This is a genomic window from Marinobacter lipolyticus (assembly GCF_018424605.1).
Taxonomy (GTDB): Bacteria; Pseudomonadota; Gammaproteobacteria; order Pseudomonadales; family Oleiphilaceae; genus Marinobacter; species Marinobacter lipolyticus_B.
Window position 1 is genome coordinate 113,184 of sequence record NZ_QTKT01000004.1, and the last position, 56,677, is coordinate 169,860.

Below are 56,677 nucleotides of genomic sequence, written 5' to 3' on the forward strand. Positions count from 1 at the left end.
GGTCATGACAGGACTTCAGCGCTCTGTAACTGGGTTATTTTCGGGGCCGGTCTTGTGCCGGCCCTCAGTCTTATTCAGTCGTGTACCGGATTGTTCACTAAATCAGAAGAAAGTGCCATCAATGGGGGAAGAAGCACTGGCGTACATCTTCTTGGGCATCCGGCCCGCCAGATAGGCTTCGCGGCCTGCCTCCACGCCCAGTCGCATGGCATGGGCCATCTTGATCGGATCCTGAGCCAGGGCGATGGCGGTGTTCATCAGCACACCGTCACAACCGAGTTCCATGGCGAGGGTAGCGTCGGAAGCGGTGCCCACGCCCGCGTCCACCAGCACCGGGACCTTTGCATTCTCCACGATCAGGCGGATGTTGTAGCGGTTCTGGATACCCAGACCGGAGCCGATCGGCGCGCCCAGGGGCATGATAGCGATACAGCCCATGTCTTCCAGGCGTTTGGCCAGCAGCGGATCGTCGGAGCAGTACACCATCACCTTGAAACCGTCCTTGATCAGCTCTTCGGCGGCCACCAGGGTTTCGGTCATGTTCGGGTACAGGGTTTTCTCTTCACCCAGCACTTCCAGTTTCACCAGGTCGTGGCCGTCGAGCAGTTCGCGGGCCAGCTTGCAGGTACGCACGGCATCCTTGGCGGAATAACAGCCAGCGGTGTTCGGCAGGATGGTGTAGGTGTCCGGCGAGATCACGTCGAGCAGGTTGGGCTCGTCGGGGTTCTGCCCGAGGTTGGTCCGCCGCACGGCCACGGTGACGATTTCCGCGCCACTGGCTTCGATGGCGTGGCCGGTTTCCATCAGGTCTCGATATTTACCGGTGCCCACCAGCAGACGTGACTGATAGACACGGCCGGCGAGTTCAAGGGGTTTGTCTTCCGGAAGCTGGATTGTCGGTTGTTCGCTCATAACCTTCCTGAGGCTGATTGGATATTGGGGTTTTCACCCGCCGCCGATGGCATGGACCACTTCCACCCGGTCACCGTCTTGCAGGCGAAATTCCGGATGCTGGCTGCGGGGTACGATGTCTTCGTTCACTTCCACCGCCAGGCGTTTGCCCGTCAGGGCCATGTGTTCAATCAGATCGGCAATGGTCGCCTCAGTTGCAAGCTCGACACCATCACCATTTACCTGGATCTGCATAGTTACCTCTGCATACTTTCCTAGCCGGCCCGCGGCCGACGCAATCCGGCGGCCACCACCAGGGCCCAGCCAACCATGAAACAGACACCGCCGACCGGTGTGATCGGCCCCGGCCAGCTGAGTTCGGTCAGTACCAGCAGGTAGAGGCTGCCACTGAACAGGATGATGCCGGCGAGGAAAAACCCGGCCGCCAGACTCAGCAACCGCCGGTGGATGCCGAACGCTGCCAGCAATGCGACCAGTACCAGCGCCAAGGCATGGTATACCTGATAGGTGACGGCGGTCTGAAAAACTTCAAGGGCACGGACGCTCACCTGCGCGCGCAGTCCATGGGCGCCAAAGGCACCCGCCATCACCGCCAGCAACGCAAACAACGCGCCGCTGACCAGCGGAAACCGCAACACCTTTACGTCGCTAGCAATCACAGTGGATCTTTTCCCCGCTGTCGAGATTCATCATGGTCAGTGCCCCGCCCCACACGCACCCGGTGTCCAGCGCGATAAAGCGATCACTGCCGGTATTACCTTCCAGGGCGGCCCAGTGGCCGAAGATGATGCGCACGTCGTCGCCGCGCGGGTACTCAAACCAGGGCGCAAACCCCTCCGGGGCATGGTCCGCGGATTCCTTGGTGGCCAGTTCCAGGGTGCCGTCGGCCGCGATGAAGCGCATGCGAGTGAAATAATTGGTGATTACACGCCAGCGGTCCATACCGGCCAGCTCCGACGCCCAGCACTCCGGCTGGTTGCCGTACATATGGGTGAAATATTCCTGCGCCTGGTCACTGGCAATCACCGACTCCACCTCACGGGCACACGCCAGCGCCTGCCCCACGTCCCAGATGTGCGGCACACCGGCGTGGGCCATCAGCACATTGCGATCGGCATCGTGCACACACAGGTTCTGCTGGCGCAGCCAGGCCACCAGTCGGTCGTGATCAGGCGCACCGAGGATCTCTTCCAGGGTGTCTTTTTTGCGGGTCTGATGGCCGCCGAGCGCAACGGCCAGCAGATGCAGATCGTGGTTCCCCAGCACCACCACGGCGGAACTGCCGAGGCCTTCAATGTAGCGCAGGGTGTCCAGCGAAGACGGCCCACGGTTGATCAGATCACCGGCGACCCAAAGCCGGTCACGGGACGGCGAAAAGTCCACTTTGGCCAGCACGTCCCGCAGGCGGTCATAACAGCCCTGAATGTCGCCAATGGCGTAGTCAGTCATCGTGCTCCCCGCCGGTCGGTTCACTGCCTGCTCTGTTTTCCACCAGCATATCAGCGATGGCGACGAAATCGGCCAGCGCCAGGTTTTCCGGGCGCAGTCCGTCGTTGATGTTCAGCTGCTGCAGCTGCGCCACGGTGACCAGCCCCGCCAGCGCCTTGCGCAGGGTTTTGCGGCGGGCATTGAAGGCGGTGCGTACCACCCGCTGCAGGGTCTCCAGATCCCGCGCCGGATGCGGCAAGGTGGAATGGGGCACCAGGCGCACGATGGCGGAATCCACTTTCGGTGCCGGCCGGAAGGCCCCCGGTCCCACCTCGAACAGCGGCTGCACCTTGCAGAAATACTGGGTCATGATACCCAGGCGACCGTAATTGTTATCGCCCGGCACCGCCGCCATGCGCTGCACCACTTCCTTCTGCAGCATGAAGTGCATGTCCTGCACTACCCCGGCCTGACTGAGCAGGTGGAAAATCAGCGGCGTGGAAATGTTGTAGGGCAGATTGCCGATGATCCGCAGGGGGCGGTCAGTAACCAGCTGGCGAAAGTCGAAGGTGAGCGCGTCCGCCTCGTGAATGCGGAACTCCGGATAGTTGAAAAACTTGGTGCGCAGCACCGGAATCAGATCCCGATCCAGTTCCACCACCTGCAACCGGGGATTGACCGCGAGGATTTCCTCGGTGATGGCGCCAAGGCCGGGGCCAATTTCCACCATGGCGTCGTCGGCCTTGGGGTTGATCGCGCGCACGATGCGCTCAATCACCCCCGGATCGTGGAGGAAATTCTGGCCGAAGCGTTTTCGGGCCTGGTGGCCGGGTTTGTTACTCACTCTGAATCTCTCTGTGTCAGACCGGGAAAAGGTTGCGGAATCACCGCGCGGTCGCCAGCCGGCGGTAGCGCGCCATCTGCTCACCCACCTTGATGGCGGTATGCAGGCTGCCGCTGTCCGCTTTGCCGGTACCGGCCAGATCCAGGGCAGTGCCATGGTCCACGGACGTGCGCACGATGGGCAGCCCAAGGGTGATGTTCACCGCCCGACCAAACCCCTGGAACTTCAGTACCGGCAGACCCTGATCGTGGTACATCGCCAGCACGGCATCGGCGTGATCCAGCCAATGGGGGGTGAACAGGGTGTCGGCCGGCAGCGGACCGGTCAGCTGTATGCCTTCACTGCGGAGCTGATCCAGTGTCGGCTCGATCACCTCGAGCTCCTCACGGCCGAGATGGCCGCCCTCACCGGCGTGGGGGTTCAACCCCGCCACCAGAATGCGCGGCTGCGCCAGTCCGAAATAGGTCTGCAGATCCTGGTTGAGAATGCGGGTCACCTGGATCAGGCGCTGGGGCGTGATCGCGTCGGCGACGTCCCGCAGGGGCAGATGGGTCGTCACCAGCGCTACCCGCAGCTCTTCGGTGGCCAGCATCATCACCACCCGCTCCACCCCACACAGTGCCTGCAGGTATTCGGTGTGACCACTGAAGGCAATGCCGGCGTCGTTGATCACCCCTTTGTGGACAGGCGCGGTGACCATACCGTCAAACACGCCGTCCAGACAGCCCTGGGCCGCCACCCGCAGGGTCTCCACTACATACGGGCTGTTGCCAGGGTCGAGCTGGCCGGCGGCGGTACTGGTGAGCCCATCAACATGGCACACCGACAGCTCACCCGCCGCGGTCACGGCATTCTCGCCCGGCCGCCAGGGCCTGAGCGTTACGGCCATGCCCAGCTGCGCCGCCCGCGCTTCCAGTAACGCCTGACTGGCCACCACCACAATGCCCGGCTGCCGCGTTTCCTGCGCCAGCTGCAAACAGAGTTCGGGGCCGATGCCCGCCGGTTCTCCGGCGGTCAGGGCAAGCGTTACCGGGTCGCTCATGATGGCTCGTTGTCCTCGCCGTTGTCCGCGTACTCGCCTTTGAATTCCACAAACGCCTCGTCACGGATTTCACGCAGCCAGTTCTGGAGCTCGGTATCAAACTTGCGGCGGTAGATGGCCTGACGGGCCTCGGACTCGCGGACTTCGCCGCTGATGTCTTTTTGCCGGCGCTCCTGCACCTCCAGAATATGCCAACCGAACTGGGAACGGAACGGGCCTTTGAGCTCACCCACAGCCGCTTCCTGCATCGCCTGTTCGAACTCCGGCACCATCTGGCCCGGACTGACCCAGCCGAGGTTGCCGCCGTCGGAACCGGACACCGGATCGTCGGAATACTCCCGCGCGAGGGCGGCGAAATCACCGCCGTCACGAATCTCCTGCGCCAGGTCACGGATGGTATTTTCCGCCTCGGTATCGGTGACGGTCTCGGTCGGCCGGACCAGGATATGGCGGACACGGGACTGCTCGATCACCTGCTGATCCTCGCCGCCGCGACGGTCCTGCACCATGACCAGGTGGAACCCGCTGTTGTTACCGAGCACCTCCGACGGCACACCGGTCTCCAGCCCCGGCACTACCGACTCCAGCAGCGACGGCAGCTGGCTGCGGCTGCGCCAGCCCATATCGCCCCCTTCCAGCGCGTTGGCGGCGTCGGATTCCGCCACCGCCACTTCGCGGAAGTCACGGCCATTGGCAATCTCACCGCGCAGGCGTTCCGCCTTCTCCCGCGCAGCAGCAACCACCGCCTCGTCGCCGGGGTCACCCACTTCAATGTAGATGTACGACAGCCGGTACTGCTCGTTGCTCGGCTCACGTGAGGCCAGCGATTGCAGGTAGTTCTGCACCTCGCGGTCCGTCACCCGCACCCGGTTACCCACCTGGCGCTGCTGCACCCGGCTGGCCAGCATCTCGTTGCGGATCTGTTCCCGGGCCTCCCGGTAACTGACACCTTCCGCAGACAACTGTTGCTCGAACTCGTCCAGGGTCATGTTGTTGCGCTGGGCGATGCCGACCATGGTCTCGTTCAGTTCGTTATCGCTGATGCGCATACCACCGCGCTCGGCCATCTGCAGCTGAATGGATTCGGTGATCAGCTGGTCAAGCACACGCTCTTCCAGCACCTCCCGCGGGGGCAGGCCGGTGCCCTGGGCCTGAAGCCGGCCAATAATGGTGTTGATGCGGTTCTCCAGCTCGGTCTGCAGAATCACCTCGTCGTCCACGATGGCCACCACCTGATCCAGTGGCTGGCGCTCCGCCTGAGCCACGGTGCTCATGATCACAGCCATCAAAACCAACACAGTTTGTGCACAATGGCGAAGGTTCGCCTTCATAATCACCTCTGATAAATGAACATTCGTACCGCAACAGGGCGGTGGCGCGAACTCAGTTATAGCCGGTTTCCACGCCGCCAAAACGACGACGCTCCCGCTCATCGAAGCCGTAAATGGCCTCGGATATACGATCCGAGGAGCCGCCGCTGCCACCCAGCCCCTTGAGCTGGATCTGGAACAGCACGCGGCTTTCCAGTTGCTGGTCGTCGGTAAAGGCGTTCTGATGAACCACCTGCACACTCCAGCAGCAGTTATTGTATTCGATGCCCGCCAGCGAGCCGACGGTGCGATCAAGCTGCGAATCCCAGACCCAACGGCCGATCAGACTAACACGGTCTGTGACAGGAAAAACTGCCCCGATATCCGACTGTTCCAGTTCATTCCGGCTGTAGGTGTGGCCGAGACTGGCCAGGTAACGGTAATCCCGGGAGTGGAAAATCAGCTGGCTTCGTCCTTCTTCGGTTTGCTGGGTGTCCGGGTCCCACAACCCGGAACTGCGGATATCGAGCGTTTCCAGTGGCCTCAGGAGGATCTCGCCCGCCAATGGCGAATCACTGCGGTCGTCGGCGCCCAGCCCCATGAGGCTGACCTCACGGTCGTCGTAGTAGTGGACCTGCCCGATACTGAAGCGGGCGCGCTCGGCCCCGGTCATCAGGTCGTTGAAACGGCTGGTCAGCGCCACCGTCAGCTGATTGGCGTCGCCGACGCGGTCACCGCCGGTAAACCGGTTACGCCGGAACAGCTGGTCAAAGCTGAAGGAGCGGATGGCCGAATCGAAATCGGGGATGTCGTCCTGATCGGCATCCGCATCCGCCCAGGCATAATACAGCCTTGGCTCCAGGGTCTGATTGTAGGGGATATCAAACAGACTGGACTGACGGTCAAAATACAGCCCCGAATCCCATTCAAACACCGGTACGGTGCGATCAAAGCCCGCACTGCCCAGCTCATAATCTTCCAGCTCGTAGCGGGTGTAATCGAGGCTGACCGAGGGCCGGGTAAACCCCCACAACTCCCGCAAGGGTAGCGCCACCTCCGGAATCGCCCGCAGGCGCTGGCCGTTGGCGCGGTCGAGTCCGGTCAGTTCGGCGTTGTCGCGGTAGAAATAGGTGTACTGGCTTTCCAGATTGGTTTCCACCGGCCCCAGATCGGTGGTCATGCCGTAGATGACTTCCGGCAGCTGGGCATAGGGTTTGTTGCGCTCGGCAATGCGATCGCTGATGGTCTGGTAACCGTTCAGGTACGCCTCGAAATATTGGGAGGAATCCTGGTAACGCGCACCACCGCGGCGCTGCAGGTGGGTCGCCCGATTGATCTCCAGGGTCTGGTTCAGATCGCTCAGGTATTCCTCGTCACTGACCACCGAATAATCACCGTAGGCCGACCATCCGCCACCAAACCCCGCGCGGGTGGTGAAGTCCAGCGCCCAGCGCTCGCCATCTTCACCGGGAAACTCGTTCTGGTATTCCAGGTCATTCCCGATGTAGCCCAGCTGCAGCACCGACTCACCCCACGGGCTCAGGTAGCGGCCTTCCACCTCGTTGAACAGCCCGCGACCGTGAATGTATTGTGGCGTCAGGGTGGCGTCGTAATGGGGCGCCAGATTCAGATAATAGGGCACCGACAGGAATGCGCCACTGCCGGCATTGGAGGTGCCGAAGGAAGGATACAGAAAGCCGGTCTTGCGGCGGTCGTCAATCGGGAAACTGGCGTAGGGCCAGTAGAACACCGGCACATCCTTGATCCTCAGGCGTACGTGCCTGGCGGTGCCAAACCCCTCGCCCTGATCCAGGTGAATGTCCGACGCCACAATGGACCAGTCGTTCTGATTCGGCGCACAGGTGGTCAGCGAGCCCTCACTGATCAGCACCTGATCCTCGGCGATCCGCGACAGACTGCCGGCGGACCCACGCATCTCGGCGTCGTGCAGCAGAAAGGTAGCGGTGTTGATATCGAAACGACCACTGTTGACGTCGTAATCCGCCCGCTCGCCGGTCAACAGGAAGGCGTCACCGCGGCTCACCAGCGGCCCGGCCACCGACACCGTTCCGTCGACCTGGTTGTAACGGGCTTCCGAGCCGGTGACGGTAAACCGGCCCTGACGCATCCGCACATCGCCCTGCAGGTACAGCTCGGAGTCCAGTTCGTAGCGTGCCGACAGGCCACTGGCCTCCAGTGGTTGCCCGGCGTCCGGCGCCGACCCGAACATCGCGCCGCTGCCATCGCCAGCAGCCTCCATCGACATGTGGGATGGCAGATAGCCGCCCTCACAGAAAGCCGGCAGGGTGCTGCGCACCGATTCGGGCAACTCCGACCTTGGTCGCCAGTCAATCTCGGCGGCCGTCGGGGCGGTCTCAGCCACCACCGACGCGGCCGGAAACATCGCTGCGGAAACCGCGACACCTGCTACCCATGTTGACCTCGGTCGGCACCACTCCCGGTTCGCCGGTGATTGCAGGTTCCTTGCTGGGACTGGCACGGTGGTCGGGTTCCTGTGCAGATGACTGGGTGTTGAGGTTTTTATTAGCGGCCTAGTTTACACGGCGCTCTGCGGCTTGTTAACGGAAACCCGGTTTTGCAGCGAAACCGATTTACCCCTTCCGGGCGGATCTGCTAACTTTCTGTTTGTTAAGCCCACACAACATTCTCTTTTTCAGGACAGCCACCCGTTCCATGGACACCCGCCTGCAGATGCTGACCCAGTGGGTCCGACAGTTTCCCGGCCTGGAACAGGCCGAACCCGTGGCGGTATCCGGCGACGCCAGTTTCCGCCGTTATTTCAGAGTCACCGCCACTACCGACGCGGGCCAGACGCCGTTCATCGTCATGGATGCGCCACCGGAGCATGAGGACTGCCGACCTTTCGTTGCCATCGCACGGCATTGGCACAGCCGGGGCGTGGCGGTGCCGGAGGTTGTCCGCGACGATCTGGAACAGGGCTTTCTGCTGCTGGAGGACTTCGGCGACCGCCTCATGCTGACCGAACTCAACGCCGGTAGCGTTGAGAGTCTGTACCGGGGCGCACTGGCCGAACTGCTGCTGATCCAGCAGGTCGACGACACCCCTGACCATCCCCTGCCACCTTACGACACCGCCCTGCTGGACCGGGAGATGGCATTGTTTCCGGACTGGCTGCTGACCAGAAAACTGGGCCTGACCCTGTCCAATGGCGAACAGGCCATGCTCGATACTGCGTTCGCCTATCTGCGAGAGAGCGCGCTGGCGCAACCGGACGTTACCGTGCACCGCGACTACCATTCCCGCAACCTGCTGATCCGCCCGGACCACGGCACGCCCGGCGTGATCGACTTCCAGGATGCGGTGCGCGGCCCGGTTACCTACGATCTGGTGTCACTGCTGAAGGATTGCTACATCCGCTGGCCCGAAGCGGACATTGCCCGCTGGGTCGAGCACTACCGATTGCTCAGCCGGGACGCCGGCCTGCACAAGGCCGACCCCGACACCTTCCGCCAGTGGTTCGAGCTGATGGGCATGCAACGGCACCTGAAAGCGGCCGGCATCTTCGCGCGACTCTCCCTGCGAGACGGCAAGGACGGCTACCTGGGCGACATTCCCCGCACGGTACAGTACCTGATCGATGCCAGTGCCCGCCTCGGCGCCCTCCGGCACTTTCACGAATGGCTGGCCAACACCGTGATGCCGGCCATTGAGCAGCACATCGGCCCGGCACCGGCAGGCACCTCATCGTGAAAGCCATGATTCTTGCGGCTGGCAAGGGTGAGCGGATGCGTCCGTTGACGCTCACCACGCCCAAACCGCTGCTGCAGGCGGGGCGCAAGCCGCTGATTGTGCATCACCTGGAACGACTGCGGCGCGCCGGCCTGACCGACGTGGTCATCAACCATGCCTGGCTGGGTGAGCAGATCGAGCAGGCCCTGGGCGACGGCACTGACTTCGGGCTACGCATCGTCTATTCCCCGGAAGGCGAACCGCTGGAGACCGCCGGCGGCATCATCAAGGCACTGCCCCTGCTGACCGCCGAGGGTGACGAGTGGTTTCTGGTGATCAACGGCGATATCTGGTGCGATTTCGATTTTTCGCGGCTGACACCGCCGACCGACGCAGACGCCCTGCTGGTGCTTGCCGACAATCCGCAGCACAACGCCGGCGGCGACTTCCATCTTCGCGCCGATGGCACGGTGGCCGCGGAGGGTCCCGACAAGCTTACCTTCAGCGGTATCAGCCTGATACACCGCCGGCTGTTCGACCACCACCAGCAGGGCCACCGCAAACTGGCGCCGATTCTGCGCGCGGCCATGGCCGAACACCGGGTCAAAGGCCTGGCACATCACGGCCACTGGATCGACATCGGAACGCCGGAACGGCTGCAACAGCTGGATGACTGGCTGCACGATTCTCCGGAGGATGAGCGATGGTAGCCGGTGATCGCGACAGCGCGCTGCCTGCGAGGCTCGAGGCGGAGTTTTCCGACCTGCTGCGTGAACTTGCCTCCTGCGGCCACCAGGCCAACCAGCTGATCCGACGCACCAGCCTGCCATTGTGGCACCGGCGCCACCTGTTTTTCTTTCTCGGGTACATCGCCAAATCCGAGGGACGCGTAACCGAGGCCGACATCGGCTTTGCCGAAGCCATGATGAAAGCGCTCAGGCTGTCCCTGCGACAACGCCGTAAGGCCATATACTGGTTCCAGACCGGCAAGAATACCGAGGCCATCCCCCGCTTCCGGGCCCTGGGCCTGAAGCTGAGCCATTATCTGTGGCCGTCACCGGCCTTGCGGATGGCGATCTGCCTGTGCCACGCCGCCCAATTACAGGGGCGGCCGGCCAAACCCCGGCGCTACCGCTGCGAGGACGCCATCGACCAGATTGGTTTGCCGGTCAGGGTCAGCGATGACATCCTCGAAAGCTACGCCTCGAAAGTCTGGATCACCCAGCCGGAAAGCCGACCACCGCCCAGCAGTTACGAGCAGGCGTGCCAGTTGCTGGGCGTGACCCGCCGGGAGCCGCTGGAAGGCATCAAGCGCGCCTATCGCAAAAAAGTATCGGAATGCCACCCGGACAAACTGGCGCAGCAAGCACTCAGCGCCGCCGAGCGCGCCCGCGCCAAAGACCGGCTGCTGCGCTACCAGCAGGCCTGGGAACTGATCAAACGCCACCACTGAACCCGCCTCCGGGCCAGCGGCCTGTTTACCGCGACTTCAGCCAGGCGAGGATGCGATTGGCCAGCGCGCCGGCATCGCGCACCTCGGCACGGCTTGCCATAACCACCGGCTGTGACCGGTAACCCGCCACACCCGCTTCCTTCAGCTCCGCGGTCCGTGCGCGGGCAGACTCGCGCTGGGACGGTTCGCGGGAACTGTAAAGGTGCAGCAGCGCCAGCGGCTCCACAGCGGCGAGAAGCTCGTCCAATGCGGTTTCATCCTGTGGATAGAACCGCGGCGTCAGCCAAACCAACTCATTGCCGGTGCCAGCGGCGACATAACGGGTTGTGTGTATCGCGCCGGCCCCCACGGCCACCAGGACCACCCGCTGGTATCCGCGCTCCCGCAGGTTCAAGGCTGCCGCGGACAACAACGCCTGCACCCGCTGCCGGTAACGGGACTCCAGATCATCCTGTTCGCCCTTGTCCATCACATCAATCATCACCGAGTCGGCGGCCTTGGCACCCGGGGCTTCTTCCGGCGCGGGCAGATCGGCATCCACCCGCTTCCAGGCCTGCTGAAGCTCGAAGGGTGGCGCTTCCAGCCCCAGTGTCATCACGCTCCAGCCCGCCGACGTGAAGGCGCCGCCCAGCGCTGCCAGCAACCCGGACGCCGCGGACTGACCTTCATCGGCCAGCATCAGCATGGCGCCCTTCTCCGGCGAGTCGGCCCCGGGCTCATACAGCGCCAGGCCGGTGTCGTCACCCTCCAGATCCAGCCAGATCGCGGCCTCCGGCCGGCGCTCAGCAATGTCTTCAGACCCGAGACCGGAAGACACCAGTGCCCGCCGGACCTCATCCGCCGGCGACCCGGCCCCGCTCTCTTCCTGCGCCAGCGCAGACCCGGCCATGCCCGGAGCCAGCACCAACCACCCCAGAACACCCATCAACTTTCTGCGCTCTCTGCGCTCTCTGCGCTCTCCGCACTTTCTGCACTTTCTGCACTTTCTACACTTCCTGCTCACCGGCGCTCACTCTTTCGCTGCGAAAAAACATCACCAAACTGTTAGACTAACACCCGCTTTGGGTTTGCGGCAGGAACCGCTGACCACGCCATTATCCATTGTTGCGAGAGAGCCGTCATGAACCCGTACCTGATTGCCCCATCGATCCTGTCTGCCGATTTTGCCCGCCTGGGCGAGGAAGTCGATAACGTGCTGGCCGCCGGTGCCGACGTCGTGCACTTCGATGTCATGGACAATCACTACGTGCCCAACCTCACCATCGGCCCGATGGTGTGTGAGGCATTGCGCAAGCACGGAGTGACCGCCCCCATCGACGTGCACCTGATGGTGTCGCCGGTGGACGACCTGATCCGCATGTTCATCGACGCCGGTGCCAGTTACATCACCTTCCATCCCGAAGCCTCCAACCACATTGACCGCTCTCTGCAGCTGATCCGTGAGGGTGGCTGTCAGGCCGGGCTGGTGTTCAACCCGGCCACCCCCCTGAGTTACATGGATCACGTGATGGACAAGCTGGACATGGTGCTGCTGATGTCGGTGAACCCGGGCTTTGGCGGCCAGAAGTTCATCCCCGGTACGCTGGACAAACTGCGGGAAGCCCGCAAGCGCATCGACGCCAGCAACTACAACATCCGCCTGGAAATCGATGGCGGCGTCAAAACCGACAACATCCGCGAAATCGCCGAGGCCGGCGCCGACACCTTCGTGGCCGGCTCCGCCATTTTCAACACCGATGACTACAAGGCCACCATCGACGCCATGCGCGACGAACTGGAACAGGCCCGCAAGGTCATCAGCCAATGAGTCTGAAAGGCCTGTTCAGCCCGCGCTGGCCCGGTGTTGCCCTGTTCGATCTGGACGGCACCCTGGTGGACAGCGCCCCGGATCTGGCCGCTGCGATCGACCAGATGCTGGCGCACCTGGGCCGTTCGCCGGCCGGTATTGACCGGGTACGGCAATGGGTGGGCAACGGCGCCAGCGTTCTGGTGCGCCGTGCCCTGGCCGGTGAGGTGGACTGGGAACCGGCCCGTCCCCGGGATGAAGCTCTGTTCAACGACGCCCTGGCGATTTTCTATCACGCGTACGGCACCCTCAATGGCAAACATTCCGTGGTCTATGCCGGTGTTGAAGCCTGCCTGACCCACCTGAAGAATCAGGGCTGCCGCCTGGGTGTGGTGACCAACAAGCCGGAACAGTTTGTCGCGCCGCTGCTGCAGCAGATGCGACTGGATCACTGGTTCGATCTGAGCCTGGGGGGCGACACGCTGGCGGTGAAGAAACCGGACCCAGCACCGTTGCTGCACGCCATGGAATCCCTGGGTGGAACCCGGGGCACCACGGTGATGGTGGGCGACTCGGCGGCGGACATCAACGCCGCCCTGGCCGCCGGCATTCCCTGTGTAGCGGTGCGTTACGGGTACAATTACGGGCCCTCGGTCGACACCCTCGGGGCGGACGCGGTTGTTGATTCGCTGGCCGAGCTTTTGTAATCTCACAAGGAACTTACATTGAGCACTTCTTTACGGGAGATTCCTGCCGTGCAGGGACTGAATCTGATCGCAGCGCGGGGCATCCTGACCACCCGCGCAACACGATGGTGGCGATGGCGCACCGGCTGAGCAAGCCCGGCGGCTGACTGGCCCGTGCCCGTCGGAACCGCAGCCCCTGATGAGAGCACCATGCTCTCGTCCACAATGCAGATCAGATTTCAGGAAACCGTACCATGACACCCGAGCAATTCTCCGAGCTCGCCGACGCCGGCTTTAACCGCATCCCTGTGTACCGCGAGGTTCTGGCCGACCTCGATACGCCTCTGAGTACCTATCTGAAACTCGCCAGCGGCCCCTACTCCTATCTGTTCGAATCCGTCCAGGGCGGCGAGAAATGGGGCCGTTATTCGATCATTGGTTTGCCCAGCCACGAGGTGCTGAAGGTCTTTGACCACAAAGTCGAAATCAGCCGCGGCGGCGAAATTGTCGAAACCGAAGAAGTGGACGATCCACTGACCTTTGTCGAGGCTTACCAGAAGCGCTTCCACGCTCCGGATCTGGAGGAACTGCCCCGCTTCAACGGCGGCCTGGTGGGCTACTTCGGTTACGACACCGTGCGCTACATCGAGAAGCGCCTGCGCAAGAGCTGCCCGCCCGATCGCATCGGCACACCGGACATCCTGCTGATGGTGTCCAACGAGATCGTCGTCTTCGACAACCTGCGCGGCAAACTGCACCTAATCGTGCATGCCGATCCCGCGGTGGACGGAGCCTACGAACAGGCCCTGGCCCGCATTGATGAACTGGAGAATCGCCTGCACCGGCAAACCGCCGATGCGCCACGCACTCCGGAACACCTGCGCGGCAAGGCGGTGGACGAGAGCGACTTCATCTCCGGCTTTACCCAGGACAAATTCGAAGCCGCGGTGGACAAGATCAAGGGCTACGTGCTCGATGGCGATGTCATGCAGACCGTGATTTCCCAGCGCATGTCCATTCCCTTCGAGGCGCCACCGCTGAACCTGTACCGGTCGCTGCGGGTGCTGAACCCATCCCCCTACATGTATTTCCTGGATCTGGGTGATTTCCATATCGTCGGCTCCTCCCCGGAAATCCTGGCCCGGGTGGAAGACGAGGAAGTCACCGTGCGCCCCATCGCCGGCACCCGCAAACGCGGTGCCACCGACGCCGAGGACAAGGCCCTGGAAAGCGAGCTGCTGGCCGACCCGAAAGAGATTGCCGAGCACCTGATGCTGATCGACCTTGGCCGCAACGATGCCGGCCGGGTGTCGGAAACCGGCACGGTTCGGCTCACCGATAAAATGATTGTCGAGCGTTACTCCCACGTGATGCACATTGTTTCGAACGTCACCGGCCGGCTGAAAGACAACACCAGCTGCCTGGACGTGCTTCGGGCCACCCTGCCCGCCGGCACCCTCAGTGGCGCGCCCAAGATCCGGGCCATGGAAATCATCGATGAACTGGAGCCGGTCAAGCGTGGGGTCTACGGTGGCGCCGTGGGTTACCTGTCGTTCAACGGCAACATGGATACGGCCATTGCCATCCGTACCGCCGTAATCAAGGACAACACCCTGCACATCCAGGCCGGCGCCGGCGTAGTGGCCGACTCTGTGCCCCGCCTCGAGTGGAAGGAAACCATGAACAAGGGCCGTGCGATCTTCCGCGCGGTAGCCATGACCTACAACGATTTCGACCACTGAGGCGGAGGATAAGATTATGTTGCTGATGATCGATAACTACGATTCCTTCACCTACAACGTGGTGCAGTATCTGGCGGAACTGGGTGCCGATGTGCAGGTGTACCGGAACGATGAAATCACCATCGAACAGATTGAAGCGATGAACCCGGAGCGGCTGGTGATTTCCCCCGGCCCCTGCACCCCGAACGAGGCAGGCATCTCCATGGAGGCGATCCGTCACTTCGCAGGCAAGTTGCCGATCCTCGGCATCTGCCTGGGCCACCAGGCCATTGGCCAGGTCTACGGCGGCGACATCATCCGCGCCGGACGGGTCATGCACGGCAAGGTGTCCCCGGTGTTCCACGAGGACACCGGCGTGTTCCGCGGCCTGAGCAACCCGCTGCAGGCGACCCGCTATCACAGCCTGGTGATCGACAAGACCACCCTGCCCGAGTGCCTTGAGGTCACCGCCTGGACCCGCAACGACGACGGTTCCATCGAGGAAATCATGGGGGTTCGCCACAAAACTCTGCCGATCGAGGGTGTGCAGTTCCACCCGGAGTCTATTATGACGGAACAGGGCCACGAGCTGCTGCGCAACTTTCTGAGAACACAATAAGAGGCCGACACATGGACATGAAAGAAGCTCTCAACCGCATTGCCTCCAACCTGGACCTGTCCCGGGAGGAAATGAAGGACGTGATGCGCATCGTCATGAACGGCGAGGCCACCGACGCCCAGATCGGCGCGTTTCTCATGGGGTTGCGCCTGAAGAGCGAAACCATCGATGAAATCACCGGCGCCACCGAAGTAATGCGCGAGCTGGCCACCGGGGTCACCGTGAACGCGGAGCCACTGGTGGACATCGTCGGCACCGGCGGCGACGGCGCTAACCTGTTCAACGTGTCCTCGGCCGCCTCGTTTGTGGTGGCGGCTGCCGGCGGTTTTGTGGCCAAACACGGCAACCGCGGCGTGTCGTCGAAAAGTGGCAGCGCCGATCTGATCGAAAAGGCCGGCATCAACCTCAATATGAAGCCGGAAGAAGTGGCCCGCTGCGTGGAGCAGATCGGCGTCGGCTTCATGTTCGCTCCGGCCCATCATGGCGCTATGAAGCATGCCATCGGCCCCCGCAAGGAGCTGGGCTGCCGCACCCTATTCAATATCCTCGGCCCGATGACCAACCCGGCCGGCGTGAAACGTCAGCTGATCGGCGTGTTCACCCGGGAACTGTGTCGCCCCATGGCGGAGGTGCTGCAGCGGCTGGGCGCGGAGCACATCATGGTGGTGCATTCCAAGGACGGCCTGGACGAAATCAGTCTGGCCAGCGCCACCCACGTGGCGGAGCTGAAAAATGGTGAAATCACCGAATACGACGTCACGCCTGAGGATCTCGGCATCAAGAGCCAGACCCTGGTCGGCCTGGCGGTGGACTCCTCCGAGGAATCCCTGAAGCTGATCCGTGCCGCCTTCGGCCGCGGTCACGATGAAATGGCCGAAAAGGCCCGGGATCTGATTGCCCTGAACGCCGGTGCGGCGATTTATGTGGCCGGGCTGGCAAAGACCGCCAAAGAAGGCGTGGACATGGCGCTCGATGCCATGGGCTCGGGACTAGCAGCCGGCAAGATGTCGGAACTGGCTGATTTTTCTCAGTGCTTCTAACCCCGGCCTGCTGAGCTTGCAGCCGGACGAGCCGGTGGGGAGACCTTTCCAAAACACGCCCGTGAATACGTCCCTGTAGGGCTTGGCTGCAGCCATCCATGGCTGCAGACAGTTTTGGAAAGGTCTCCCCACCGGCTCTCGCATACATTTTACGGGCCTGATATGACTGACAGACATTTAGACAAAACTCCCACCATTCTGCGGAAGATCGTTGACCGGAAATGGGAAGAGATCGACGAGCGGAAGCCTCAGGTTTCGATCGCAGATCTGAAAGCTATGGCTGGCGATCAGCCGCCTGCCAGGAGGTTCGCTGACGCTCTGCGCACGCGTATTGAGGCCAGAACGCCTGCAGTGATCGCGGAAATCAAGAAAGCCTCGCCCAGCAAAGGCATCCTGCGGGATCCGTTCGAACCCGAGCGCATTGCCGAAAGCTATGAGAAAGGTGGGGCGGCCTGCCTGTCGGTACTCACTGACAAGGACTTTTTCCAAGGCCACGAAGATTACCTCGTTGCGGCCCGCAACGCCTGCAGTCTGCCGGTGATCCGCAAGGACTTCATGGTGGCGCCCTACCAGGTCTATGAGAGCCGGGCCATCGGGGCAGACTGCATTTTACTGATCGCTGCCTGTCTGACGCGGAACCAGATGCAAGAACTGGAAGGTATTGCCCACGAGATTGGTCTGGACGTGTTGGTGGAAGTGCACGATGGCGAGGAACTGGACGATGCGCTCACGCTGAAGACCCCGCTGGTGGGCATCAACAACCGTAACCTGCACACCTTTGACGTGTCGCTGGACACCACCTTCGATCTGCACCAGCGGATCTCGGCGGACCGCCTGACGATTACCGAGAGCGGCATCATGACCCGGAGTGACGTGGAGGCCATGACCGATCGGGGGATTTTCGGCTTCCTGGTGGGCGAGTCGTTTATGCGGGCGCCCGAGCCCGGAGAGAAACTGCAGCAACTGTTCGGCTGACGGAACCCTCATGGATGTAGTGGCCGCCAAGGGATCCCCCAATCCGATACTCACCGGCCCCCACTGGCCGGTGTTTTTCCGTTATGCCCTGCCCTCGGTGGCGGGGTTGCTGGCGCTGACCACCGCCAATATTGTCGACGGCATTTTTATCGGTAACTTTGCCGGTGCCGATGCCCTTGCCGCGCTGAACCTGCTGATTCCCTATTTTACTTTTCTGTTCGGGCTGGCCCTGGCACTGGCCATTGGTGGCACGGTACGGGCCGGCAAATACCTGGGTGAGGGCAATACCGAGGCGGCGTCGGCGGTCTTCAGCAAGTGCCTGATTGCCACCTTTACCCTGGCGCTGGCGGCCACCGGGCTGTGCCTGCTGTTCCACGAGCCGCTGTATCGCGTGCTCGGTGCCTCGCCGGAACTCTACCCGCTGATGTCCGAGTATTTCCTGGTGATTATCTGGGTCATGGTGGTGCAGCTGGTGGCGATGGTGCTGTATTACTTTATCCGTGTGGATGGCCTGCCGGTGCTCGCCACCACCGCCCTGGTGCTGGGGGCCGGCGCCAATATCCTGCTTGATGCCCTGCTGGTCGGTTATCTGGACTACGGCCTTCAGGGCGCCGCGTTCGCCACCGGCCTGGCCCAGCTGCTGCAACTGGGGGTGTTGCTGGTGTACGCGTTCAAGCCCCGGCGCCAGTTGCGCTTCCGGCTGCGCCAGCGCAACTGGCGCGAGGTGGTGAGCGCCTTCGCCAACGGCGTGTCAGAGTGGATCAACGAGTTGTCGGTGGGCCTGGTGATGCTGCTGATCAACTGGCTGCTGATGTCCAGCCAGGGGGTGACCGGCGTGGCCGCATTTACCGTGGTCAATTACCTGATTTTTCTGAGCCTGATGGTGTTTTACGGCATTTCCGACGCCATGCATGTGCTGGTCAGCCACAACCTCGGCGCCGGCAACGCGGCCCGCATCCGCCAGTTCATGATCTGCGGCGCCACGGTGATCCTCGGGCTGGGAGCCACCCTGGTGTTGCTGGTCTGGCTGCAGGGGTCCGGGCTGATCCGTCTGTTTCTTGATACCACCGAGGACGCCGCCACCGCGCAGCTGGCGGATCGGTTCCTGGCCATTCTCTGGCCGCTGTTTCTCATCAACGGGCTCAATGTGCTGCTGTCGGTTTACCTGACTGCCATGCACCAGCCCCTGCCCTCGGCGGCGGTTGCGCTGTCCCGCAGCCTGATACTGCCGGCCCTGCTGCTGGTGCTGATCCACCAGTTTGCCCCCCACTGGCCGTTGCTGGCCGCATTGCCGCTGGCAGAATGGCTGACCTTCGGGCTCGCCCTGGGCCTGTTCCTGCGTTTCCGGCCTGATCGGCTGGTGGGCAGGGCACCCGCCGCGGCCGCTCAAATGTAAAATTTGTAAAACCGGTTTTAATGCGGATAATTCTCATTTAGCTTTACCCCAAATCATCATTACGGGGTATCTCCATGGGACCGTCTGCCAGAGCCATCGCGGAACACGCCAGCTTCCGCGCGTTCCTGCACTGCTATCTGCAGGAAGTGGACAGTGGGCAATGGTGCCAAGCGGAAGACTGGTCAGACGACGGCTCCGGCCATTACCGCGGAACCCATGTCTGCCAACTTGCGCTGGACACCCAGCGCGCCAGGCTGGCGGTGGATGTGCTGTACTTTTCCGCAGCCGGCCGTCACCGCTTCGGCCAGGTCCGGCTGTGGAGCGCCGGCCGGTTCAGCTGGAGTACGCTGGAACCCGAGCATGCCATGTTCATGCTGGTGCGCGAACTGTACACGCTGATTGGCGGCATGATGCCGGAGGTGCGACGGTCACGGGAACTGGAGCTGTTCTACCGGCTGACTGACAGCTATCAGGTGATGGCGCGTTACATCGCCGCCCGCCAGGCCGATCCCCTCCTGCTTTCCGACCGTTTCATCGACGGTGAACAATCCCTGTTGTTCGGCCACACCGCCCACCCCACGCCCAAGAGCCGACAGGGTCTGGCGGAGTGGCAGCACGCCAGTTACGCCCCCGAGCTGGCCGGCCGCTTCCAGCTGCAGTTCTTCTCCGTGCAGCGGAACCTGGTGACCCAGGACGCGCACGGCGACCTCAGTGCCGCGGCCATGGTGGAGACCACCGTCGCCCGTGGCAGGGGCCCGCTGAAGCTTCCCGCGGATCGGGTCTTGGTTCCCGCGCATCCGCTGCAGGCGCAATGGCTACTGTGCCAGCCCGAGGTAATGGCAGCCATCGCCAGTGGCGACATCCAGCCCCTGGGCCCGCTCGGACCGGCCTTCACCGCCACCTCGTCGGTTCGCACGCTGTACTGCGAGGACTGCGACTGGATGCTCAAATTTTCCATCCCGGTCAGGGTCACCAACTCGCTGCGGGTCAACAAACACCATGAACTCCGCGCCGGCGTGGTGATGGCGCGGCTGATCGAGCAGACCGGCTTTCTCGACCAGGAAACCGGGTTCCACATCATTCAGGATCCCGCCTACCTGACGGTGCGCCTGCCGGGGCGGCGGGAAAGCGGTTTCGAAGTCATCCTGCGGGACAACCCGTTCCATCGTCACCAGGACCGGGGCATCCTGTCGGTGGCCGCCCTGACCCAGCCACCTCTGGCCAATCATACCTCGCGTTTACGCACCCTGATCGAAGGGTTGGCGCTGAACGAGAGCCGCAGCCTGGCGGCGGTCAGCCGCGACTGGTTTCGCCAGTACCTCGACTGCGCGATAGAACCGGCCCTGCGCCTCTACGATGATCATGGCATCGCTCTCGAAGCCCACCAGCAGAACAGTCTGCTGGATCTGAGCTCCGGCTACCCCTCCCGTTACTATTACCGCGACAACCAGGGTTACTACCTGTCGGAAAGCCGGCGCGAGGAGCTGGAGGCGCTCTGCCCGGACCTGTCAGATACGCCGGAGCTGTTCTATCGGGATGCCATGATCCGCGATCGTTTCTGTTATTACCTGGTGGTCAACCAGCTGTTCTCGGTGATCGCCCGGTTTGGGGAGGATGGCCTGCTGGAGGAGGCCCAGTTGCTGGATCTGCTGCGTCACGCCCTGAAAAACTGGCTGGACCGCTTTCAGGGTCCGGCGCGGCCGTTGGTGGCCATGCTGCTGAGCGATGCCCGCCTGCCCTACAAGGGCAACCTGCTGACCCGCGTTCACGATGTCGACGAGCTCAATGCGGAACTGGAAATGGCGGTGTACACCAGCATTCGCAACCCCCTGCACAAGACCCTTGCGGACCGGAACTCACCCCGGGAACGTCAACTCGCGGGCCCGCGTCACCATGATGTCGCCTGAATCGGTTACCCGCCGCGTCGTGCGCCAGTTGCTGGAAGCCCTGCTGTTCGAGGGGCTGATTCCCTGGCGCTACACCGACAAAACCGACAGTTCCTGGCAGTGGCTGCACTTCCGGCTGGGCCAGCTCAACGGCGAATGCCTGGGGCGAATTCGTGGGTTCGGCCGTAATGAGCTGGACATGGCGAGTCTGACGCTGAGGCACAATGGCCGCGCGGTGCCGCTGAAGCTGACGCTGCTGTCCGAGCAATTACCCGCCGCAGAAGCACACCGCACCGCGTTGCTGCAGGAGCTGCAAGCAACGATCGCCAACAGCCTGATCTGCCCACCCCACCCGGATCGCCGCAGCCTCTCTGCCGAGGCGCTGGACAGCGCGCTGCACGAGGGGCATCCGTACCATCCCAGCTTTAAAGCCCGCTGCGGTTTCAGTCGTGAAGATCAGCTGCATTACGGTCCCGAATCCGCCCGCTGCTTCCGCTTGCACTGGGTGGCCGTTCGCCGGGATCAGTGCCTGGCACAATGGCCAGTGGCAGAAGAGACCTTCTGGCAGCGGGAGCTGGGTACCGAAACCGCCTACCTGCTGCGCGCCGCGTTCAACCGCGTAGGGGCCAACTGGCACGACCACAGCGCCCTGCCACTGCACCCCTGGCAATGGCGGAACCTGCAAGCCACTAACTTGGCGCCGGCGCTGTCCCGGGGCGACGTGCGGCACCTGGGCCCGCTTGGGGATCGCTACCGGGCCAGCCAGTCGTTGCGTTCGCTGTTCAACGTCAGCCGGCCAGGGGCGGCCTGCATCAAGGTCTCTCTGGGCATTGGCAACACCTCATCCCGTCGCCATCTGGAGCCGCATTCGGTGCCGTCCGCGCCGAGTATTTCACGCTGGCTGCAAACGACGGTCGCCGGTGACGATCGTTTCACCGAACGGTACCCGCTGCGCCTGCTACCGGAGTACGCCAGCCTGATCTACACCGGCCACGGCGGCCAGCCCGGGGAACAATGCGCGTTGGCGGGGGAACTGGGGGCCATCTGGCGTCTGGGGATCGATCGCCAGTTGCACTGCAATGAACGTGCCGTGCCGATGAACGCACTGGCGACACTGGAAGTGGATAGCCTGCCGTTCATCGATCCCTGGCTGCAGCACCATGGTGTGATGCCCTGGCTGCGGGCGTTGATCCGCACCCTGGTACTGCCGGTGTGGCATTTGTTGATCGCCCACGGCATTGGTGTCGAGGCCCACGCCCAAAACAGCCTGATTGTGATGCGCGATGGCTGGCCGGTGGCGCTGATGCTGAGGGACTTCCACGACAGCGTTGAATACGTGGCGGACTTTCTGCCGCCCGGTTGCGACGGCCCCCACTTCGGGGCCCGCCAACCCTTCTACGACGACGCCCCGGACGATCGTTACTACCGCATGGGGCAGGTGGAAGCGCTGCGGGAACTGGTGATGGACACGCTGTTCGTGTTCAACCTCAGTGAACTGGCACGACTGATCGAATCCCACTACGCGATTCCGGAAGCCCTATTCTGGGCGCTGGTCAGCCAGTGCCTGGACGGGTACGCACAGAGTCACCCGGAGCTGGCGGCCCGACTGGCTCGGGTGGATCACCGCCGCACCCGCATCGCCACCGAATCCCTGCTTACCCGTAAATTACGGGGCCCGGGCGCCGGGGAATGCCACCACGAGGTTCCCAACCCGCTCGCCACCCCGATCCACATCCATTCCTTGAGTAACCACTGAGGTTATTGTGACACGCACCAACACCCTGTTTTTCGTGGACAACACCCCGTATTCCCGCGACGACTGCGCCCGCGCCGTTGCGGCCCTGGCCACACACCCGCCGCTGGCAACGCCGGCCGGGCTGCGCCTGGCGGTGTGTCTCAACGACAGTTTCCAGTGGCTGGCTCTGTGCCTGCACCTCAAAGACCACGGCGGCAGCGTACTGCCCATACACCCGGGCACGCCGCTGGCAGCCGCCCGTGACCTGGCCGCCAGCACCGGCTGCCATTACCTGCTGCACGGTGATGGCGCCACACTTGAAGACTGCCATCCCGCTTCCTCAACCGGCAACGACAGCCCGCCACCGGGGGGCGAACTGATTCAGCTCAGCTCCGGCACCACCGGCCATCCCAAGACCATCGCCCGGCGCTGGACCGACATCGACCGGGAACTGGAAAGTTACGTCGGGCTCTTCACCGAGGCCAACGGCCTGTCGCCCATCGTGGCCTGTCCGGTGACCCACTCCTACGGATTGATCTGTGGCTTTCTCGCCGGGCTGCGACGGAACGCGGTACCGCGGATTGTCACCAACCTCAATCCCCGCTTCATACTCGGGGTTCTGCGGGACGCCCCCGAACACCTGCTGTACGCCTCACCCACGCTGGTGGCATTGCTGGTGCGCATGCTGCCACCGGCGCAGGCATTTCATACCGTGATGCTGTCCGGCGCCACTCTGCCGGCACCGCTGCTGGACACCCTGAACCAGCGCAGCCAGCGGGTGTGCCAGCAATACGGTTGCTCGGAGGCAGGCTGCATTGCCCTGACCACGCGCCTGCAACACGCCGGCCTGCTGGGCCAGGTGCTGCCGCACCTGAGCGTTACCGCCGGCGCCAGCGCCGAAGCCCCGGACGAGATCCGCGTTGCGATCAACAGCGCCCATGGTGCCCCCATCCACACCCGCGATCTGGGGTATCTGGATGCACAGGGCCAGCTGCATTTTCTGGCCCGGATGGACGACACCATCAACGTGGCGGGCATCAACGTGTACCCCGGCGATGTGGAGAATGTCTTCCTTCGCCACCCCGACATCACCGACGCGGTGGCCTACAAACAGCCGGATCATTACGCCGGCGAGCGAGTCTGCCTGCGTTTCGTGGCCAGCCAGGAACTGGACCCCGAGGCCCTGCGCCAGTGGTGCCGGGACCAGCTATCCCCTCATCAGTTGCCGGTGATCCTCGAACAGGTTGAACAGATCGCCCGCTTGCCCAACGGCAAGATCAGCCGCCGCCTGCTCACGCCACAGCCTGAGCCGGAAACCCGCGCGGAGGTGATTTCCTGATGCCCGCCACCAACGAACTGGCCGCCATTGCGGCGGTGATGAGACAGCATCTGCCTGCGGCGCGAGTGGCCGCGTTCGCCCCCAACGCCCGGTTGAACGAGGATCTGGCCCTGGACTCGATCATGTTGCTGGAGCTGCTGGTGCATCTGGAGCTCGAACACAACCTGTGTGTTCCCGAAGAGGCGCTGCTGGCCAGCGAGCTGTCCACCGTTTCGGATCTGCAGCAGCTACTGCAACCCATGGATACGGAGGCCGTCTGATGATCAAGGTGCACTGTTTTGTCAGTTGTGTGTGCGAGATCATCAAACGCACACCGGGGGTCGACCACCGGCCCTTCTACTTCGGCGTCTGGGACGCGGATTTTTCAGTGGATGACCAGCACCGGTTGTCCTACCACTCGCCCCACACCCGCCACGAAGGCTTCCGTGACTGGTACCGGCTGCTCTACGGCATCACCATCGAGGAATGGTATGACGCAGGCGCAGACAAAGAAGCCAACATCGCCCGGCTGGTGGAGTTGGTGGAAAACCGCACGGAGCACCAGCACGTGATGGTGATGCTCGACCTGTACCGGTTGCCGGAAAGGGAAAACAAGTTTCACCAGAACCCCTTCCCGCACTATGTCATGCTGGAAACCACTGACAACCCCGATGAGTGGTTCATGTCCGACCCGGATTTCCGCTGGCAGGGCATACTGCCGCGAGCCCGGATTCTGGATGCCGTGCGCTCGCCGTCCGCCGCCGGCGGCTTCGTGTTTGACGGCCTGGATGTCCGCCACACCCCCCGGGAAACCGTCGCCGCCTATTTCCTGCAGTGCATGAAACGGGACCACAATCCATTCACCGAGGCGTTGCGGGCCATCTTCCGTGCCCATTTCGGAGCAACCGCCTCGCAGCCGCTGGCCGACCTGCCCCGGGCCTTTCGGGAGATTCCGGTGATGGCGATTCGCAAGTACGCCTACGAACACGCTTTTGCCTGGCTCCTGGAAGACCAGGGCCGTCAGGCTGAGGGCGATGACTGGTTCGAGGGCTGGTGCGAAGAGGTCGACCAGTTGGTGAAAACCTACACCCGGCTGCAATACCGGGCCATGAAACTGGCGATGACAGACAACGCCGCACTGGGTGCCGCGGTCGACGCCCTGCTGGACGAACAGGACCGACGCGAATACCGCATCAAAGAGGCACTGAGCGACCTGTTCGAGCAATGGTGGCAAGCCCAGCCCGCAGACAACCCGCCGGCTCAACCGGCCGCGTCGTCGGCCCCCGTCACGGAGCCAATGCCATGATGCCGTTACACCTGTGCACCATCTCGTTCCGCCACCACCTGACGTCCCTGCCTGAACTGGCGCAATGGGCACGGCACACCGGGTTCGATGGCATTGAACTCTGGGGGGTGCACGCCCGCCACCTGCAGAACCAGCCCGCCTACGATGACGCCTGGATTCGCGCCCAGGGCCTGCGCATTCCCATGGTGAGCGACTATCTGCCGCTGGAGGGCGCCCAGTCGCAGGCGCTGGAGCGCACCCGTCAGCTCTGCAGGATCGCCCGACACTGGGGCGCCGGAAAAGTACGAACGTTTGCCGGCCATCAAGCCAGCGCCGCGCTGACCGCCGCCGAACAGTCTGCACTGGCGCGGCGCTTGCGCCGGTTAACCGAGTGCGTGGCGGACGAGGGGCTTGAGCTGATCGTGGAGACCCACCCCGGCACGCTGGCGGACACGCCGGAGGCCACCATCAACCTGCTCACCGCCGTGGACCACCCGGCCCTGGGGCTGAATTTCGATGTGCTGCATGTGTGGGAGTCGGGGGCGGATCCGCTGGAGGCCCTGCATCAGCTCTGGCCCTGGGTGCGCCACTTCCATTTCAAGAACATTCAGCGGCGCTCCCAGTTACCGGTGTTCGCGCCCACCAACGTGTATTCCCCGGCCGGTTGCCGCCAGGGCATGGTGCCGGTAATGGAAGGCGCCTGCGACTACCGGCCACTGTTGGCCTTTCTCGCACGTCAGCCCCACGCCGGCAACCTCGATGGCTCCCTGGAGTGGTTCGGGCCGGACTGCCAGCGGGTACTGCAAAACGACCTGGGCCAACTACGGGCGGAGCTAACCGGAGGGGCCAGCGTTGCTCAGGCCCCGCGGGCCTGCCACGCCACCTGATCCACATGCCCGCGGGCGAACCGCACCAGATGCGAGGCCACCACCTCGCCCAGCTCCTCCAGTTCCTCATGGGTGGGGGACTGACAGGCCAGCGTCAGCGCAGTGCCCTCTGCATACAAGCGGCATTCGCCGATGGAAAACCTCAGGTGGCCGGTGTCGCTGCTCCAGTTGGCCTCAATCTTGTGGCTGAAATGTTTGCACAACCGGTTGATCAACAGGCCGGGTTCGGGGGTGGCAACGGTGGCGATCATTGTCTGCATGGTTTCCTCTCCTGAAAGGTTCTGGTTTGCGAGAGCTGGCGCCGGCACTCACACCGCAAGGGGCCGGTCCGCCAGCACAATGGGATGGCCGCGGGAACAACGCTCAATGCGCGCCTCGATGCCATAGGTTTGCGCCAGCAGCTCCGGCGTCAGCGTTTCCTGCGGCGCCCCCAGACAGGCCCGCCCCCCGGGTGACAGCACCAGCACCTGGTCGCAGAAACGCAACGCCAGATTCAGATCGTGGCTGGCCACCAGGGCGATCGCACCCCGTTGCGAGGTCGCGGTGTGCACCGCGTTTAGAACGTTCAACTGCCAATGCAGATCAAGCGCACTGGTGGGTTCATCCAGCAGCATCAGCCCCGGCTGGCGCACCAGCACCTGCGCCAGCCCGACCATCTGGCGCTGCCCGCCCGACATTTCCGCGAGGCTCCTCAGCGCAAGATCACGAATCCCAAGAGTTGCGAACACCGCTTCAATTGCCTGCTCGGTCTGCTGGCGGGACCAGTCTGCCCGCGCGGCGCGGCAGGCGCTGAACACGGTCTCGTAGGCCACCAGCGGAATGGCCTGGGGCAGCGTCTGGGGCAAATAGCCGATGTCACGAACCCGCCGCGCGCTGCTCAGGGCCGTCATGTCCTCCCCTTCAAGGGTGAGCGCGCCGACCACCGGCAATAGCCCGGCAATGGACTTGAGCAGCGTGGATTTCCCCACCGCGTTGGGGCCTACTACCGCGACCAGCGAACCGGGGCGGATCGGCGCCAGGGACAGATCACGGAAGACCGGACGCCGACGGTAACCGGCGGTAATGTGATTCAGGTGCAGACTCACAGTATGGCCCTCCGGCTACGGCCAATAATCAGCGCCATGAACAGGGGAATGCCCACCAGTGCGGTGACTATGCCCACCGGCAGCACCACCCCCGGCACCAGCAGCTTGCTGCAAATCGACGACAGCGACAGCAATACCGCGCCGGCCAGGGCACTGCCCGGTAACAGGAAGCGGTGATCTTCCCCCAGCAGCAACCGCGCGATGTGGGGCGCCACCAGCCCGATGAAGCCGATCTCTCCGACAAACGCCATGGCCGCCGCGGTCAGCAGACTGACCCGCATCAACACCACCAGCCTCAGGCGCTCGACCCGGATACCCAGGCTGCGGGCCTGGTCCTCGCCACTGCGCAGCAGGGTCATGGCCCAGGCGTTGCGCAGGGAGAACGGCAGGCACAGCGCCAGGATCAGCGTCACAATCGCCACCTTGTCGGTGGTTGCCCGGGCAAGACTGCCCATGGTCCAGAACACGATCTGCTGCAATGACTCGGCGTCCGCAACGAACTGGATCAATCCCACCACCGCGTTGATTCCGAACAACAACGCAATGCCGAACAGCACCACCGAATGCACGGAAGCCCCGAGCGTCCGGGACAGCATCAGAATCAGCAAGGACGCCGCGGCGGCAAACACGAACGCTGACAGCGGCAACAGAACGTGGGCGGCCAGACCAAACAGGGACACATTGAAGACAATCACCAGGGAGGCACCAAGGGTCGCGGCCGCGCCAACCCCCAGGGTGAACGGACTGGCGAGGGGGTTGTTCAGCACGGTCTGCATCTCGGCCCCGGCCAGGCCCAGACAGGCCCCCACCACCACGGCCATCAGCGCATAGGGCAGACGTATGTCCTCGATGATAACGCGGGTGGCGGCGTCCACGGCCTGCGGGTTCAGCAGGCCATGGAGAACGTCCGCCAGGCCCAGCATCGACGGTCCACTGGCGATGTCGGCCAGCAGCGCCAACACCGTCGCCAGCGCCAGCGCCACAAGACAGCACACCCGGCGCAGCACAAATCGACGGTACTGGTGCGCCAGGCCGCCTTCGTCAGCGGTGGCCGTGGTTAGACTGAGTTCCGCGCCCGGACTGTCCCGGTTCATGAGGCCGGCTCCGCCAGCTCGACCCAATAGGTGCCGTCGAGTTCAACGGGCTGGAAACGGCGGTAAAACGTTTCCAGAGTCTGCTGCGGGTCGAGGTTCGCGAACGCCTGTGGATGAAACCAGCGCGCCAGCGCCTGCACCGCCACCACGTTCAGCGGCGTGTTGTAGAAATGATGCCAGATGGCGAACGTGCGCTGCTGTTGAATGGCCGTCAAGGCCCGCAATCCCGGGCGTGCGGTCGCCCTGGCCAGGGAACGGCGCGCGGCGGTCTCATCCACACCGGCTCCCAGCACCACATAGGGCTGCGCGCTGCCGCTTTCGGCGTAATGGGGAGAACCGATGGCAGTGGCCAGATAGAGGTCGGGCTGGTCGGTCAGCAGATACTCGAGATTGAGCACACCGCTGACACCGGGCACCCGGTCTGCGGCCACGTTGAGGCCGCCGGCGGCCTCAACGAACCGCCCCATCATGCCGCGGACCATGGTCTCACAACAGGTGTCGTGCAAACCCACGCGGCTGTGCAGGAACACCCCCGGCCACTGGCTGCGGGGAATGCCGGAAACAACTTCCGTAACTTTTGCCAGCTCGGCGCGGTAAAAGGCATTGAACGCCTCGGCCTGCTCGGTACGACCCAGCACCTCGCCCAGCAATGCCATGCTCCTGGGCGTGTTCGTCAGCGGGTCCTGGCGGAAATCGATGAAGACCACGGCAATACCGGCACGCTCCAGGCTGTCGATCAGTTCGCGGTTACGGGCCGCCGGGCCGTGACCTTCGAGGCTGAAAATCGCCAGATCGGCGCCCATCGCCACCACCGTCTCCAGACTGAAACTGTCGGCGGAGGTATGACCCACCCGTGGCACCTCAGCAATCGCCGGAAAACGCTGACGGTACTGCGCGTATCCGGAAGGGTCTGTCTGCTCGAAATCCGGGAGCATGCCCGCCAGCCGCTGCGCCACCCCATCGCCGTCCAGTATGGCCAGCGCGGGAATGTAACGACTCTCGCCGAGCACGACCCGCTCCACGTGCTCCGGAACGGTGACCGTGCGTCCGGCCAGATCGGTGATGGTTCGGCCAGCATCAGCCAGCCCGGACTGCAGCAACATCAAGCCGCCCAACAGGGCGGCCGTTATCCGTTTCATGGGCATCGCGGACCTCAGAACCGCATCGCCAGACCCAGCCGCACGTCACGGCCCGGTTCCGGCATGCCAACAATGCCTTCGTAGTCGGGAATGTGCTGATAGTCGGCGTTGCTGGCGTGGTCAATGTACTGCTTGTCGCCCACGTTTTTGACCGTCAGGGTCACACGCAGATCCCGGTTGCCGGTCGGCAGCCAGTTCACAAACAGGTCGTGTACGCCGTAACCGGGCTTATCAATCTCGCCTACAGAGGTTTCCAGATCGTCAATACCCTGTACGAACCGGCCCTGCCAGCCAAACTCCAGATTGCGGTCCCAGCGGTAGGCAAGGTCGGCAATCCAGGTATCGCCGATGGTGTTACCCAGGCCGTTGAATTCATAGACCGTGAGCGGCGCGCCGTCGATCTCGGCGTCGTTATGGTGAAAGCTCAGGCCTGCGCTGAGGCGCTGCCACTGGTAGCCGGTCGTGATCAGGTAGCCGTCGGACTCCAGATCGCCCACGTTCTCGTAACGAATCGGTCCAAACAGCGGATCGCCAATGGCGTTGTCGATGCGCGAGCGGTAGACCTCACCACCCAACGTGAAGTTCTGATAGGTGTAATCGAAACCGATCTCGGTGTTTCGGGCTTCTTCCGCCTCCAGGTCCGGATCGTTGCTGGAGCCTTCCAGCTTGAACGCGTCGTGGGTGGTCGGGCCGCGGAAGGCTTCGGCGTAGCCGGCCCTGAGGACCAGGCCGTCCACGGCCTCCCAGCTGACGCTGGCATTGGGGCTGACGCCCTCTTCTTCAAAGCGCTGGTCGCTGTTGTCGTCCAGCTGGTAGCGGTCATAGCGCACGCCGGCACTGAGCAGCAGGTTGCGGGTCAGGTCCCAGTCGTTCTGCAGGTATACGCCGGTCACATCCGCAGTTTCTTCTTCGGCGCGACGGTCATCGGCATAACCCGCGTTGACCTTGTCTTCCCGGTAATCCACCCCGTAGATCAGCGTCAGGTCGCCGACGTAACTGGTGTTGTGGACATCGCCACCCACGCTGCGGGCAAAACCGAAATAACGCCCCCAGCGGTCTTCCACGTTCTGTTCGATGTCGTTTTCACTGTGATACACCGTGGCGTCCAGATTCAGCAGGGGCACGCCGGAAGGCCGGAAGCCATAGTTCAGGGTGGTGGTATCGCGGCGGCCGTCGAGGTCGTAAAGCGAATTGAACCCACTGACCACCCACTGCGGGCGCTGGGGACGCTCACCTTCATCGGTGCGCACTTCGTGGCTGAGTTTGAGGGTCTGATCACCCGGTAACTGCCCCACCAGCTTGGCAAAGCCCAGTTGCTGGCGGGCGTCGGTGCCGGCAATCTCATTACCGTCACCGTCCTCAAACCGCTCGTGGTCACTCTGGCTAACCGAAACCAACGTGGTCCAACGATCGCTCAGGCGGCCAAACAGCGTCGAATTGACCTTATAGCCATCACTGTTGCTGAACGTACCGAACCGAACCAGTGCACCGACCTGCTCACCGGGGCGCAGCAGATCTTCGGGGTCCTTGGTGACGAAGCGGATGGCACCGCCCAACGCTCCGGGGCCGGAAGTGGCGCGTCCGGCACCGGTTTGCACCTCCACCTGCTTGAGCAGCTCGGGCTCGATGGCAAGACGTCCGGTGTGATGGAACAGGCTGCCACCCTGGCCGGCGCCGTCGATGGAAACGTTCAGCAGGGTATCTTCAAAACCGCGAACATAGACTTTCTGGGCGATGCCAAGAGAGCCGCCCACCGCAACCTCCGGTTGACCCGCGAACACGTCCTCGAGGTCATCCGCCTGATAGTTTTCCAGGGTCTCGGCGGTAACCCGCGCGTCGGTTCCGGCGGTTTCACGCTCTGCGGTCACCTGAATCGGTTCCAGTGATCGGGTCTCTTCCTGGGCCATGGCCAGCGGGCTGGCTGTGACCGCCGCCATGGCGACAAACAGGGCACTGCGGGGGATGTGGTGATGAGTCTTTGTAGTCACGTGCGCTCCAGAATTTACTGCAAATGATTCCTATTTGGCGCACATTCTCATTTAGCACATGAACAAAGTGAAATACTTTTACATTTGTTACACGCTCGCATTCAGGCAGCCCGGCACCGGGGTACCCAAAGCGCCAGGCGCAACCCGCCCGCGACTAGATTCTCGGCGTGCAGCCGGCCACCTGCGGCGCTCACCTGGCGCCTGGCCAGTGCCAGGCCAAGACCGTGCCCGGCGGGCTGCCGCGCCTGAGCGTCAGCACTGCGAAAGAACGGCTGGAAGATCCGATCCAGATGGCATTCGGGAACACCGGGCCCATCGTCATCAATGTGCAGGCGATAGCCATCGGCCTCGCTGCTCACCGTTACCACCACCCGACCACCCGGGGCGGTGTAGTTACAGGCGTTGCGCAGGATATTCTCGAGCGCCTGTGACAGCGCCCGGTGACTGCTGTCGGTCACCGGGGCGCAGTCGGGCAGCTGGGTGCGGAGTTCGTGATCAGGGTATTCGTACCGGATGTCCTCGAGGATGCTGTCGAGCAGATCGATCAGGTCCAGGCTGTCGTCGTGCAGGCCTGGCTGTTCGTTTTCCAGCCAGGCCAGAGTCAGCGTATCCTCCACCAGACTGCGCATGGCGTCGCAGTCACTGCGGATGCGCGGCACGAAATGCTGGACGTCGACCCCTTCTTCCATGCAACTAACCGCCATGTCGATCCGCGTCAGCGGGGTTCTCAGCTCATGGGACAGCTCGGCAATCAGCCGGCGCTGGGTCAGGATCAGCTCCCCCGTGCGTTCGGCCATCTGGTCGAAGGTCTCTGCCAGTGTCGCCAGCTCGTCGTTGCGTGCGCCCATCAGCGCGCGCACCCGCACGCCATGGTTGCCATCACTGAACTGGCGGGTAGCGGCCTCCAGCTGCCGCAGGGGCGCCATCACATGGCGGTAGATCACCACGCACAGCAACACCAGCACCGCCAGCGGCAGCGCCACTTTCAGCATCAGTTTGGCCCCCGGCAGATAGGCCCCGGGCCGCATACGTTGAGGAAGGGTGACGAGGAAATGGGTATGACCGTCCGCAAAGGTCATATCCATGATCGGGTTCTCTTCGAAATAGAGGTGGATTTTCCACTCGACGTTGCGCCCAAGCCTGAACCCGCGCTGAAACTGATCGGACAACGAAGACCCCGCCAACGGGCGGACATCGGATCGGACCACGGCGGCCCAGGTATCCTCCTGCTGCTGCAGTGATTGGAGCCAGCCCTCCAGCGCCGCCTCGTCACCCGAGCGATACAGCTGTTCGGCCTTGTGCCCCCAGGCTTTGAGGGTTTGCTGATGGGGTTCGGCGATGAAACTCATTTGCTGCTCGGTCTCGGTGCCGAGAAACGAAATGGTCCAGAACAGCATCAGCGTGCCGAGCGCAAGCGTGCCACAGAGCTTCCAGAACAGCCGCAGATTCACAGGAAGCAGTACCCCTTGCCGTGAACCGTCTGCAGTCGGTCAGGGGCCATGCCGGCCTCCACCAGCTTGCGGCGCACGCGGCTCAGGTGCATGTCCAGACTGCGGTCATAACGACTGAACTCACGCTCGAGCACCACCTGATACAGATAGGGCTTGCTCAGCACTTCGCCCTGCTGCCGCGCGAGAATCCACAGCAGGCGGAACTGGATCTGGGTCAGCGTGACCGGCGTGCCGGCAAATGCCACTGTCACCCCCGGCCGCTCCATAGCGAGTTCACCCACCTGGAGCCGGTCGGGGTCGACCCGCTGATCGTTGGCACCCCGGGTACGCCGCAACAACGCTTCAATGCGCAGCACCAGCTCGGTGAAATTGAACGGTTTGGGCAGGTAATCGTCGGCGCCACCACGGTAACCGCGAATCCGCTCTTCCTCGGCGCCGCAGGCGGTGAGCATCATCACCGGCGTCTGATGGGTCTTGCGGAGCCGCGACAGCAGCTCAAAGCCGTTGAGCCGGGGCAGCAGCACGTCCAGCAGGATCAGATCGAAGCGCTGCCCAAGCGCTGACATCAGCCCGCCTTCACCCTCAAAGCACGGAAAAGTCTGATAGCCCTGGGCTTCGAGCAGCCCAGTGATCTGTCCGTTCAGTGTGCGGTCGTCTTCAATGACCAGTATCCGCGGAGTGTTTTGTTCTGGGGTTGCCATGCCAGCGTCCGAGCCCGACTCATATGATAAACATTATCATATGCGAGCAAGTTTCATCTGGCAACTCTGCATCAACCCTCGGGTTCCGCCAGCGCCTCCTGCAGCAGTTCCAGAAGGTGGGCGGGCAGGCTGGTGGCCAACGTCAACGCCGCTTCGTGCCCCCGAGGCGACATCTTGCCCCAGGTCCGACGGACGATACGCAGCCACTTCTCCCGGTCGTAGTCCGCTTTCTCTTCGTAGAAATCCGCGAAATATCGCTCAAGGAACACCATGCAGGCGACATCCTCGAGCAGCTGGGTGTCGTCATCCTGCCGGAGCTGCCGCTTGGTCAGAATGATTTCCACCCGCTCGCATTCCTGTTCGGGGTATCCGCACTCCGCCATAATCTGCGCCGCACGCTGGCCATGCATCCGACCACAGGCCTGCCGCCATTGGTAATAGGCTTTGCGGCCTTCCGGGAACTCAGTACGGGGCATCGTCCAGCGCTCAATGTGCTGGGCGCGACAGGCGATCTGCATGCGCTCGGAAGGTTGCGGCTCGAGGGCGAACAGCCAGCGGGTCATATGCTCACTGTAGGCAAGCTCCTTCGGCAGCCACTCGTCCCCGACCCGCTCCTGATGGGGGTCGGCGGCGTTGGCGCGATCGATGGCGGCGAGGGCACAGGTCAAGCTGGCCGACGGCGTGGTTGTCGTGGTCATGCTCATACCTGCGCGGACGGCCGGGCTTTGATGCGGTCAAACCATGCCCGGAGGTGGGTTTGCTCTGGCTTGATGCGAATGTTGACAACGCGGGCGAATGCCACGGTGGTGAAGGCGTTGATATCGGCCGCGGTAAACCGGTCGCAGCAGATGTATTCCTTACCTTCCAGCTGCTTGTCGAGGAAATGCATGAATTTCTCAACGCCCACGCCGCATTCTTCTCCCCATTCCCTGATCGGGTTCATGCGATCCTTGAAATAACCGCTGGTGTGCTGGAAACACATCCCGGTAGGCATGAAGAAATACAGTTCGATCCAGCGCAGCCACTGTTCGATCAGTGTTTTTTCCAGCGCAGTTTCCCCCAGCAGTTTCGGGGCATCCGGATAACTCTCTTCGAAAAAACGGCAGATCGCCATGGTTTCCGCCACCGGGGTGCCATCATCCAGTTCCATCACCGGAACCTTTTTCATCGGGTTTCTGGCCACGAATTCCGGCGTCAGGTTCTCGCCCTTTTCAATATCAATCTCCACAAACTCGGCTTTGTCCAGCAAGCCCTTTTCGGCCATGAACATGCGGACCCGGCGCGGATTCGGGGCGGTTCTGGTTTCAAAAATTTTCATTGTTTTTGACTCCCTGGCTGAGACTGATCACGTCGGAAAATTCCCCAGAGACTGACGTGAAAGGACAGTTGCGTCAAGCAACCAGTCTCAGCGTGCCAGCCATTGCCGCATGTGGGTGATGATCCACTGGGGATCATCCAGCGGCAGGTCGTGACCGGCGTCCGGGTGCAGGTTGAAGGTCCATTGCCAGCGCTGCTCCAGTGCCTCGCTGCAGCGCCAGTGCACGATACGGTCGCGCTTGCTGGCCAGTAGCAGCGCATCGGGCAGCGGACGGTGGCTGAGCGGGGTAAACGATACCGCCGCCCGCAGCTGCTGCAGCGCGGCGTTCATTGCGACAGGGCGCTGGCGCTGGATGCTGTACCAGTGCTTGATGGTGGCCAGCTCCGGATCGCGGTTACAGGTCAGCCTGAGGATGTCCGCCTCACGGTCAAATAGTTCCCGCCGCGTCAGCAGTTTTACGATTCGCGCCCAGGCGCCCGGCCGCATCCGCTGCCAGAACGGACTGAAGCCCGAACTGGTGTTGATCAGTACCAGGGCCTGAATCTCCCCTTCCGCCGCATGCTGCGCCCAATCCAGCGCGACCATTCCGCCCATCGACAGGGCGAGGATGCCGTAGGGGCCGGGAATGTGACTGATCTGCCGCTGCACCTTCTCGCGAATGCCGGTGATGGTGTTGGGGCACGGATCGCGAAAATGCACGCCCGTGCCCGGCAGATCGACCGGATGAAAATGGTGCTCGGGGAACGCCGCTTCCAGCTGTTCCCGGAATTCGCCCCAATGGGCCTGTTCCCGAGTCAGGCCCCGCAGAAGTATCCAGTGCATGGTTATTGGTTGTCCCTGTACCAGTGCATGATGGCCGCTTCTCTGAGCATGGACTCCTCGGCGCCTTCCGGCAACCAGTTGCAATAACTGGCGGTGGCGTTGAGCAGGAAGTCCATGAACGCCAGATGGCTTCTCAGCACGCGCCGGTGGCGGTGCGGCGCCAGCGGGTTGAACAGGCCGTCGAGACGGAACAGCTGCCGCGGCCGCTTACGCACCCAGCGCCAGGAGCCCATCTCCAGGGTCAGGGGGATGAAGGTACCGGCGCTGTCGCGATTCACCCGCTTGTAGAAATAATCCCACAGATCACCGTGCGTCAGATAATGGCGGGACTGGGGCTCGAACCGGTAATTGTGCTCGGGCCAGGCCTGTTCCCAGATCAGCTTCAGCGCCATCACCGAGGCAATACGCCGCATTGGGCGGCGGCGATACGCGTAGGGAAACCAGATCTGATCCTGCCAGCCAAAGCCGGAATGACAATCCAGGGCCACACTGAAGGGGCGGCCGGGCAACAGCGCGTTAATGACCGTCTCCAACGCCCGGTTCTCGACTTCCATAGCGGCGTCGGGATCACCGGTGTACCACGGCAGGCGGGCTGACACTCGCTGCCCGCCCAGCAGGAAGGCACTGCGATCCTGGGCTTTGATGGGCGCATTGCGCATCAGGTCGACACCGTTGGGGTTGCTGCGCTGGTTCAGGTACATTCCGCCGGGGTTCAGTATCGGCAGAAAGGTGATACGCACCCGTTCAAGCAGCCGCACCAGTGAGTCGTCCCAGCTCAGCCGTGCCAGCAGGTTGCGCAGCCAGGCCATCACCACCTGGCTGCCGATGCGCTCAAGGCCATGGACACCGCCCACCAGCAGGAGGGCCGGGGCGTCGGCGGCGTCGGTGCCAAGATCCACCCGATAGATCGGCAGCGAGAGTGTGCCCATGTCGACCCGGTCCACCACCTGCGAGGTGACCTGCGCCGGCGCCTCCGCCAGTGTACGCTCCAGCGACACCAGTTCCGGCAGGAAAGTGCGCAGCAGGTGGCGTTGCCGGCGGTCGCGGGTTGCCTGCTCGGCGGGAATGGCGGAATGCGGCGTAAGGTCTTTCAGCTCGGTCATGGTCGGCTCCGGTCGGTCGCGACCTTCCAGCGTGCCAGCCAAATGCTGCAACTATTTGACAGGTGCAATACAAAGAATGCCGAACGGCCTATGATAGACATCTGGCCGCACTCCGCGGCGATTACGGTTTGATGTCATGGTCAGGGCTTTTTCGATTCTACTTCTCGGGGTACTGCTATCCGCCTGCTCCCCCTCTGAAGCACCGCCCGCGGCAGAAACGCCACACCCGCCGTCGGAGGCACTGGCGTTGCCCGCGCCAGAAGCCAGCGCGAGCGCCAGGTCCCGCCCGGTAATCACCATTGGCGCAGACCCCTGGTGCCCCCACAACTGCAAGGCCGGCAGCGAGCAGGAGGGCTACATGCTGGATATCGCGCGGGAGGTGTTCGAGGGGGCGGGCTATCAGGTCGAATATCTGAACGTCAGCTGGGCACGGGCCCTGCAGATGGCCCGCGACGGATTGCTCGACGCCGTGGTGGGGGCGTTTGTTACCGACGCTCCCGACTTCGTGTTCCCCGCCGAGCCCCAGGGGCGATCCAAAATCGCCATGTACACACCGGCGGACAGCGACTGGGTCTATGATGGAATTGAATCCCTGCACGACCAGACGGTGCTGGCCATCAATGGCTACTCCTATTCGGAGCAGCTTGACCAGTACCTTGCCCGCCATGCCGAGGAACCGACCCGGGTGTGGATGCTCGCCGGCCCCTCGCCCCTGAACCGGGCAATTAACCTGCTGGACCAGCACCGGGCCGATGTGTTCCCCGAGGACGTGTACGTGATGACCTGGGCACAGAGAGTCAACACCGACATCCATTCGCTGCGCCAGGGCGGCCTGCTCCAGAAAACCGATAGCTACATCGCCTTCTCACCGAGCAACGCCAGATCCGCGGAGCTGGCCGAGATGCTTTCCCGGGGCACGCGGGAGCTCCGGGAAAACGGCCGCATGGCGCAAATCCTGTCGGCCTATGGCCTGTCGGAAGACTGAAACGCCTTCAAGGTCTCGCCATTGGCGGTGCTCAGGATCAGCTCCCCGTGCTGGCCAATGCGGAAACGGGTGACCTCCGCCATCAACTCGAGAAACCGCTGCTCCTGGTTCATCAGCGCCGGCGCACAGGCCATCTGGGTACTGGCCATACGATCAAATGCAAGCCCTTCGCCGGTCAGGCTCCACGTCCCCATGTAACGGTTACAGGAGCCTCGCCCCACCACGCGCTCTTCATCGAGGAATTCGATGGTCACCCGGGAGGCATCAATAATACCGCCACCGCCGACATCCTCGACCACCCATTCCGCACCCCGCAACAGCCGCTTGCGATCGCCGCCGCAGCCGACCTGTTCGTCGCCATTCACGCTCAGCCGCACCTGGTTGGGGTATGGCATGCCGGTCATCGAGTCCTCGCACAACTGCGCCGCCACCTTGACCTCCACTTCCAGGCCCTCGCGCTCGGCACGAATGGTTTGCCCTCGGTCACTGCGCTCAACCACCCGGGAAAACAGGGTCTCGGTGGCCTCACCCATGCGGCTCAGGGTCAGTTCCCGGCCCACCACGGTCACATGCCAGAAAGGCTCGTTACCCTTGGCAGTAAAAGGCGACTCCAGCGCTCCGGCCACCAGACACTCCGGAAGCTCCTCGCCGTTCACCGTGAAATTTGCCCTGTCGCCCTTGCTCCAGAAAACCGTGCTGTCGTCGCCACTGGCGACAAACCGCGCGCCGGACGCGCTTTCCCGCGGTGCCAACAGGTATCGCGTGCCGCTGTGGGTCAGCGCCAGCAGCCCGGTCGACGGTGTATAGTCCAGCTCAATCGTGGCCTGACCACAGTGCATGCGCGTTGCCGGCAGCTCCGCGGGCCCATTGTGCCCGCCGGTTGACGCGCAGCCGGCCGACAACATCACACCCGCCGCAACCACGGCAGACAGTCCGGTTTTGTGCAAATTCATAGGTCTTTCCCTGAGTTTCAATTTAAGCTGACGTGCATTCTAGAATGGACACGCCTCCCTGTTTCATTACGCTACCGATAGAAAGGCAATCATTCCAAGGCCCCAGGAGAATTTCCCGATGACCATGAAGCTCTACCAGTTTGCCATCTCACACTACTGCGAGAAAATCCGCTGGGCACTGGATTACAAAGGATTGCACGCGGAAATCCACAGCCTGTTGCCCGGCCAGCATATTAACACCATACGACAGCTCACCCGCGCGGATTCGTCTGTGCCGGTGCTGGACCACGACGGTCACATTGTGCAGGGCTCGGCGCAGATTCTGGACTATCTTGACGCCACCTTCCCTGACCGACCGCTCACTCCCGCCGATGCCGACGAAAAAGCAGCGGCGCTGGCGTGGGAAAAGCGTCTTGACGAACAAGCCGGCCCGGCGGTGCGCTGCTATTCGTACCACCATTTTCTCCAGCGCCCCAAGGTCGTGGTACCGATGCTGGCCGCGCAGACGCCGTTCTATAACCGTCTGGCGCTCCGGCTGGCCTTCAGCCGGGTGGACGAGATCATGCGCAAATGGATGAAAATCAACGAAACGACGGCGGCATCCTCGCGCCAGACCATGGAAGCGCTGTTGACCGAACTCGCCGATGCCTACCGTTCACGCCCCTATCTGGTGGGGGATACCTTCACCCGTGCCGATCTGACCGCGGCCAGTTTGTTTTCGCCCCTGTTTCAGCCGCCGCAGTATCCGGTGCCCTGGCCCAAAACCGACCGCATTCCCGCTGAAATCCGTTCCTGGCTGCAGGACTGGCAGCCGCAGCTGCAACCCCTGGAAAAACTCTACCGGGCTAACCGCTGACCTGGCGGCGAGCGCGCCCGGGGGACGTGCTGGTCCAGCGCTGATAGGCGCGGGTAAACGCACTCTGTTCCGAAAACCCGAGCAGCAGAGCAATGTCTGTCAGCGTCAGCGAGCCGTCCCCCAGATAGTGCCCGGCCAGCTGTTCCCGGCTGCGATCAAGCCACTGCTGCCAGCTCAGCCCATGGCGGGCCAGCCGGCGTTGCAGGGTGCGCGGTGACATATGCATGGCCGCGGCGGCACGGGGCAGGGTCGGCTCACCATCCGCCAGCAGTTTCAGCAGCACCTGCTGCAGTTGCCGCTCGGTTTCGGAGCTGCCGGGCAACGCCCGCATCAGCGCCTGGGCCTGTCGATCCAGCAACGCCCTCAGGGTGGGGTCTCGCCGCGGCATCGGGATACTCAGGTATTGCACGGGGAAACGTACCCGTACATGGCTGTCGTTCCAGCGTACCGGGCAGCCGAAGAATCGGGTGTATGCTGCGGCCGCCTCAGAACTCACCGATCCCAGAAAGGAGACACCTGAGGGCGGCGGCGGGCTGTTGATCTGGCGTCTCAGAAAGGTGACCAGGGCGGCGATGGCGGCACCATCGGCCTGCTGACCCAGCTCCTCTTCCGACGGCGGCCAGCGCATCTCCGCCTGATCGCCCTCGATCGCAATCTCCGCCAGTGTAGTCCCGTAGAACAGGGTTTCGTAGCGCTGATACGCCAGCATGGCCTCGCCCAGGGTGTCGGACGCCAGCACCAGATATCCGAGGACCCCCACATGCCCCGGGCGCACGCAGCTGCCGACCTCCAGTTCCGGCGCGGCATGATCCGGGCGCAACGCCAGCCCCCGCGCCAGCAGGTCCCGCCACACCGGTACCGGCACGTTGTCCTGCGCCGACCAGCGCGCCAGCTCCGGCCGCAGTGCCGGAGCGTCCAGTTGCTGCTGGTCCAGCCAGTCGGCCAGCAAACCGGTCCAGGGCCCGGTCACCCTCATCACTCTTGCCACGTTCGCCCAACACTCTGTCGACCCTGAATGTGGCACCGATTATCAATTTAATGACGTCAATCGTCAATTCACCAGCAGGCATCCCGGTAAAAATGGGGCCATTGGCAATCGATATCAGCGGAACCGACCATGGCTTTATACGACATGATGCAAACGGTGCTGGAGAACAGCGGGTTGCTGGCGCTCTGGCAGATTGCGGCGCCCTGGCTGGCGCTGGACGAGCGGCAGCTTATCTTTATGGTGGCCACCCCGGTGTTCGTCACGGTAGCGCTGTGGGAGTACCTGAAGATTCGCCATGATCCGGCGTTGATGGACACCGGCGAGGCGGTGCGCAATTTCGCCTTGGGTGCCGGCTATCAGCTGACCGAATTGCTGTTTGCGGGCATCATTGCGTTTCCCGTCTACGCCCTGTGTTACCACTATCGGCTTCTGGATCTGGAGTTGAGCTGGCTGACCGGTGCCCTCACCTTTCTGGGAGTGGACTTCTGCTTCTACTGGATGCACCGGGCCAGCCACCGCATGCGCTGGTTCTGGGCCGCCCATGTGGTGCACCACTCCTCCGAGCGCATGAACTTTTCCACCGCCATGCGCCAGAACGCCACCAACATCTTCAACGGCGGCTGGGCCTTCTACCTGCCGCTGGCGCTGATTGGCTTCAATCCGGTGTGGATCGGCATCGCCTACGCGCTCTCGCTGGTGTACCAGTTCTTTATCCACACCACGCTGGTGAGGCGCCTGCCGGGCTGGGTGGAAGCGGTGTTCAACACCCCCAGCCACCACCGCGTGCATCACGGCCGCAATCCCGGCTACATTGATCGCAATTATGGCGGCACATTGATTGTCTGGGACCGGCTGTTCGGCACCTTTGTGAACGAGGATCCGGGCCACCCGCCGGAGTACGGCATCACCCGGCCGGTGTCATCGAACAACCTGATCGTGTTATGGACCCATGAGTACGTCGACCTGTTTCGGGCCATGGCCCGCCCCGGCAAACTCGGCGCCCGCATCCAACATCTGTGGCGCCCACCGGAATGGGAGCGTTCCGAAATCTCCGACGATTCGCTAGACTGCGCCACGAACAACAACAAAAGATAAGGAGATCACCGTGCCGGAGCAGTCCGTCAGCCTGAGCGCACCCGATGGCCACGCCATCCGGGTCAATGCCTTCGAACCTGAAGAACCGGTGGCGACGCTGGTAATCGCCCACGGCATGGCGGAACACAGCGGCCGATACAGCGAACTGGCACGTTGGCTGAACGACCGTCAGATTGCCGTGTTTACCTACGACCACCGTGGTCACGGCCGCGACTGCCCCACAGATGAGCTCGGGCATTACGCCGATGAGCAGGGCTGGCAGAAAGTCGTCAGCGATCTGGCGCAGGTCATCCGGCACGCCCGTGAACGCCACCCTCGTCATCCACTGACCCTGCTCGGTCACAGCATGGGCTCGTTCATCGCCCAGAGTTACGTCCAGAGCCACGGACACACCATCGACCGGCTGGTGCTCAGCGCCACCAACCGTATCCATCGCCCGCAACTTCAGGCTTCCAGGGCCCTGATCGGCGCCATTGCCGCTCGTTACGGCCGGCGCCACCGCAGCAACACCGTGGCAAAACTCACTTTCGACAAATTCAACCGCCGGTTTCGACCGAACCGGACTGAGCACGACTGGCTCAGCCGTGATCAGGCGCAGGTGGATCGCTATGCCAGCGACCCGCTGTGTGGCTTCCGCTGCACCACCGGCCTGTGGCTCGATTTCATCGGAGGCATGCTGTCGATCAACCCCCGTGAATGGCGGCGGGATATACCGGTGCGGCTGATCTCCGGTGACTGCGATCCCGTGGGCGAAATGGGCAAGGGCGTTGATCGTCACTACCGCGACCTGCAGCGAGCCGGCATCGACGATGTCACGCTGACCCTGTTCAAGGGCGGACGCCATGAAATGTTGAATGAAATCAACGCCAACGACGCGTGGCAGTCGCTGTACCGGGCCATTGTACCGGCCGATAACCGGTAACCGACTGTCAGACCATTTTACATACTCCTCCTTTCCAGAACCTCAACGGCTGACCCGGGAAACATCTACTCGACTGATTTATCTAAATTAATACAGCGCAGGACCGTAAATTGCTATCCGTGGCCACGCAGGAAATGCATTCACTATGACACGGAGAAGTTACATATGCGTTTGAGCGTTAACACCCACCTTATCCCCCTCGCCATGGCCGGCGCACTGATGGCCGGTACCGCCACCGCGGCACCGATCGTTATGGAAGGGGATTTTGTTCGTACCGCCGTCGGCGACAACGGCACACTGGGCGCTGGCGGCACTGCCGATCCGGGCATCATCCACGACCCCAGTGGTTCCCGCAGCTGGGGGCCGGAAGACTACCTGACCCCGGGCACCCCGTGGGAATGGTTCGGTGTCAAATCCAGCCAGACCGGCGTCGTTGGCAACAACAACTCTGGCTACCCCAATCAGATCAGCACCGTCAGCGGCCCGGCGGATCTCAGCGGTGGCAGCTTCGACAATCAGGTAACCTGGGACGGTCAGTACGGCAGCTGGTTTACCATCAGCCACAGCTATTCCTTCAACGACAGTGACGAGCGCATTGACGTGCTGACCACCATCACCGCGCTGCAGGATCTGACGGACCTGAAATTCGTACGGGCCATCGATCCGGATCCGGACGTCAACTCCTACGGTTCCTACGACACCATCAACACCCGCGGCACCACCGGCGTGGCCGGAGAAGACTTTGTCAACTCCCAGGGCGCCAGCACCGGACTGACACTGGGGCTGTACACCCAGTCGGAGACTCCTCACAACACCGCGGTCTCCTCGCCGTGGTCCATCGATCCCGACGACTACCTCGCCGGCACCACTGACGGCGACGGCGACTACGCCATCGGTCTCGGGTTCGACATCGGATCGCTGTTTTCCGGCGAGCTGATCAACCTGAGCTACTCCTACGTCATGGGCGAAACCCTCGACACCGTCGACCTGCCCGTTAACGAGGTTCCCGAGCCGGGCACCCTCGCTCTGCTGGGCCTCGGCCTGACCGGCGTATACCTGTCGCGCCGTCGCAAGCAGGCCTGATCCTGGCCGGCCCGCTGCCACCGCGGCGGGCCGATTTCCCCTTGTCACCGGCGAACGCCGGCCCCATCTCCTCCCCGCTCCGGAAAACTCCGGGAAATCATTGGCAAAGATCGCTAGGATATCCCCATAACAACGACCATCGTCCTTCAGCAGGGACAGCGGACGGAGCGATCATGAGCCCGGAATGGCAAACAGTATGGCTGACCCTGAAACTGGCCGGCATCACCACCCTGACACTTCTGCTTGTTGGCACCCCGCTGGCCTGGTGGCTGGCCCGCAGCCAACACTGGCTGCGGCAACCGGTGTTCGCCCTGGTGGCCCTGCCACTGGTTCTGCCTCCGACCGTGCTCGGATTTTATCTGCTACTGCTGCTGGCCCCCGACGGTGCATTGGGCCAGCTGACCCAATCGCTGGGATTGGGCACGCTGCCATTTACCTTTGAGGGGCTGGTGGTCGCCTCCATCATTTACTCATTGCCGTTCACCGTTCAGCCCCTGCATAACGCCTTTATCACCATCCAGGAGCGCCTGCTGGAGGTGGCCGCAACCCTGCGCGCCTCGCCGCGGGACCGGTTCCTGACCGTGGTATTGCCACTGGCCCGCCCGGGTTTTCTGACCGCCGCCGTTCTGACCTTTGCCCACACCATCGGCGAATTCGGCGTGGTGTTGATGATCGGCGGCAACATCCCCGGCGAGACCCGGGTGCTGTCCGTGGCCATTTACGACCACGTTGAAGCGCTGGAATACACCCAGGCGCACTGGCTGGCCGGGGGTATGCTGCTGTTCGCGTTCCTCGTGCTGGTCGGTCTTTACTCCATCAACGGCCGGGTGACCGGCGGGGTGATCCGATAATGACCGGTACCGGCATCGTCGCTCGCTTTCGCTGTGACTTTGACAATTTCCGGCTGGATGTGGCGCTGACCCTCCCCGCCCAGGGGGTGATTGCCCTGTTCGGGCATTCCGGCTGCGGCAAGACCACGCTGCTGCGCTGCATGGCCGGCCTGCAGCCGGCCGAGGGTCACATGGAGGTTAACGGTCACCGGTGGCAGGACGCACACCAGAGCCTGCCGGTACACCGGCGCCCGCTGGCCTATGTGTTCCAGGAACCCAGCCTGTTTCCCCACCTGTCGGTGCGTGGCAATCTCAACTATGGCTGGCGCCGCGTGCCCCGGGATCAACGCCGGATCGGCTTTGACCAGGCCGTGGCGTGGCTCGGCCTTGCCGGCCTGCTCGAGCGGATGCCGGCGCAACTGTCCGGGGGGGAGCGCCAGCGCGTGGCCATCGCCAGGGCCCTGCTCACCAGCCCGCAGCTGCTGCTGATGGACGAACCGCTGTCGGCGCTGGACCGCCAAAGCAAGCAGGACATCCTGCCCTATCTGGAAAACCTGCACCGCACCCTCGCCATTCCGGTGATTTATGTGTCCCATTCCACCGCCGAAGTCGCCCGCCTGGCCGATCACGTGGTGATGATGGACAACGGCCGGGTGGTGGCCGAGGGCCCCTTGCAGGAAACCCTGGCCCGTACCGATCAGCCCTTTGCACTCGAGGAGGACGCCGGTGTCATTGTGAACGCCACCATTCGCCAGCACGACGCGCACTGGCACCTGTGCCGGGCCGAGTTCCAGGGCGGCAGCTTGTGGGTGCGTGACGAACCCGGCCTGGCCGTCGATCGACCGGTCCGCCTGCAGGTGCTGGCGCGGGATATCAGCCTGGCGCTGGCGCCGAACCATGACCAGAGCATCCAGAACCTCATCCCCGCCCGGGTCACCGGCATTGCCGCCGATCAGGTCCCCGGCACCAGCCTGGTCCGTCTGGCCGCTGGCGGCACCCCGTTCCTCGCCAGGTTGACCAGCCGCGCGGCCCACCAGCTGCAGCTCACCGAGGGCAAGGACGTGTGGATGCAGATCAAGACCGTTGCCATCGTCGACTGAGCACCTTCTGTCCAACAATCTGGCCCGCTCGGCACGGGCGCCTGGCGCCACCGGCCGTTAACCTGTTGTTCCGGAATCCCGGCAACACAACAGGAGCGAGCGATGGCGACACAGCAACACTGGGTGAACAGTAACGGGGTTAACCTGTATGTCACCACCGAAGGCCCTGCCAAGGCGCCGCCACTGGTTCTGGTGCACGGCTACCCGGACAACCACACGGTGTGGGACAAGGTCAGCGAGCACCTGACCGATCGCTACTTCGTCATTCGTTACGACGTTCGCGGCGCGGGGCGGTCCGACAAACCGCCGCGGACCCGCGATTACCGCATGAACCAACTGGCCGGCGATCTCGCGGCGGTGGTGGACGCGGTGATTCCCGATCAGCCTTTCCATCTGGCCGCTCACGACTGGGGATCGATCCAGAGCTGGGAATCGGTTACCGGCGGCGCCCTGAAACCGCGGATTCTCTCCTACACCAGCATTTCCGGGCCCTGCCTGGATCATGTGGCATTCTGGCTCAGGCGCAACGTAACCCGGCTGCGTGACGGCGGCACCCGTAAGGTGCTCGGCCAACTCGCCAGCTCCTGGTACGTCGCCATGTTCCAGTTACCACTGTTGCCGGAAGCCCTCTGGCGCGCCGGACTGGACCGGGTATGGCCGGATTACCTGCGCAAGCAGGAGCAGGTGCGCGAGGCGGCCTTCGACCGTTGCCAACGCGACGATGGGCGTTTTGGGGTAAAACTCTACCGGGCGAACTTTCTACCCAGACTGCTGCGACCGCAGCTACGGCAGGCAGATTGTCCGGTGCAGCTGATTGTGCCGACGCAGGACAATTATGTGGGAGAGCAATTATTCGAGGATCTGGGAAAGTGGGTCGGCAAGCTCAGTCGCCGCGACGTCGACGCGCCCCACTGGGTCTTGCTGACCCAGCCGGACGCGGTTGCCGGCTGGATCGACGGCTTTGCACAGCAGGCTAGCCGTAGCTGACGGCTCCGGCGGCGGCACCAGGGCTGTCAGCGAGTACCGTACACCACCATGGTTTTGCCTTTGACCCGCACCAGGCCCTGGTCTTCCAGGGTTTTCAGCACGCGGCCGACCATTTCGCGGGAACAGCCAACGATGCGGCCGATTTCCTGACGGGTGATCTTGATCTGCATGCCGTCCGGATGGGTCATGGCGTCCGGTTCCTTGCACAGATCCAGCAGGGTGCGGGCCACCCGACCGGTGACATCAAGAAACGCCAGGTCCCCCACCTTGCGAGTGGTCTGGCGCAGGCGCGAGGCCATCTGCTCGCCGATGAAGTACAGTACCCGCGGGTCCTGCTGGGCAATCTCGCGGAACTTGGTATAGCTGATTTCAGCGACTTCGCACTCGGTTTTCGCCTTCACCCAGGCACTGCGGGAGTCCATGTTGTCGAACAGGCCCATCTCGCCGAAGAAATCACCGGCGTTGAGGTAGGCCATGATCATCTCGCGACCGTCGTCATCCTCGATGATGACCGTGACGGAACCCTTAACGATATAAAACAGCGAATCACTTTTGTCACCCGCGTAGATAATCGTGCTCTTGGCGGGGTAACGCCGGCGGTGACATTGCGAAAGGAAATAATCCAGATGCTTGGTTTTCTGTTCAACCGGCTTGACGATAGTGGCCATAGTGCGAGTCATGCCTCCTCAGATACTGGCGGGTCCCGATGATTGTTATTCACCCGACTTTCCATGCGGGTTTATTCATTTTTCGACAAAATCACCGCAACTTATAACAAGAAGGCCCGGTTTCGGCAACCTGAAACAGTATAGACCACCCGCCGGCGGCGGCTGCCGCCGTTCACCGTGATGTGCTAGCATCCGTGCCAGAACCCTTTGTATCGTGGAGCAAATACCATGAAAGCGACCATAGACTGGGCCGGCAACGCCAGCTTCAAAGCCACCAGCGGCACCGGACACACCGTTCAGATGGACGGCCCGCCGGATCACGGCGGCGAGAACCTGGGGCCGCGCCCGATGGAAATGCTGCTGATGGGTCTGGGGGGCTGCTCCTCCTTCGACGTCATGAGCATTCTCAGGAAAAGCCGGCAGGACGTCACCGCCTGCCACGCCGAACTGGAAGCCGAACGCGCCGACGCCATTCCCTCGGTTTTCACCCGCATTCACCTGCACTTTGTGGTGACCGGGCACAACCTCAAGGAAAGCCAGGTCAAGCGCGCTGTCAGCCTGTCTGCGGAGAAGTACTGCTCTGCATCCATCATGCTGGAGAAGGCAGGGGTGGAGATCACCCACAGCCACGAAATCCGCGACGCGGAATAGGCGCCACGGCGCACGGCCGCCGCCGTTGTCAAAATGTGGTTACGAAGACTATTCAACCCGATACGCGGTGTGCATAATACGCACCCTTCTCCGCCGGTCTGCGCAAAAGGTGAACAACCCGGTCAGTAATCGGTGGCGGCCTCACCAGAATGCCTGCACAGGCTTTCTGTCGTCATTCATCTCCATCATTCGGAGGGGCTGAGCATGGAATCCAAACTCCAGCTGCACGGTTTCAACAACCTGACCAAATCCCTGAGCTTCAATATTTACGATATCTGTTATGCGCAGACCGAAGAACAGCGTGAAGCGTACATCGACTACATCGACGAGATGTACAACGCGGAGCGCCTGACCCAGATCCTGTCCGACGTGGTCAAGATCATCGGTGCCAACATTCTCAATATTGCCCGTCAGGATTACGAGCCTCACGGTGCCTCGGTAACCATGCTAATTGCCGAGCACGAGCTCACCAACGGCGAGGAGCCGGACAACGAGGAATCACCGGGGCCGCTGCCGGACACCATCGTGGCGCACCTGGACAAGAGCCACGTGACCGTTCACACCTACCCGGAAAGCCATCCCCACGATGGGGTCAGCACGTTCCGCGCCGACATTGACGTATCCACCTGCGGCCTGATCTCGCCGCTGAAGGTGCTGAACTACCTGATCCACAGCTTTGATTCCGATGTCGTCACCGTGGACTACCGGGTACGGGGCTTCACCCGCGATGTTGATGGCACCAAGCATTACATCGACCATGACATCAACTCGATTCAGAACTACCTGACCGAAGACACCCAGAACGCCTATCAGATGATTGACGTCAACGTGTATCAGGAAAACCTGTTCCACACCAAGATGATGTTGAAGAACTTCAACCTGGACAACTATGTGTTTGGCGTCAACGCCAGCGACCTGGACCCGGCCGAGGCCAAGTCCATCGAGGATCGCCTGCGCCGTGAAATGCTGGAAATCTTCTACTCCCGCAACGTGGAGTAAGCGCACGCCGACCGGCGGAACCCCTTTCCGCCGGTCCTTCAGTTTTTTTGATGCCCCACCCCGAAAATCTCCGTTTTATTCCCGACGACCTCTGGCGTTTAATAGCACCATAGCCACGCAAGGAGGACACCATGACCCTACGAGCCATCACGCAAACCATTCCCGCTCTGGAAACCTCCGATGGTGCCGGTGTGAAAATCAAACGGTCCATCGGACAGCATCAGAACATCCGTCTGGACCCGTTTCTGATGCTCGACGAGTTCGGTTCCGACCAGCCCCAGGACTACATCGCCGGGTTTCCATCCCACCCGCACCGGGGTTTTGAGACCGTGACCTACATGATCGAGGGCCATATGTTGCACGAGGATCATCTGGGTAATCGCGGCAACCTCAAAAACGGCGGCGTGCAATGGATGACCGCCGGGCGCGGCATCGTGCACTCGGAAATGCCGCAGCAGGAAGCCGGCCGCATGCGCGGGTTCCAGCTCTGGCTCAACCTGCCGGCGGCCGAAAAGATGAAGCCGGCGGGCTATTGCGACCTGCAGCCCGAAGACATTCCCGAGTTCACCCTCGACGGGGCCGTGGTGAAGCTGATTGCCGGAGAGGTCCGCATTGATGGCCGCGATCTGGCCGGCGCCGTGACCGGCGGCAGTACCCGGCCACTGTATATGGATATCCAGCTGACGGCGGAGGCGGCGGTTTCGCTGCCGGTGGACCAGGCGCTGAACGGCATGCTGTACCTGTACGAAGGCAGCGCCGCACTGCGCCAGGGCGCACAGACCCAGCCACTGGCAGCGGCGTCGGCCAGCGTGCTCGGTGACGGCGATGAAATCCGCCTGGAAGCCGGCAGCTCCGGCGCGAGGCTACTGCTGATTGCCGGCAGGCCGATCAATGAACCGGTGGTTCAGTATGGCCCGTTCGTGATGAACAGTCGTGAGGAGATCGAGCAGACCCTGCGGGACTACCGCGACGGCCGGCTGACCGCCTGACGGAGCAGCCTCAGGCGAAGGGCTTCTGCGCCATCAACCGCGCCACCATGGGTCTCAGGATGAGATCCATGGCCAGGCCCAGTTTGGTGCCGGGTATCACCAGCGTGTCGTGGCGGGATACGCTGCTGCCGCCAATCAGTTGCAGCAGGTAGGGGAAGTCGACTTCGGAGGCGTCACGGAAGCGGATCACCACCATGCTCTCATCTTCCGTCGGCACATCCCGCACCACAAACGGATTCGAGGTATCGACCAGCGGCACCCGCTGGAAGTTGATGTGCGTGTGGGCAAACTGCGGCACGATATCGTGCACGTAGTCGTCCATACGGTTGATGATGGTTTCCACCACCGCTTCCTGGGAATAGCCGCGCTTGTTGGTATCCCGGTGAATTTTCTGGATCCATTCCAGGTTGACGATGGGCACCACGCCGATCAGCAGGTCGACGTACTGGGCAATGTTGTACGCGTCGCTGACCACCCCCCCATGCAGCCCCTCATAGAACAGTAAGTCCGTCTCCGCCGGCAGCGGCCCCCAGGGCGTGAAGGTACCCGGCTTGTGACCCGCGGCAATCAGGCCCTGGTCCTCATCGTGCACATACTGGCGGTATTGCCCGTTGCCGGTGTGACCGTAGTCGTAGAACAGCGCTTCCAGTTTGTCGATGTGATTGGCCGCCAGCGCAAAGTGGTTGCGCTCACCGAACTGCCCCTTGGCGGCCAGCCGCGCCATCTGCTCGCGGGTGTACCGGTGGAAACTGTCGCCACTGACCATGGCAGCATGGTAGCCCTCACTGGCGAACATACGGCTGAAGATCCGGCCGGTGGTCGTGGTCCCCGCACCCGAGGACCCGGTCACAGCAATAACGGGATGGCGTTTTGACATGGCAAACGGTGCTCAGCGGTTAGTTTAGGCTGTCCAGCGAACGGGGCTTTTCGATTACGAAGCCCTGGGCGTAATCCACCCCCAGCTGCCGCAACCGGTCGAGGACGTCACGGGACTCCACCTGCGAGGCAATCACTTCCCGCTTCATGTAGTGGGCCATATCGACCATCGACTGGACCATGGCCCGATCCGTGTCGTTGATGTCGACCTGACTGGTGAAGGCACTGTCGAGCCGGATCAGGTCCACCGGCAGGGTGCGCATCAACTGAAACGACACCGGCCCGCTGCCGAAGTTGCCGAGACAGAAGCGGCAGCCCAGCTCCTTCATTTCCGACATGAAACCCGCCAGCCGGTCGAGGTCGTTGATCGCCGCCGTTTCCGTCAGCTCGAACCACAGCCGTTCAATCGGGGCGTCCTTCTGGCTCAGTTTGTCATAGATGAACTCAAGCAACGACTGGTCGTTAAGGGAATACCCGGACAGGTTCACACAGACACCACCGAGATGATCCGGATCCGGCGCCCTGTCCCGCAGCCAGTCCAGCATATGCCCCACCACCCAGCGATCAACTGCCTGCATGCGGTCGTAGCGTTCCGCCATGCGCACGAAATCACGCCCGGTGATCAGATTGCCGCCATCGTCGTACATGCTGATCAGCACTTCGTACTGGGCGGACATCTCGGTGTCGGCGTGCAGCGGTATCATTTTCTGACAGCGCAGCAGCATGCGCTCTTCGTCAAGATCCCCCAGACTGGCCACTTTGGCGGCAATCTGCTCCTGGCGGGAATGGTCGCCGGCGTCCAGGGTGTAAGTTACCACCTTGCCATGGCCCTGTTGCTTGGAGGCTTTCATCGCCTGCTCGGCGGCTCTCAGCCAGCGCTCGGCGGTTGCCAGTGCCGGCATTTCGCCAGCTAACCCGATACTCGCGGACAGCCGATAGCGGCGGCCGTGGTAGTCCAGATCGCAGGCTTCGATCGCGTCGATAATCGCCTGAGCGGTGGCGGCGGCGGTTTCCGACGGCAGTAGCCAGGCGAACTCATTACCGGCGAGCCGCGCCAACGGCATGCCATCGCCCACCCGCACCCGCAGCAATTCCGCCACCTGGCGCAGGGCATCGTCGCCGGCCTGATAGCCGGCCGTGTCATTGAGCAGGCGGAACTGCCGCAGATCCATTAGCACCAGCGCCCGCTCGTCCTCCCGACGCGCCAGCTGCTGGTCCAGCATGCGTTCGAATTCACGTCGTCCGAGCAGGCCGGTCAGCTCATCGTGGGTCGACGCCCAGGACAGCTGGTCATACACCTTGCGTACCATGCGATCCAGGCTCTCGTCGACCAGCGGACGATCGTACTGGTTGTCCGGCACCACAATGCCCTTGCGCATCTGACGGGCCAGGGCCTCCAGGTCCAGCTCTACCACCCGCATGCCCTGATGGTTGACGAAGACAAAACGGCTGAAACCGCGGGCAATCCATACCAGCCGGATGTACTGGGGCTCATCCGGATTCTCCTGATCCCGCAGCCAGTCGCCGGTGCGCAATTGTTGCGCCCGATGTATCCAGCGCTGCAGGCTTTTCTGTTCTCGCTCTGACAGCGTGTGTGCCCGGTCTTCCTGAGACGGCGCCGCGGGCATATCCACCATTTCCGGCGGCTGTTCGGCGCTGCGCACCAGAAACTGCTTGAGCTCGTCACGGATCTGCGACGACGGCATGTGGTTGCTGGAGATGGAAGCCAGGCCGTCCTGAATCACCCGCAGCAATTCCGGCAGGTTGACGCCGGCCTTCGGGTCATCCGCAAACGCCAGCAGCGAATCAATCACCGACAGATAGTCCTGCCACAACGGGCTGTCCTGGCCCTGGCGAATCCAGGTCAGTGACAACAGATCGCGCCAGCCGCCGTCCAGCAGACTCAACAGGGCCCGGGGCACCCGTCGCCCGGCCAGCTTCCGGTTCAGCACCTCGGCCACCGCGGCCTTGGATTCCGCCACCTTCTGCGCGCCTTCGGCGGCGGCAGTCACCCGCTCCACGTTGCGGCGATAGACCAGGTTCTGCCGGTCGATCAGCGTGTTCAGTTCCTTCAGGGTGGCGTCAAAAACCCCGGTATCCTGCTCAAAATCCGTGGTAATGCGATGGATCAGTTCATCAATCCGGCGCTGCACAACCGGGTTGATACGGCCACCCTTGACGCCCAGCTGGGCCAGCCGGTTCATCACACCACGAACCGGGCTGCTCTGATCGTCGAAAAACGCGGGATCGCGCATAACGATCTTGAGCACCGGCACCTCCAGCTGGCGCATCCGGCTCTGGGCATACTCGCTCAGCTTCGGGCTCTCCACCACGCTGCGGAAAAAACGGTCCACCACATCAAGCGTGCCCTGTTGCTCCTCATTCAGCGCGAGGTCGCCACCGTGCTTTACCCGCTCCACCACACGCTCACGCAGGCTTGGCTGGCCGGCGGCGGCATCGGCGGTTTCCACCTGAAGCTGCTGCAGTTCCCGGTGCAGTTCACCGGCGGACAGCGGGCGCGCCGTGGGGGCAAAGGCCGGCGGTTCGAGATCCCCCCGCGCCGCCCGGCTTGAGGCCAGCGTGCCAATCAGATTGCGCACGGTGGCAAACGCGGTCTGGGCCGCGTGGGCATACCCGCGAAACTCCTGCGGCGCCCGCCCCGGCGACGGGCGGCGGTCCCGCCCCGCAGCGGCCCCGGCTGTTTCCGGTGGCGGCGCTGGTTTGTCAGCCGCACTCCGGGGCGCTGCCGCGGGCGCAGTGGGTGCCGGCTTCTCGCGCTCATCCGTGGTGATGGTTCGCTCGCTGAGGTACTTGCTTAGATCCAGGTCCGGCAACACACCGTGGCGAATCAGAATGTTGTTGAGCTCCTGATACAGTGGCCCGAGCTGTTGCAACACAGCCTGCTCGAATACTTTCAGGCAGACCTTTTCCACCTCGCGACTGGCCTTGAGGTGGCTCAGCCCGGCGTGAAAAGCTTCACACACCAGCGACGGCCCCAACGGGTTGTGGTGACCGGTAGCGTTGGCCACTCCGAGCTTGTCCAGCCTGAGCTTGAGCTGCAGCAGCTCGCCGCGGTACTGGGTGTCCGCCTTGGTGACCATGACCCGGATGGTCAGCCAGTCCTCGAACTCGCCCTTGTCCACCACCGACAGCTCCGAGCCCGGATAGCCCTTGGGGGCAGGTTTGAGGGGCGACTCCAGGCTCTGGGACATCTGGTGCCAGATCACCCGCTGACGGCCCTGCAACTGACCTGCAGCGTCCATGTAATCGTTCGCCTGCTGATCACTGACGGCTCGCTGAGCGGCCTGCTTCAACGCCGCGTCCATCTGACGGAAACAGTCGTCCATCAACGGCTCGATGAACTGGATAACGGCGCGGGCTGACTGGTGCAGAACAAACTGCACCCGGTCACTGGGCGCACGCAACGCCGAGCGGTCCTGCTCACCACTGGCCCCGCACTGTCTGAGCATGGCGCTCACCGCCGCGGGATTGGAACGGGTAAAGTGAACCCCCATGGCACCCTCTATCCGCCGTACCGCGTTGACGTGCAGTTCATGGCGACCGTTGCCATCCGCCGCACGGAATCGCACGATGAACTCTTCGGGCTGGCCGTGGGCGAAAATCCGTTCAAGTTTACGGGAGGTGTCGCCGGAATAGCGCACGAACAGCCCCTCGGCACAGAAGTCGGCAATCTGGCACGGCCACGTCTCACCCGACCCGAGATCCAGCTGGGCCGCGAGTTTGATGGGCTTCCGGGAGCTTGTTCGACGTTCTCTGGGGTCCATTCACTACCTGATATCTGGCGAAACTGCAGGAGCGTCCACTCTCCTGCCGGGTCCTTGAAAGGGTGGCAACAGCCACCGGCTACTAATCCGGATTCATGCCTGTAATATAGTGGTGAATCCCATGGCGGGACACACCCATGGCAACTTTGTGAACCATGACACAGCTTAATCAGATCTATACGCTTTTGCTACTGGTCGCGGTGCTTCCGGGCTGTACGACCATTGGCTATTACAGCCAGGCAATCGGCGGCCATGCCTCGCTGATGTGGTCGTCACAACCGGTCGATGAGTTGCTGCAGGCACCGGACACCGCGCCCGCGCTGGCGGGCAAACTGACGGTAGCGCGGGAGGCGCGCCGCTTTGCCCAGCAGCGACTGGCATTGCCGGTCGGAGAGGCGTTCACGGAATACAGCGAGCTGGGCCGGCCCTGGGTGGTGGTGAATCTGGTGGCGGCGCCGGAGTTTTCCCTCACGCCCCGCCAGTGGTGCTATCCGGTGGCCGGCTGCCAGGCTTATCGTGGCTACTTCCGCCTGGAGGATGCCCGTGAGGAGCAGCGCACGCTCGCGGCTCGCGGTTACGACACCTTTATTGGCGGAGTCACCGCTTACTCCACCCTGGGCTGGTTCGACGACCCACTGCACTCCGGGTTCACCAGCCTGCCGGAAGACCGCATGGTCGCGCTGATGTTTCACGAACTGGCTCACCGGGTGGTGTACGTGGATGAGGACACCGCTTTCAACGAAAGCTTCGCCACCGCGGTGGAACTGGAAGGCTTGCGGTTATGGCTGGAGCAGCGGGGAGACAGCGCCCGTTTCCACGCGGCCCTGCAACGTCTGGCGCAGCGCAACCAGACACTGGCCCTGGTGGACGATACCGTCGCGTCACTGGAACGCCTGTATCAGCGGGCGGAGCAGGCACCGGTGGCCGAGCTGAGACAGCAGAAGCAGCAGTTGATGGCCGGCCTGGCAGAGCGTTACAACGCACTGGCCGCCGGCTGGGAGGAACCCGGCCCCTTCGGCGACTCCGTCAGCACCCTCAACAACGCCAACCTCGCGCTGTTCCGCCAGTACAACCAGTACGTCCCGGGTTTTCGCCAGCTACTGCGCGAACACGACTACAACTTTACCGACTTCTTTGTGCAGGTTCGGGCGTTGGCCGCGCAGGATGCCGGGGAGCGCACTCGCCGGCTCGCATTGCTGTCAGAGCGGTTTAACGAACACCTTTGAATTGCGCTGGGTGTTGTACGACGCCAGCTTGGGCCCCGGCAGTTCCTTCACGGTCGAGGGCAGGAAACCCCGTTCGCGGAACCAGTGTTCGGTCTGGGTGGTGAGCACAAACAGCCGCGCCACACCCTGGCTGCGGGCCAGCTTCTCGACCATCGCCAGGATGTCGTCGCCGCGGCCAGCACGGCGATAATTGGGATCAACGGCGAAGCAGGACAGCTCCCCGGCGCCTTCCTCGGGGTAATGGTACAGCGCTGCGCAGCCCACGATGGTGCCGTCACGCTCGGCCACCACAAACCGATCGATCTCCGTTTCCAGCATCTCCCGCGACCGGCGCACCAGAATGCCCTGCTCTTCCAATGGCTGGATCAGCTCCAGCACGCCGCCAATGTCCTCAACCCGGGCCTGACGGATCTGCTCATAGTGATCGCCGCTGACCAGGGTGCCGGCGCCGTCGCGGGTGAACAGTTCCTCCAGCAGCGCGCCATCGTTCACGTAACTGATAATGTGCGCGCGACGCACGCCTTTCACGCAGGCATCGCAGGCCGCCTTCAGCAGCGCGGCATCGTGCCCGGTGACCGCGCCCTCTGCCAGCCGTTCCGACGCCTGCCGGGCGGATAATTCACGAATCAGCGCACCGTCTGGCTCCAGCAGCCCCTGATCGTCAATGAACATGATCAGTTTCTCCGCCTGCAGCGCCGCCGCCACCTGGCTGCCCACGTCTTCGTAGGATAGATTGAAGGTGTCGCCGGTCGGCGAATAGCCCTGGGGCGGCAGCAACACGATGTGGCCCAGTTCCAGCAGCTTTTCGATGCCGGCGACGTCGACCCGGCGCACCCGGCCGGTGTAACCGAAATCGATACCGTCGAGGACGCCGACCGGGCGCGCGGTGACGAAATTACCGCCGCTGACGCGGATGCGCGCGTTGTGCATGGGCGAGTTCACCAGCCCC

At 62.9% G+C, this 56,677-nt stretch carries 55 protein-coding genes (2 of these 55 only partly in view); 28 read left to right on the forward strand and 27 right to left on the reverse strand.

What is annotated here, in order from left to right; genetic code table 11:
- From slmA to DYI22_RS07460, 9 genes are all read right to left on the reverse strand, one after another.
- On the reverse strand, positions 1-6 hold the start of the coding sequence (gene slmA / locus DYI22_RS07420) for a nucleoid occlusion factor SlmA (RefSeq protein ID WP_213477426.1). The gene continues 582 nt to the left of window position 1, outside the view; only the first 6 of its 588 coding nucleotides appear in the window; its start codon is at positions 4-6; its stop codon lies off the left edge, out of view.
- A 96-nt stretch (positions 7-102) separates the two neighbouring features.
- Positions 103-912, reverse strand: coding sequence for a thiazole synthase (locus tag DYI22_RS07425; RefSeq protein ID WP_213477427.1), 810 nt, complete (start codon positions 910-912; stop codon positions 103-105).
- A gap of 33 nt (positions 913-945) precedes the next feature.
- Complete coding sequence (gene thiS / locus DYI22_RS07430; protein ID WP_213477428.1) at positions 946-1,146, reverse strand: sulfur carrier protein ThiS; 201 nt, start codon at positions 1,144-1,146, stop codon at positions 946-948.
- Between the two features lie 20 nt (positions 1,147-1,166).
- Entirely contained in the window at positions 1,167-1,550 is a 384-nt protein-coding gene (locus tag DYI22_RS07435) for a DUF423 domain-containing protein (RefSeq protein ID WP_323132896.1), read from the reverse strand.
- A gap of 10 nt (positions 1,551-1,560) precedes the next feature.
- Positions 1,561-2,361 carry a symmetrical bis(5'-nucleosyl)-tetraphosphatase gene (locus DYI22_RS07440; protein ID WP_213477429.1) on the reverse strand — a complete coding sequence of 267 codons (801 nt, stop codon included), beginning with the start codon at positions 2,359-2,361 and terminating at the stop codon, positions 1,561-1,563.
- Positions 2,354-3,184, reverse strand: a complete 831-nt coding sequence (gene rsmA, locus DYI22_RS07445) for a 16S rRNA (adenine(1518)-N(6)/adenine(1519)-N(6))-dimethyltransferase RsmA (RefSeq protein ID WP_213477430.1) — start codon at positions 3,182-3,184, stop codon at positions 2,354-2,356. The genes DYI22_RS07440 and rsmA overlap by 8 nt, the downstream gene beginning before the upstream one ends.
- A gap of 40 nt (positions 3,185-3,224) precedes the next feature.
- Positions 3,225-4,226, reverse strand: coding sequence for a 4-hydroxythreonine-4-phosphate dehydrogenase PdxA (pdxA, locus tag DYI22_RS07450; RefSeq protein ID WP_213477431.1), 1,002 nt, complete (start codon positions 4,224-4,226; stop codon positions 3,225-3,227).
- Positions 4,223-5,557 carry a peptidylprolyl isomerase gene (locus DYI22_RS07455; RefSeq protein WP_213477432.1) on the reverse strand — a complete coding sequence of 445 codons (1,335 nt, stop codon included), beginning with the start codon at positions 5,555-5,557 and terminating at the stop codon, positions 4,223-4,225. Before DYI22_RS07455 ends, pdxA begins: the two co-directional genes overlap by 4 nt.
- A gap of 52 nt (positions 5,558-5,609) precedes the next feature.
- Positions 5,610-7,940 (reverse strand): LPS-assembly protein LptD, encoded by a 2,331-nt coding sequence (locus DYI22_RS07460; protein WP_213477433.1) that lies wholly within the window; start codon positions 7,938-7,940, stop codon positions 5,610-5,612.
- 290 nt (positions 7,941-8,230) lie between these two features.
- Here DYI22_RS07460 and DYI22_RS07465 point away from each other — a divergent pair, with 290 nt between their 5' ends.
- From DYI22_RS07465 to DYI22_RS07475, 3 genes are read left to right on the forward strand one after another with little or no spacing between them, the layout of a single operon-like run.
- Complete coding sequence (locus DYI22_RS07465) at positions 8,231-9,268, forward strand: aminoglycoside phosphotransferase family protein (protein ID WP_213477434.1); 1,038 nt, start codon at positions 8,231-8,233, stop codon at positions 9,266-9,268.
- Entirely contained in the window at positions 9,265-9,957 is a 693-nt protein-coding gene (gene murU / locus DYI22_RS07470) for an N-acetylmuramate alpha-1-phosphate uridylyltransferase MurU (RefSeq protein ID WP_213477435.1), read from the forward strand. Before DYI22_RS07465 ends, murU begins: the two co-directional genes overlap by 4 nt.
- Positions 9,951-10,700: a molecular chaperone DjlA gene (locus tag DYI22_RS07475; RefSeq protein WP_213477436.1), complete on the forward strand. Its 750-nt coding sequence runs from the start codon at positions 9,951-9,953 to the stop codon at positions 10,698-10,700. The genes murU and DYI22_RS07475 overlap by 7 nt, the downstream gene beginning before the upstream one ends.
- Positions 10,701-10,725: 25 nt before the next feature.
- Here DYI22_RS07475 and DYI22_RS07480 read toward each other — a convergent pair whose 3' ends face one another.
- On the reverse strand, positions 10,726-11,625 hold the full coding sequence (locus DYI22_RS07480; protein ID WP_213477437.1) for a DUF3530 family protein: 900 nt from the start codon (positions 11,623-11,625) through the stop codon (positions 10,726-10,728).
- Positions 11,626-11,820: 195 nt separating this feature from the next.
- On the opposite strand from DYI22_RS07480, the gene rpe reads away from it, so the two are divergent.
- From rpe to DYI22_RS07545, 13 genes are all read left to right on the forward strand, one after another.
- Positions 11,821-12,507 carry a ribulose-phosphate 3-epimerase gene (gene rpe / locus DYI22_RS07485; protein WP_213477438.1) on the forward strand — a complete coding sequence of 229 codons (687 nt, stop codon included), beginning with the start codon at positions 11,821-11,823 and terminating at the stop codon, positions 12,505-12,507.
- Entirely contained in the window at positions 12,504-13,193 is a 690-nt protein-coding gene (locus DYI22_RS07490) for a phosphoglycolate phosphatase (RefSeq protein WP_213477439.1), read from the forward strand. Before rpe ends, DYI22_RS07490 begins: the two co-directional genes overlap by 4 nt.
- A gap of 233 nt (positions 13,194-13,426) precedes the next feature.
- Complete coding sequence (trpE, locus tag DYI22_RS07495; RefSeq protein ID WP_213477440.1) at positions 13,427-14,914, forward strand: anthranilate synthase component I; 1,488 nt, start codon at positions 13,427-13,429, stop codon at positions 14,912-14,914.
- 16 nt (positions 14,915-14,930) lie between these two features.
- Complete coding sequence (locus DYI22_RS07500; RefSeq protein ID WP_213477441.1) at positions 14,931-15,512, forward strand: aminodeoxychorismate/anthranilate synthase component II; 582 nt, start codon at positions 14,931-14,933, stop codon at positions 15,510-15,512.
- 11 nt (positions 15,513-15,523) lie between these two features.
- Positions 15,524-16,552 carry an anthranilate phosphoribosyltransferase gene (gene trpD, locus DYI22_RS07505; RefSeq protein WP_213477442.1) on the forward strand — a complete coding sequence of 343 codons (1,029 nt, stop codon included), beginning with the start codon at positions 15,524-15,526 and terminating at the stop codon, positions 16,550-16,552.
- A gap of 162 nt (positions 16,553-16,714) precedes the next feature.
- Entirely contained in the window at positions 16,715-17,527 is an 813-nt protein-coding gene (trpC, locus tag DYI22_RS07510) for an indole-3-glycerol phosphate synthase TrpC (RefSeq protein WP_213477443.1), read from the forward strand.
- A gap of 10 nt (positions 17,528-17,537) precedes the next feature.
- On the forward strand, positions 17,538-18,923 hold the full coding sequence (locus DYI22_RS07515) for an MATE family efflux transporter (RefSeq protein ID WP_213477444.1): 1,386 nt from the start codon (positions 17,538-17,540) through the stop codon (positions 18,921-18,923).
- A gap of 74 nt (positions 18,924-18,997) precedes the next feature.
- Positions 18,998-20,830, forward strand: a complete 1,833-nt coding sequence (locus tag DYI22_RS07520) for an IucA/IucC family protein (RefSeq protein ID WP_213477445.1) — start codon at positions 18,998-19,000, stop codon at positions 20,828-20,830.
- Positions 20,817-22,565: an IucA/IucC family protein gene (locus DYI22_RS07525; RefSeq protein WP_213477652.1), complete on the forward strand. Its 1,749-nt coding sequence runs from the start codon at positions 20,817-20,819 to the stop codon at positions 22,563-22,565. The genes DYI22_RS07520 and DYI22_RS07525 overlap by 14 nt, the downstream gene beginning before the upstream one ends.
- Before the next feature lie 7 nt (positions 22,566-22,572).
- On the forward strand, positions 22,573-23,883 hold the full coding sequence (locus DYI22_RS07530; RefSeq protein ID WP_323132890.1) for an AMP-binding protein: 1,311 nt from the start codon (positions 22,573-22,575) through the stop codon (positions 23,881-23,883).
- Positions 23,883-24,143: a phosphopantetheine-binding protein gene (locus DYI22_RS07535; protein ID WP_213477446.1), complete on the forward strand. Its 261-nt coding sequence runs from the start codon at positions 23,883-23,885 to the stop codon at positions 24,141-24,143. The genes DYI22_RS07530 and DYI22_RS07535 overlap by 1 nt, the downstream gene beginning before the upstream one ends.
- On the forward strand, positions 24,143-25,168 hold the full coding sequence (locus DYI22_RS07540) for a DUF6005 family protein (RefSeq protein ID WP_228300880.1): 1,026 nt from the start codon (positions 24,143-24,145) through the stop codon (positions 25,166-25,168). Before DYI22_RS07535 ends, DYI22_RS07540 begins: the two co-directional genes overlap by 1 nt.
- Positions 25,165-26,034 carry a sugar phosphate isomerase/epimerase family protein gene (locus DYI22_RS07545; RefSeq protein ID WP_213477447.1) on the forward strand — a complete coding sequence of 290 codons (870 nt, stop codon included), beginning with the start codon at positions 25,165-25,167 and terminating at the stop codon, positions 26,032-26,034. Before DYI22_RS07540 ends, DYI22_RS07545 begins: the two co-directional genes overlap by 4 nt.
- Here the strand turns inward: DYI22_RS07545 and DYI22_RS07550 are convergent.
- From DYI22_RS07550 to DYI22_RS07600, 11 genes are all read right to left on the reverse strand, one after another.
- Complete coding sequence (locus tag DYI22_RS07550) at positions 26,004-26,294, reverse strand: DUF2218 domain-containing protein (RefSeq protein WP_213477448.1); 291 nt, start codon at positions 26,292-26,294, stop codon at positions 26,004-26,006. The two genes, DYI22_RS07545 and DYI22_RS07550, sit on opposite strands and share 31 nt — an antisense overlap.
- Positions 26,295-26,342: 48 nt before the next feature.
- Complete coding sequence (locus DYI22_RS07555; protein ID WP_213477449.1) at positions 26,343-27,119, reverse strand: ABC transporter ATP-binding protein; 777 nt, start codon at positions 27,117-27,119, stop codon at positions 26,343-26,345.
- Positions 27,116-28,213: a FecCD family ABC transporter permease gene (locus DYI22_RS07560; protein ID WP_213477450.1), complete on the reverse strand. Its 1,098-nt coding sequence runs from the start codon at positions 28,211-28,213 to the stop codon at positions 27,116-27,118. The genes DYI22_RS07555 and DYI22_RS07560 overlap by 4 nt, the downstream gene beginning before the upstream one ends.
- Positions 28,210-29,352, reverse strand: coding sequence for an ABC transporter substrate-binding protein (locus tag DYI22_RS07565; protein WP_228300881.1), 1,143 nt, complete (start codon positions 29,350-29,352; stop codon positions 28,210-28,212). The genes DYI22_RS07560 and DYI22_RS07565 overlap by 4 nt, the downstream gene beginning before the upstream one ends.
- A 14-nt stretch (positions 29,353-29,366) precedes the next feature.
- The gene (locus DYI22_RS07570) at positions 29,367-31,340 is read right to left on the reverse strand and encodes a TonB-dependent receptor domain-containing protein (protein ID WP_323132891.1); all 1,974 of its coding nucleotides are present in this window, start codon (positions 31,338-31,340) and stop codon (positions 29,367-29,369) included.
- A gap of 101 nt (positions 31,341-31,441) precedes the next feature.
- On the reverse strand, positions 31,442-32,791 hold the full coding sequence (locus DYI22_RS07575) for a histidine kinase sensor domain-containing protein (protein ID WP_213477452.1): 1,350 nt from the start codon (positions 32,789-32,791) through the stop codon (positions 31,442-31,444).
- Positions 32,788-33,492 carry a response regulator transcription factor gene (locus DYI22_RS07580; protein WP_213477453.1) on the reverse strand — a complete coding sequence of 235 codons (705 nt, stop codon included), beginning with the start codon at positions 33,490-33,492 and terminating at the stop codon, positions 32,788-32,790. Before DYI22_RS07580 ends, DYI22_RS07575 begins: the two co-directional genes overlap by 4 nt.
- Positions 33,493-33,563: 71 nt before the next feature.
- The gene (locus DYI22_RS07585) at positions 33,564-34,190 is read right to left on the reverse strand and encodes a DUF4202 domain-containing protein (protein WP_213477454.1); all 627 of its coding nucleotides are present in this window, start codon (positions 34,188-34,190) and stop codon (positions 33,564-33,566) included.
- A gap of 2 nt (positions 34,191-34,192) precedes the next feature.
- A complete protein-coding gene (locus DYI22_RS07590; RefSeq protein ID WP_213477455.1) occupies positions 34,193-34,810 on the reverse strand; it encodes a glutathione S-transferase family protein in 618 nt (205 codons plus the stop codon).
- An 87-nt stretch (positions 34,811-34,897) separates the two neighbouring features.
- The gene (locus DYI22_RS07595; RefSeq protein ID WP_213477456.1) at positions 34,898-35,632 is read right to left on the reverse strand and encodes an alpha/beta fold hydrolase; all 735 of its coding nucleotides are present in this window, start codon (positions 35,630-35,632) and stop codon (positions 34,898-34,900) included.
- 2 nt (positions 35,633-35,634) lie between these two features.
- A complete protein-coding gene (locus tag DYI22_RS07600; protein ID WP_213477457.1) occupies positions 35,635-36,735 on the reverse strand; it encodes a M14 family zinc carboxypeptidase in 1,101 nt (366 codons plus the stop codon).
- A gap of 136 nt (positions 36,736-36,871) precedes the next feature.
- Between DYI22_RS07600 and DYI22_RS07605 the strand changes: the two genes are divergently transcribed.
- A complete protein-coding gene (locus tag DYI22_RS07605; RefSeq protein WP_213477458.1) occupies positions 36,872-37,720 on the forward strand; it encodes a substrate-binding periplasmic protein in 849 nt (282 codons plus the stop codon).
- Here DYI22_RS07605 and DYI22_RS07610 read toward each other — a convergent pair.
- Positions 37,699-38,673, reverse strand: a complete 975-nt coding sequence (locus DYI22_RS07610; protein WP_213477459.1) for an META domain-containing protein — start codon at positions 38,671-38,673, stop codon at positions 37,699-37,701. The two genes, DYI22_RS07605 and DYI22_RS07610, sit on opposite strands and share 22 nt — an antisense overlap.
- A 118-nt stretch (positions 38,674-38,791) precedes the next feature.
- Between DYI22_RS07610 and DYI22_RS07615 the strand changes: the two genes are divergently transcribed.
- Entirely contained in the window at positions 38,792-39,529 is a 738-nt protein-coding gene (locus DYI22_RS07615; RefSeq protein WP_213477460.1) for a glutathione S-transferase family protein, read from the forward strand.
- Here the strand turns inward: DYI22_RS07615 and DYI22_RS07620 are convergent.
- A complete protein-coding gene (locus DYI22_RS07620) occupies positions 39,519-40,505 on the reverse strand; it encodes a helix-turn-helix domain-containing protein (RefSeq protein WP_228300908.1) in 987 nt (328 codons plus the stop codon). The genes DYI22_RS07615 and DYI22_RS07620 overlap by 11 nt on opposite strands.
- A 141-nt stretch (positions 40,506-40,646) precedes the next feature.
- On the opposite strand from DYI22_RS07620, the gene DYI22_RS07625 reads away from it, so the two are divergent.
- From DYI22_RS07625 to DYI22_RS07650, 6 genes are all read left to right on the forward strand, one after another.
- The gene (locus DYI22_RS07625; protein WP_213477462.1) at positions 40,647-41,612 is read left to right on the forward strand and encodes a sterol desaturase family protein; all 966 of its coding nucleotides are present in this window, start codon (positions 40,647-40,649) and stop codon (positions 41,610-41,612) included.
- Positions 41,613-41,622: 10 nt separating this feature from the next.
- On the forward strand, positions 41,623-42,534 hold the full coding sequence (locus DYI22_RS07630; RefSeq protein WP_213477463.1) for an alpha/beta hydrolase: 912 nt from the start codon (positions 41,623-41,625) through the stop codon (positions 42,532-42,534).
- Positions 42,535-42,699: 165 nt separating this feature from the next.
- Positions 42,700-43,617 (forward strand): PEP-CTERM sorting domain-containing protein, encoded by a 918-nt coding sequence (locus DYI22_RS17460; RefSeq protein ID WP_228300882.1) that lies wholly within the window; start codon positions 42,700-42,702, stop codon positions 43,615-43,617.
- A 173-nt stretch (positions 43,618-43,790) separates the two neighbouring features.
- Positions 43,791-44,468: a molybdate ABC transporter permease subunit gene (modB, locus tag DYI22_RS07640; RefSeq protein ID WP_228300883.1), complete on the forward strand. Its 678-nt coding sequence runs from the start codon at positions 43,791-43,793 to the stop codon at positions 44,466-44,468.
- Positions 44,468-45,547 (forward strand): molybdenum ABC transporter ATP-binding protein, encoded by a 1,080-nt coding sequence (gene modC / locus DYI22_RS07645; RefSeq protein WP_213477464.1) that lies wholly within the window; start codon positions 44,468-44,470, stop codon positions 45,545-45,547. Before modB ends, modC begins: the two co-directional genes overlap by 1 nt.
- A 102-nt stretch (positions 45,548-45,649) precedes the next feature.
- Positions 45,650-46,534, forward strand: a complete 885-nt coding sequence (locus DYI22_RS07650) for an alpha/beta fold hydrolase (protein ID WP_213477465.1) — start codon at positions 45,650-45,652, stop codon at positions 46,532-46,534.
- A gap of 26 nt (positions 46,535-46,560) precedes the next feature.
- Here the strand turns inward: DYI22_RS07650 and crp are convergent, their stop codons facing one another.
- Positions 46,561-47,202: a cAMP-activated global transcriptional regulator CRP gene (gene crp, locus DYI22_RS07655; RefSeq protein ID WP_007153756.1), complete on the reverse strand. Its 642-nt coding sequence runs from the start codon at positions 47,200-47,202 to the stop codon at positions 46,561-46,563.
- Positions 47,203-47,430: 228 nt separating this feature from the next.
- On the opposite strand from crp, the gene DYI22_RS07660 reads away from it, so the two are divergent.
- The 3 genes from DYI22_RS07660 to DYI22_RS07670 all read left to right on the forward strand — a co-directional run bounded on the left by DYI22_RS07660 (position 47,431) and on the right by DYI22_RS07670 (position 49,841).
- The gene (locus DYI22_RS07660) at positions 47,431-47,853 is read left to right on the forward strand and encodes an OsmC family protein (protein WP_213477466.1); all 423 of its coding nucleotides are present in this window, start codon (positions 47,431-47,433) and stop codon (positions 47,851-47,853) included.
- A 204-nt stretch (positions 47,854-48,057) separates the two neighbouring features.
- A complete protein-coding gene (gene speD, locus DYI22_RS07665) occupies positions 48,058-48,852 on the forward strand; it encodes an adenosylmethionine decarboxylase (RefSeq protein ID WP_213477467.1) in 795 nt (264 codons plus the stop codon).
- Between the two features lie 131 nt (positions 48,853-48,983).
- Entirely contained in the window at positions 48,984-49,841 is an 858-nt protein-coding gene (locus DYI22_RS07670) for a pirin family protein (protein WP_213477468.1), read from the forward strand.
- Between the two features lie 10 nt (positions 49,842-49,851).
- Here the strand turns inward: DYI22_RS07670 and DYI22_RS07675 are convergent, their stop codons facing one another.
- Positions 49,852-50,718 carry a phosphoribulokinase gene (locus tag DYI22_RS07675; protein ID WP_213477469.1) on the reverse strand — a complete coding sequence of 289 codons (867 nt, stop codon included), beginning with the start codon at positions 50,716-50,718 and terminating at the stop codon, positions 49,852-49,854.
- A 19-nt stretch (positions 50,719-50,737) separates the two neighbouring features.
- Positions 50,738-54,502, reverse strand: coding sequence for a DUF1631 family protein (locus tag DYI22_RS07680; protein ID WP_213477470.1), 3,765 nt, complete (start codon positions 54,500-54,502; stop codon positions 50,738-50,740).
- 155 nt (positions 54,503-54,657) lie between these two features.
- Here DYI22_RS07680 and DYI22_RS07685 point away from each other — a divergent pair, with 155 nt between their 5' ends.
- Positions 54,658-55,728 (forward strand): aminopeptidase, encoded by a 1,071-nt coding sequence (locus DYI22_RS07685; RefSeq protein ID WP_213477471.1) that lies wholly within the window; start codon positions 54,658-54,660, stop codon positions 55,726-55,728.
- On the opposite strand, the gene argA is transcribed toward DYI22_RS07685, so the two are convergent.
- Positions 55,702-56,677 carry the 3' portion of an amino-acid N-acetyltransferase gene (gene argA, locus DYI22_RS07690; RefSeq protein WP_213477472.1) on the reverse strand. Its footprint extends 332 nt past the window's final position, so 976 of the gene's 1,308 nt are visible here — the last part of the coding sequence; its start codon lies beyond the right edge, outside the window; its stop codon occupies positions 55,702-55,704. The genes DYI22_RS07685 and argA overlap by 27 nt on opposite strands.

What these genes read in the sequence shown, in the direction of transcription:
- DYI22_RS07425 (WP_213477427.1), bottom strand. Translation starts at nt 912, where the DNA reads ATGAGCGAACAACCGACAATCCAGCTTCCGGAAGACAAACCCCTTGAA.
- thiS (WP_213477428.1), bottom strand. Translation starts at nt 1,146, where the DNA reads ATGCAGATCCAGGTAAATGGTGATGGTGTCGAGCTTGCAACTGAGGCG.
- DYI22_RS07440 (WP_213477429.1), bottom strand. Translation starts at nt 2,361, where the DNA reads ATGACTGACTACGCCATTGGCGACATTCAGGGCTGTTATGACCGCCTG.
- pdxA (WP_213477431.1), bottom strand. Translation starts at nt 4,226, where the DNA reads ATGAGCGACCCGGTAACGCTTGCCCTGACCGCCGGAGAACCGGCGGGC.
- DYI22_RS07455 (WP_213477432.1), bottom strand. Translation starts at nt 5,557, where the DNA reads ATGAAGGCGAACCTTCGCCATTGTGCACAAACTGTGTTGGTTTTGATG.
- DYI22_RS07460 (WP_213477433.1), bottom strand. Translation starts at nt 7,940, where the DNA reads ATGTTTCCGGCCGCGTCGGTGGTGGCTGAGACCGCCCCGACGGCCGCC.
- DYI22_RS07465 (WP_213477434.1), top strand. Translation starts at nt 8,231, where the DNA reads ATGGACACCCGCCTGCAGATGCTGACCCAGTGGGTCCGACAGTTTCCC.
- DYI22_RS07475 (WP_213477436.1), top strand. Translation starts at nt 9,951, where the DNA reads ATGGTAGCCGGTGATCGCGACAGCGCGCTGCCTGCGAGGCTCGAGGCG.
- DYI22_RS07480 (WP_213477437.1), bottom strand. Translation starts at nt 11,625, where the DNA reads ATGGGTGTTCTGGGGTGGTTGGTGCTGGCTCCGGGCATGGCCGGGTCT.
- rpe (WP_213477438.1), top strand. Translation starts at nt 11,821, where the DNA reads ATGAACCCGTACCTGATTGCCCCATCGATCCTGTCTGCCGATTTTGCC.
- DYI22_RS07490 (WP_213477439.1), top strand. Translation starts at nt 12,504, where the DNA reads ATGAGTCTGAAAGGCCTGTTCAGCCCGCGCTGGCCCGGTGTTGCCCTG.
- trpE (WP_213477440.1), top strand. Translation starts at nt 13,427, where the DNA reads ATGACACCCGAGCAATTCTCCGAGCTCGCCGACGCCGGCTTTAACCGC.
- DYI22_RS07500 (WP_213477441.1), top strand. Translation starts at nt 14,931, where the DNA reads ATGTTGCTGATGATCGATAACTACGATTCCTTCACCTACAACGTGGTG.
- trpD (WP_213477442.1), top strand. Translation starts at nt 15,524, where the DNA reads ATGGACATGAAAGAAGCTCTCAACCGCATTGCCTCCAACCTGGACCTG.
- trpC (WP_213477443.1), top strand. Translation starts at nt 16,715, where the DNA reads ATGACTGACAGACATTTAGACAAAACTCCCACCATTCTGCGGAAGATC.
- DYI22_RS07515 (WP_213477444.1), top strand. Translation starts at nt 17,538, where the DNA reads ATGGATGTAGTGGCCGCCAAGGGATCCCCCAATCCGATACTCACCGGC.
- DYI22_RS07520 (WP_213477445.1), top strand. Translation starts at nt 18,998, where the DNA reads ATGGGACCGTCTGCCAGAGCCATCGCGGAACACGCCAGCTTCCGCGCG.
- DYI22_RS07525 (WP_213477652.1), top strand. Translation starts at nt 20,817, where the DNA reads ATGATGTCGCCTGAATCGGTTACCCGCCGCGTCGTGCGCCAGTTGCTG.
- DYI22_RS07535 (WP_213477446.1), top strand. Translation starts at nt 23,883, where the DNA reads ATGCCCGCCACCAACGAACTGGCCGCCATTGCGGCGGTGATGAGACAG.
- DYI22_RS07540 (WP_228300880.1), top strand. Translation starts at nt 24,143, where the DNA reads ATGATCAAGGTGCACTGTTTTGTCAGTTGTGTGTGCGAGATCATCAAA.
- DYI22_RS07545 (WP_213477447.1), top strand. Translation starts at nt 25,165, where the DNA reads ATGATGCCGTTACACCTGTGCACCATCTCGTTCCGCCACCACCTGACG.
- DYI22_RS07550 (WP_213477448.1), bottom strand. Translation starts at nt 26,294, where the DNA reads ATGCAGACAATGATCGCCACCGTTGCCACCCCCGAACCCGGCCTGTTG.
- DYI22_RS07560 (WP_213477450.1), bottom strand. Translation starts at nt 28,213, where the DNA reads ATGAACCGGGACAGTCCGGGCGCGGAACTCAGTCTAACCACGGCCACC.
- DYI22_RS07565 (WP_228300881.1), bottom strand. Translation starts at nt 29,352, where the DNA reads ATGAAACGGATAACGGCCGCCCTGTTGGGCGGCTTGATGTTGCTGCAG.
- DYI22_RS07580 (WP_213477453.1), bottom strand. Translation starts at nt 33,492, where the DNA reads ATGGCAACCCCAGAACAAAACACTCCGCGGATACTGGTCATTGAAGAC.
- DYI22_RS07585 (WP_213477454.1), bottom strand. Translation starts at nt 34,190, where the DNA reads ATGACCACGACAACCACGCCGTCGGCCAGCTTGACCTGTGCCCTCGCC.
- DYI22_RS07590 (WP_213477455.1), bottom strand. Translation starts at nt 34,810, where the DNA reads ATGAAAATTTTTGAAACCAGAACCGCCCCGAATCCGCGCCGGGTCCGC.
- DYI22_RS07595 (WP_213477456.1), bottom strand. Translation starts at nt 35,632, where the DNA reads ATGCACTGGATACTTCTGCGGGGCCTGACTCGGGAACAGGCCCATTGG.
- DYI22_RS07600 (WP_213477457.1), bottom strand. Translation starts at nt 36,735, where the DNA reads ATGACCGAGCTGAAAGACCTTACGCCGCATTCCGCCATTCCCGCCGAG.
- DYI22_RS07605 (WP_213477458.1), top strand. Translation starts at nt 36,872, where the DNA reads ATGGTCAGGGCTTTTTCGATTCTACTTCTCGGGGTACTGCTATCCGCC.
- DYI22_RS07610 (WP_213477459.1), bottom strand. Translation starts at nt 38,673, where the DNA reads ATGAATTTGCACAAAACCGGACTGTCTGCCGTGGTTGCGGCGGGTGTG.
- DYI22_RS07615 (WP_213477460.1), top strand. Translation starts at nt 38,792, where the DNA reads ATGACCATGAAGCTCTACCAGTTTGCCATCTCACACTACTGCGAGAAA.
- DYI22_RS07620 (WP_228300908.1), bottom strand. Translation starts at nt 40,505, where the DNA reads ATGAGGGTGACCGGGCCCTGGACCGGTTTGCTGGCCGACTGGCTGGAC.
- DYI22_RS07625 (WP_213477462.1), top strand. Translation starts at nt 40,647, where the DNA reads ATGGCTTTATACGACATGATGCAAACGGTGCTGGAGAACAGCGGGTTG.
- DYI22_RS17460 (WP_228300882.1), top strand. Translation starts at nt 42,700, where the DNA reads ATGCGTTTGAGCGTTAACACCCACCTTATCCCCCTCGCCATGGCCGGC.
- modB (WP_228300883.1), top strand. Translation starts at nt 43,791, where the DNA reads ATGAGCCCGGAATGGCAAACAGTATGGCTGACCCTGAAACTGGCCGGC.
- modC (WP_213477464.1), top strand. Translation starts at nt 44,468, where the DNA reads ATGACCGGTACCGGCATCGTCGCTCGCTTTCGCTGTGACTTTGACAAT.
- DYI22_RS07650 (WP_213477465.1), top strand. Translation starts at nt 45,650, where the DNA reads ATGGCGACACAGCAACACTGGGTGAACAGTAACGGGGTTAACCTGTAT.
- crp (WP_007153756.1), bottom strand. Translation starts at nt 47,202, where the DNA reads ATGGCCACTATCGTCAAGCCGGTTGAACAGAAAACCAAGCATCTGGAT.
- DYI22_RS07660 (WP_213477466.1), top strand. Translation starts at nt 47,431, where the DNA reads ATGAAAGCGACCATAGACTGGGCCGGCAACGCCAGCTTCAAAGCCACC.
- speD (WP_213477467.1), top strand. Translation starts at nt 48,058, where the DNA reads ATGGAATCCAAACTCCAGCTGCACGGTTTCAACAACCTGACCAAATCC.
- DYI22_RS07670 (WP_213477468.1), top strand. Translation starts at nt 48,984, where the DNA reads ATGACCCTACGAGCCATCACGCAAACCATTCCCGCTCTGGAAACCTCC.
- DYI22_RS07675 (WP_213477469.1), bottom strand. Translation starts at nt 50,718, where the DNA reads ATGTCAAAACGCCATCCCGTTATTGCTGTGACCGGGTCCTCGGGTGCG.
- DYI22_RS07680 (WP_213477470.1), bottom strand. Translation starts at nt 54,502, where the DNA reads ATGGACCCCAGAGAACGTCGAACAAGCTCCCGGAAGCCCATCAAACTC.
- DYI22_RS07685 (WP_213477471.1), top strand. Translation starts at nt 54,658, where the DNA reads ATGACACAGCTTAATCAGATCTATACGCTTTTGCTACTGGTCGCGGTG.